The following is a 46,076-nucleotide window of genomic DNA, read 5'->3' on the forward strand; positions in this document are numbered from 1 at the left end:
GAGGAAGGATTAGAGGTGAATAGTATGGAAGCAAAAACGATGAAAGATATGCAGAAAGAAGTAGATGCATATATTGGTCAGTTTAAAGAAGGTTATTTCAGTCCGCTTGCAATGATGGCTCGTTTAACGGAAGAAATGGGAGAGCTTGCAAGAGAGGTAAATCATTATTATGGTGAGAAACCGAAGAAAACAACTGAAAAAGAAAGAAGTATTGAAGAAGAGCTTGGAGATGTATTATTTGTTATGATTTGTATGGCAAATAGTTTAAATATTGATTTAGAGACAGCACATAACATTGTAATGAATAAATTTAATACACGTGATAAAGATCGCTGGACACGTATTGATGAGGGAGAGAAAGAATAATGAAAGAAATTAAAGTAATTATCGCCGGACCAAGAGGACGTATGGGACATGAAGCAGTTCTTCTTATGGAAAGAACGGAACATTTTAATTTAGTAGCAGCAGTGGATTATAAGCATGGTGGTGAGAAGATTTCTGATTTACCTGGCATGCCAGCATTACATGCACCGATTTACGCTGATTTACATACTTGTTTAGATGAAGTAGAAGCAGATGTGTTGTTAGATTTAACAACACCAGAAGTGGGGAAACAACACGTTACACTTGCAGTTGAGCGTGGACTTCGTTCGGTTATTGGTACAACTGGATTTACAGAAGAAGAATTGGCACGTTTAACAGAGAATGCAAAAGAAAAAGCAGTAGGAACAATTATTGCTCCAAACTTTGCAATTGGTGCAGTTCTTATGATGAAATTCTCACAAATGGCAGCGAAATATTTCCAAGATGTTGAGGTAATTGAATTACATCATGATCAAAAATTAGACGCACCATCTGGTACAGCTGTAAAAACGGTAGAGTTAATTCGTCAAAATCGTGAATCAAAGCAGCAAGGTCATCCAAAAGAAGTAGAGCAACTAGCAGGTGCACGTGGTGCAAATGTAGACGGTATTCACATTCATAGTGTACGTTTGCCAGGGCTTATTGCACACCAAGAAGTAATGTTCGGTGGAGATGGACAAATGTTAACAGTTCGTCATGATTCATTCAATCGTGCATCATTTATGTCAGGTGTAAAACTATCAATTGAGACAGTAATGAACCTTGATCATCTTGTGTACGGTTTAGAAAATATTATCGACTAAAGGGGAGACAACGGATGAAAATTGCCTTAATCGCACATGACAAAAAGAAAAATGATATGGTTTCGTTTGCATACGCATATAAACCAATTTTTGAACAACATGAATTATTTGCAACAGGAACGACAGGGCTTCGTATTATGGAAGCGACTGGATTAGTTGTAACAAGATATCAATCTGGCCCTCTTGGTGGAGATCAAGAAATTGGTGCAATGATTGCAAAGAACGATTTAGATATGGTGATTTTCTTCCGCGATCCATTAACAGCACAGCCGCATGAACCGGATGTGAATGCATTGCTTCGTTTATGTGATGTATATGCGATTCCACTTGCAACGAATATGGCAAGTGCTGAAATGTTAATGCACGCATTAGAGCGAGGAGATTTAGATTATCGTAAGTTAAGAAAATGAGGGGAACAATTATGAGTGGATTACATATATTAGCGTTTGGTGCTCATGCCGATGATGTTGAAATCGGCATGGCTGGTACCATCGCTAAATATACAAAGCAAGGGTATGAAGTAGGTATTTGTGATTTAACAGAAGCTGATCTTTCTTCAAATGGAACGATAGAGTTGAGAAAAGAAGAAGCGAAGGTTGCAGCTCGTATAATGGGAGTAAAAACGAGGCTGAATTTAGCGATGCCAGACCGTGGTTTGTATATGAAAGAAGAGTATATACGTGAAATTGTCAAGGTGATCCGTACATATAAACCAAAACTAGTTTTTGCACCGTACTATGAAGATCGCCATCCAGATCATGCAAATTGTGCAAAGCTTGTGGAAGAGGCTATTTTTTCAGCAGGAATCCGTAAATATATGCCGGAACTTTCACCACATCGTGTGGAGTCTTTTTATAATTATATGATTAATGGTTTTCATAAACCGAATTTTTGTATAGATATAAGTGAGTACCTCTCTATAAAGGTGGAAGCATTAGAAGCGTATGAAAGTCAGTTTTCAACAGGGAGCGATGGTGTTAAGACACCGTTAACAGAAGGTTACGTTGAAACTGTAATCGCTCGTGAGAAGATGTTTGGAAAAGAAGTTGGAGTCTTGTATGCCGAGGGATTTATGAGTAAGAAACCGGTTTTATTACATGCTGATTTATTAGGGGGATGTAAATGAAATTAAAAATAGGTATTACATGTTATCCTTCTGTAGGTGGTTCTGGAGTTGTTGGAACAGAATTAGGAAAGCAATTGGCGGAACGTGGGCATGAAATTCACTTTATTACATCGGGTTTACCATTCCGGTTAAATAAAGTATATCCAAACATTTATTTTCATGAAGTGACGGTAAATCAATACTCTGTATTTCAATATCCACCATACGATTTAGCGTTAGCAAGTAAAATGGCCGAGGTTGCACAAAGAGAAAACTTAGACATTTTACATGTGCATTACGCAATACCACATGCAATTTGTGCATATTTAGCAAAACAAATGATCGGAGAGCGTATTAAAATTGTTACAACCTTACATGGAACAGATATTACTGTGTTAGGTTCCGACCCTTCGTTAAATAATTTAATTCGTTTTGGTATTGAGCAATCGGATGTTGTCACTGCTGTCTCGCATTCATTAATTAACGAAACACATGAGCTTGTAAAACCAAGTAAAGAAATTCAAACGGTATATAACTTTATAGACGAACGTGTATATTTCAAGCGTAATATGTCTCAATTAAAGAAAGAATACGGTATAAGTGAGAGTGAAAAAGTACTTATTCATATTTCGAATTTCCGTAAAGTGAAACGTGTGCAGGATGTTGTTCAGGCATTTGCTAAAATTGTTAAAGAAGTAGATGCGAAGTTGCTTCTTGTTGGAGACGGACCAGAATTCTGTACGATTTTACAGATAGTGAAGAATTTACATATTGAAGATCGCGTTTTATTCCTAGGGAAGCAAGATAATGTTGCAGAACTACTTGCGATGAGTGATTTAATGTTGCTTCTATCAGAGAAGGAAAGTTTTGGTCTTGTTTTATTAGAAGCAATGGCGTGTGGTGTACCTTGTATCGGAACGCGGGTTGGAGGTATTCCAGAGGTTATTCAACACGGGGAAACAGGATATTTATGTGAAGTTGGCGATACAACAGGAGTGGCAAATCAAGCTATTCAGCTATTAAAGGACGAGGAACTTCACCGTAATATGGGAGAACGAGCAAGAGAAAGTGTTTATGAGCAATTTCGCTCAGAAAAAATTGTTTCACAATATGAAACGATTTACTATGACGTACTAAGGGATGACAAAAATGGAAAGATTTAAAAAAGCTAGTTCTATTATTGAGACATTAAAGCAACAAGGACATGAGGCTTACTTTGTTGGTGGGAGCGTACGAGATCTTATTATCGATAGGCCGATTGGAGATATTGATATTGCGACATCTGCTCTACCAGAAGAAGTGATGGCTATATTCCCAAGAAATGTTCCTGTTGGTCTTGAGCATGGAACTGTAATTGTTGTAGAAAATGGTGAGCCTTATGAGGTAACTACTTTTCGAACAGAAAGCGAATATGAAGATTTTCGAAGACCTAGTAGTGTTCAATTTGTTCGTTCATTAGAAGAGGATTTAAAACGTCGTGATTTCACGATGAATGCAATTGCTATGACAGAAGAAGGCAAAATGGTTGATTTATTTGCTGGACAGGAAGCCATTCAACAGAGAGAAATTGTGACAGTTGGAAATGCTGCGGATCGTTTTCAAGAAGATGCCCTGCGAATGATGCGTGGTATTCGGTTTGTAAGCACGTTAGGTTTTTCATTAGAAATGAAAACGAAGCAAGCGATTGAAACGCATGGGCATTTGCTAGAACATATAGCAATTGAGCGTATTACAGTAGAGTTTGAGAAACTGTTAACTGGTACATATTGTGTGAAAGGTCTCAAAGAATTAGTAGAGACGAAGCTATTTTCTCATTTGCCATATTTACAAATGTCAGAAGAGAGACTGTTAAAAGCTACGCAGTATAAATGGGATTCTTTCGAAACGGATATTGAGGCGTGGGCATTTTTCTTATATTGTATCGGAGAAGAACATCCATCTGTCTTTTTACGTCAATGGAAGTTTTCGAATAAAAAAATAAAAGATATTGTTGCAGTTTTATTGGCAATTCGTACTAGAAAGGAGAAGGATTGGGATACAGTCCTTCTTTATAAAACGGGAATTCATATCGCTGAAATGGCAGAGAGAGTATATGAAGCGATGATTGAAAGCTATGACCCTACATCTGTTGAACGAGTACAATTAATGTTTCATGCATTGCCAATCCAGGAACGTCAAGAAATGAATGTGACTGGTAATGATTTATTAAACTGGGCAAACAAAAAGCCTGGTCCGTGGGTTGCTGAAATGCTTCAGAAAATCGAAGAAGCAATCGTACAAGGAAACGTAGTTAATGAGAAAGAGCATATAAGGGAGTGGCTGCAAGCATGCAATCTACTATAAGAAAGCAGTTATTGCAAGTTTTTTCTGAAGCGGATGGCGAGTTTGTATCCGGCCAAACAATTAGTGATAAACTTGGTTGTTCAAGAACTGCTGTGTGGAAACATATGGAGGATCTGCGGAGTGAGGGATATGAACTTGAAGCTGTGCGCCGATTAGGTTACCGAATTGCAAGTAAGCCAGACAAAGTGACTGCTAATGAAATTCAGTTAGGGCTACAAACGAAGCGGATTGGTAGAACAGTGTATTTTGAAGAAACTGTTGAATCAACGCAGCACATTGCAGCAAAACTTGCTTATGAAGGTGCAGAAGAAGGAACTGTCGTTGTAGCAGAAGAACAAACAGCGGGAAGAGGTCGTTTAAGCAGAAAATGGCATTCACCAAAAGGAACAGGGATTTGGATGAGTATTATTTTACGCCCGTCAATCCCAGTTCATCATGCACCGCAACTTACTTTGTTAGCGGCTGTTAGTGTTGCACAGGCAATTGAAAAATGTACAGGTGTAAACGTAGGAATAAAATGGCCAAATGATATTTTAATTCAAGGTAAAAAGGCTGTAGGTATATTAACAGAAATGCAAGCGGATCCTGATAAAATTAATGCTGTCATTATGGGCATCGGTATTAATGCGAATCAAAAGCAAGAACATTTTGATGAAGAAATTCAGCACATCGCTACTTCATTAGCGATTGAATCAGGTAAGCCGATTGTTCGTGCAGAACTTATGCAACAAATCTATTTACAACTAGAAAAATTATATGAAGAATATTTACAAAATGGTTTCTCTGTCATTAAAATTCTTTGGGAAAGTTACGCTGTGAGCATCGGGAAAGAAATTACCGCTCGAACGATGAGAGAGACAATTACGGGGTTAGCAAAAGGAATCACAGAGGATGGTGTATTACTTCTGGAGGATCATGAGGGGAAAGTACATCATATTCATTCTGCAGATATCGAAATTAAGTAAAAGAAGTTCCTCTTTTGGAACTTCTTTTTATTTCAATAGTTTTGAGTTGAATTTGTAACATGATAATAAATTCTTTTCATATTTAAAGTTCATTTCAAAATAGCTTCCGTCGAGTTGACCTGGCATGTTATTTGACGATTACTTTGCCTGTCATTCCTTTAAGAAGATGGTATCGACATATTAATTCATATGTACCAGTATTTTTAGGTTTCACGGTAATATTCTTTTCTTTTCCTGACTGGACTACGACGTCAATACCGAGTTTTTTCACTGTAAAGGTGTGCTCGTTTTTACCTTTATTTTTCAATAGTAATGTTGTTGATCCTTCAAGCGGAATCGTGATGACATTTGGATTAAAGTAATCATCATTTAGTTCAACCTCAATCACTTTCGTTAAATCGGTGGGTTGTGTTACGACATGAACTGAGGCAAATACTTGGGAGGATCCTAAAGACATCCACCATACAATCATTACAAGCAAACTGCTGAATCGAAATAACCACCTGTTCATAGACATCTGCAATTCTCCTTTGTTAAGTACTTTCCTCAATTAACCTGCATCATTAGTTTAAGAGTTATACTATATAGTTAAATTGATTACAGAAAAAATTAACTTGGACTTTTTTAACATGCGTTGAAAAAACATGTATCTTTTCAGGATTGAATTATCCATAAAAACTGTATAGCATATATACTCTCGTGTTAAATTTCATATACCGTAATAAGAATAAAAAATTATTTTTTCGAAAAAATGTAGTAATTCCTTTTTGTAGTTTGCTATAATTAGTTCGAATGTGGGCAGTATCAGAGCGAACTGCACCATGATTCGAAGTCATACGAAAAATAATAACTTGGATTCTGCCTTGATCCAATAACGGACTGGGACAGAGGGATGAATAATGCCGACTAACACACAACCCTTCTGCCCTTTTATGGCCAGAGGGGTTTTTTTATATGATTTCGGCCATCTCCTCTCTCCTGCATAAAGGAGGAGTAGTTTTTGAAAACAAAAACAGATTTTTTGAAGATGAAAGAGCAAGGTGAGCCGATTACAATGCTAACGGCGTATGATTATCCATCTGCTAAATTAGCAGAAGAAGCTGAAGTTGATATGATTCTAGTTGGAGATTCTCTTGGAATGGTTGTACTCGGATACGATTCAACAGTACCTGTAACAGTAGAGGATATGATTCATCATACGAAAGCTGTACGCCGCGGAGCGAAAGAGACGTTTATTGTAACTGATATGCCATTTATGTCGTATCACGTATCATTACAAGAAACGATGGTGAATGCACGCCGCATCGTTCAAGAGAGCGGGGCACACGCACTGAAGGTAGAAGGTGCTGGAGAAGTTATATCGACGATTCAATATTTGACGAACGCAGGAATTCCTGTTGTAGCGCATTTAGGTTTAACCCCTCAATCTGTAGGAGTGTTGGGTGGATATAAAGTGCAAGGAAAAGATGCGGAGAGTGCAAAAAAATTAATAGAAGATGCAAAGAAATGTGAAGAAGCTGGTGCAATAGCGCTTGTGTTAGAATGTGTACCAATGCAGTTAGCAGAACTTATTTCAGAGCAACTAACAATACCGACAATTGGGATTGGCGCAGGACAAAAAGTAGATGGGCAAGTGCTTGTTTATCATGATCTTATCTCATACGGCGTAAATCGTGTTCCGAAATTTGTGAAGCAATATACGTCTGTTCAAGAGGAGATTGTGCGTGGGATTTCACAATATGTTACTGAAGTAAAGACAAGGCAATTTCCTGAAGAAAAACATTCGTTCACAATGAAAGAGGAAGAATGCTTAGCGTTATATGGAGGAAAACAATAATGAAAATCGTAACTACAGTGCAAGAGATGCAGCAAATTACGAGCGAACTTCGTGCAAGTGGAAAGAGTATTGGTTTTGTTCCAACAATGGGTTATTTACATGAAGGCCATGCTACTTTATTACGTAAGGCAAGAGAAGAAAATGAAACTGTAGTTTTAAGTGTATTTGTAAACCCACTACAATTTGGCCCAAATGAAGATTTAGATCGATATCCTCGTGATATTGATAGAGATGAAAATGTAGCAAAAGAAAACGGTGTAGATTATTTATTTTATCCGAGTGTAGAAGAAATGTATCCAGCAGAACAAACAACAACGGTAGAAGTTGTGAAGCGCACGGACGTATTATGCGGTCAACAAAGACCTGGTCATTTTGCTGGTGTTGCAACTGTACTAATGAAACTATTTAATATTACGCTGCCAAAGCGTGCTTATTTCGGTATGAAAGATGCTCAACAAGTTGCAGTAATTGAAGGGTTTGTAACTGATTTCAATATTCCAGTTACAATCGTACCAGTTGATATTGTAAGGGAAGAAGATGGTTTAGCGAAAAGTTCTCGTAACGTGTACCTATCACAAGATGAACGTGAAGAAGCTCTTCATTTATACCGCAGCCTATGTATAGCGAAAGAAAGAATTGAGGCAGGTGAACGTAATCCCGAAATCATTACAAATCTTGTGAAAGAGTATATTGAGACGCATACGAAAGGCACTGTAGATTATGCAGATTTATATGCATATCCGTCATTAACAATGGTAGAGAAAGTCAAAGGAAGAATCATTTTAGCTATTGCAGTTAAGTTTGAAAATGTAAGATTAATTGACAATATAACATTAACAGTTAAATAAGGGGGAGCATCTATGTTTCGCACAATGATGAGAGCAAAGTTACATCGTGCAACTGTAACGGAGGCAAATTTAAATTATGTAGGTAGTATTACAATTGATGAAGACTTAATGGATGCAGTAAATATTGTAGAAAACGAAAAAGTCCAAATTGTAAATAATAATAATGGTGCTCGCTTAGAGACATACGTTATTAAAGGGGAACGCGGTAGTGGTGTTGTTTGTTTAAACGGTGCTGCGGCAAGGCTTGTACAACCAGGGGACAAAGTAATTATTATTTGTTATGGGCTAGTTACGGAAGAAGAGATTCATAAACAAGAACCAAAAATTGCAGTATTAGACGATAATAATCAAATTATTGAAATGTTAGGTGCTGAAAAAGCGGGTACGATATTATAAATAGAAAGGCTATCTCCATTGTGGAGATAGCTTTTTTGTGCATCTTTTCATTAAGATGAGATAAAACGTGGTATAGTAACATTATATAAATTATTGTTGTTTGAAAGGTAAGAAATTGAGGTGTTACATATATGAGTAAGCGTTATGTCGTTGTTGATTTAGAGACGACAGGGAACTCCTGGAAAGATGGGAAGGATAAAATTACCCAAATTGCAGCTGTTGTAGTAGAAGATGGAGAGATATTGGAGATTTTTTCGTCTTTTGTTAACCCAAAGAGAGAGATCCCACCATTTATTACAGAATTAACAGGGATTGATGAAAGTCTTGTAAAACAAGCCCCGTTATTTCAAGATGTAGCCCCGATGATTGTTGAGCTATTACAAGGTGCGGCTTTCGTTGCGCATAATGTTCACTTTGATTGGAATTTTTTAAATGAAGAATTAAGGCAAGCTGGATATACAGAAATACATTGTCCGAAAATCGACACGGTTGAATTGGCTCAAATTCTTTTGCCGACAGCCGATAGTTATAAATTACGTGATTTAGCTAAGAAGCATGAACTAGAGCACGATCAACCACATCGTGCGGATAGTGATGCTCTTGCAACAGCGGAATTATTTTTACAATTTTTAAATGAAATTGTAAAGTTACCACTTGTCACGTTGCAATCGCTTTATGAATTAAGTGATGTGTTCCAAAGCGATATAGCTGATGTGCTTTCTGAAAATATTTTAAAGAAAGTAATGCACGGTAAAGAAGATATAGCGGAGTATGAAATACATCGAAATATTGCGCTGAAAAAGCGGAACTATTCCTTAAACCTTGGAGAAACGTGTTCATCAAAGTTTGATGCTTTCTTGAATAAAACGATGGATAAATTGGAATCACATATGCCAAAGTTTGAAAGAAGAGAAAGTCAACAACTGATGATGAAAGAGATATATACGGCGTTAAGAGATTCTCGTTTTTCACTAATTGAAGCGGGTACAGGAACAGGAAAGACTCTTGCTTATTTGCTTCCTAGTCTTTATTTTGCAAAGAGAAAAGAAGAACCTGTCATTATAAGTACACAAACAGTACAACTCCAACAACAAATATTAGAAAAAGAAATTCCGTTATTACAAAAAATAATGCCATTTTCATTTGAGGCAGCTCTTCTAAAAGGAAGAAAACATTATTTATGCTTACATAAATTTGAGTATGCTTTGCAAGAGGAAGAAAAAAATTATGATATGGCACTTACGAAGGCGAAAATTTTAGTTTGGCTATTGCAAACTGAAACAGGTGATCGAGACGAATTAAATATTCCTGAGGGCGGAAAGTTACTTTGGAATCGTATTTGTAGCGATGCGTATAGTCCAGGCGGTATGCAAAGTAATTGGTTTAGTCGTTGTTTTTATCAGCGAGCGAAGAATAAAGCTTTATTTGCAGATATCGTTATTACAAATCATGCGTTATTATTTCAAGATTTTTCAAGTGAAGAACCGTTGTTTGCTTCATGCGAACATATTATTTTTGATGAAGCTCACCATATTGAAGAAGCTGCGAGTAGAACATTGGGTGAACAGTTCTCTTGTATGTATTTTCAATTGGTTATATCTCGTCTTGGGACGCTAGAAACAGAAGATGTACTCTCCAAAGTATATAAAATGATGAAAAAATCAGAGCAAGCATCTCGTTCAACTTTCCGTATGATAAGTTATAGTTTGAAGGAACTTAAGTTTGATGCGGATGAACTCTTCCAAATGTTACGTACTTTTATATTTAAACAAACAAAGCAAGAGCAAGGAACGAATAATATGCCGCTCATCTATAGGTATAACGCAGAACTAGAAAAAGGTAAGTTGTGGGATAGTATCGTCGAATTAACAAATCGTTTTATATATGAATTAAGAAGGGTAGTAACTGCTCTTGAGAAGCAAGTGGATATATTGCAAAGTAAGTTAGAATGGGAGATGCATGTTGTAACAGGTGAATTTATGCATTTAATTGAGTTGCTGAGAAAGATGGCAGAATCATTACAGTTACTCGTATTAGAAAAGAATTCGTATGTAACTTGGATGGAGACTGAAACGAAAGGGACGATTCATTCAACAGTTCTATACGCACAGCCTGTCCATATTGGTGAAAGATTTGCTGATGAATTTTTAACAGAAAAAAAGAGTGTTATTTTTACATCCGCAACACTAACAGTTAACGATACGTTTGATTATATAAAAGAGGAACTTGGTTTACATGATTTCGCTCCAAATACTTTAAAGGTTCCGTCACCATTTCGTTATGATGAACAGATGAAATTAATGGTTTCAACGGATGTACCTTTTATTAAGCAAGTAAGTAATGAGCGATATATTGAATCTGTATCGGAACATATTGCAAAGATAGCAAAAGCCACAAAAGGCAGAATGCTCGTTTTATTCACTTCGTATGAAATGTTAAAAGAAGCGTATGCGAATTTAAAAAATAATGATAAATTAGAGGGTTATTTATTACTCACCCAAAGTGTGAATAATAGAAGTCGAAGCCGCTTAATTCGAAAGTTTCAAGAGTTCGACAAATCAATTTTATTAGGGACGAGCAGTTTCTGGGAAGGAATAGATATTCCTGGAGATGCCTTAAGTTGTCTTGTTATAGTCCGTCTACCATTTACACCTCCTCATCAGCCGATGATGGAAGCGAAAGGTGAGTGGCTAAAAAATCAAGGTGAAGATGTATTCGCTAAATTAGCGCTCCCACAAGCAATATTACGTTTCAAACAAGGATTCGGCCGCTTAATTCGAACGAATACAGATACAGGAACGGTAGTAGTGTTAGATCGTCGTTTGACGAGTTCTTCCTATGGAAAACGATTTCTACAATCGATCCCTAACGTACCTCTTTATGAAGGACCATTAGAAGAATTGTTAGTACAATTAGAAGAACCATTAAATGAATAAAAATGGAAGAAAAATACGCCTGAAGTACTTATAAACTTCAGGCGTAAAAAATGTGGGTAGGAGGAATTTTATTTTTCTTACTTCTTGTATACAAAATGTGTTGGTTTTCGACTTGAAACCTTTTTTTGCTGTACATGTCCTGCTATAATAGATGGGTGATGAAGCAGGGGTTGTAAAGAATGTACTCTTATTGTAACCGCATTGCGTTCTTCTATAATTAGAAATTTTTGTGTAACGGAGGAGTTTTTTCATGGATAAGAAAATCGAAGTACTATCAACGACGCGTATTAAATATTCGTCGGATTTGTATAAAATTGTTGATAGTTTAAATCGTACGTTAAAAGAGCAGGACCTCATGTTCGGACTAGCATTAGACGAAAAAGATAAAGAAACAGCTGTATTTACGATTTACAGAACGTAGTGATACAATGAAAAAGTGGATTTTTGCAATCATTATTGTTATCGTTGCTAGCGGAATATATGGGGCGTATGTTTATAATAAAGCGATGGGAAAGAAAATTCCAAAAGAGTCGAAATTTGTAGAAATTGCTAAAGAAAAAGCAAAGCTTACAAAGGTGAAATCTGTTGATTATTACAACGGAAAATCTGCATATATAGTCGTGCAAGGTACAGATGAAAAGGGAGAACAACTTATCGTTTGGGTGCCTGAGAAAAAAGGGGATACTGTAGTAAGGAAAAAGAGCGAAGGTATTTCTGAAAAAGAGGCTATACAAAGAACAATAGAGCAAGTCGGCAATGAAAGTAAGGAATCAAAAAGTAAGCCGAAAGAGATTATGAAAGTGAAATTAGGCTTTGAAAATGATGTACCACTATGGGAAGTTACATATATTGATGATGACAATCGTTATAGTTATTACTATCTTGAATTTAAAGATGGAAAATTTTTAAGACGATATAGCATTGAAAAATAGATGTAGGGGGAACTACAAATGAAATTAGCAAAGCGAGTAGCTGCTTTAACACCGTCTTCAACTTTAGAAATTACAGCAAAGGCACAAGCATTAAAAGCAGAGGGTCATGATGTAATTGCATTAGGGGCAGGGGAACCTGACTTTAATACACCAGAGCATATTATGGATGCTGCACATAAAGCGATGTTAGAAGGGCATACGAAGTATACACCAACAGGTGGATTACAATCGTTAAAACAAGAAATTGTGAAGAAATTTACTCGCGATCAAGGTATTGCGTATGATCCATCTGAAATTATTGTATGTAATGGTGCAAAGCATGCATTATATACATTATTCCAAGTATTACTTGATGAGGAAGATGAAGTTATCATCCCAACTCCTTACTGGGTAAGCTATCCAGAGCAAGTAAAGCTTGCTGGCGGTAAGCCGGTTTATGTAGAAGGTTTAGAAGACAATGAGTACAAAATTACAGCAAAGCAGCTGCGTGAGGCAATTACAGAGAAAACGAAAGCAGTTATTATTAATTCACCGAGCAATCCAACAGGAATGATTTATAGCAAAGAAGAATTACAACAGCTTGGAGAAGTATGTTTAGAACATGATATTTTAATCGTTTCTGATGAAATTTATGAAAAATTAATTTATGGTGGCGTAGAATATACTTCAATTGCCCAGCTTTCTAATGCATTAAAAGAACAAACACTTATTATTAATGGTGTATCTAAATCTCATTCTATGACAGGATGGCGTATTGGATATGCTGCAGGAAATAAGCAACTTATTAAAGCGATGACGAACTTAGCAAGTCATAGTACGTCAAACCCTACTTCAATCGCTCAATACGGCGCAATTGCGGCATACGCAGGCTCACAAGAACCTGTGGAAACAATGCGCCAAGCCTTTGAAGAGAGATTAAACATCATTTATGATAAATTAATTCAAATTCCTGGCTTTACTTGTATTAAACCGCAAGGTGCATTTTACTTATTCCCTAACGTAAAAGAAGCTGTAGCTTTATCAGGATATGCAACAGTTGATGATTGGGCAAAAGCTCTATTAGAAGAGGAAAAAGTGGCTCTTGTACCAGGTACAGGATTTGGTGCTCCAAATAATGTTCGTTTATCATATGCGACATCTCTTGAACAAGTAGAGAAAGCATTAGAGCGCATCCATACATTTATGAAAAGTAAAGTGCAAGCTTAATTTTATATTTCATTCATGTAATATAAAAAACCTCCCTATTAATGGGGAGGTTTTTTTGACGGATTGTGGCAAAAAGAAATAGCTAAAGGTGTGTTATACTAGAGAGCGAGGTGTTTGGTGATGAAAAAGAAAATGATGTTACAGTGGTTTGAGCAGGGAAGCATTGCAATTCCAAAATTGCTTATGATGCATTATAAAAAATTAGGTTTAAATGAGACGGAATTTATGGTTGTACTTCATGTACACACATTTTTAGAATCAGGTAATTCGTTTCCGACTCCTTCAGAGATTTCTGAACGGATGACGATAACGGAAATGAAATGTATGGAAGTAATTCAGGCGTTGATTCAAAAAGGTTTTTTATCACTAGAAGGTGGACAAAGATCAGAAGCGATGATGTGCGAAAGTTATTCTTTACAACCGTTATGGGAAAAAATATTACATTTCTTAATGGATGAATCAATAGAGGAAGAGCAAAAAGAAAAAAAACAGCTACAAGTAAATTTATATACAGTATTTGAAAAAGAATTTGGAAGACCACTTTCGCCGTTCGAATGTGAAACGTTAGGGATGTGGGAGGACCAAGATCAACATCATCCAAATTTAATTCAAGCGGCTCTTAGAGAAGCTGTAATGAGTGGAAAACTAAATTTCCGATATATTGATCGTATTTTATTTGAGTGGAAAAAGAATGGAATTAAAACGGTAGATCAGGCTCAAAATCAAGGTCAAAAATTTAGAGCGAATCAACAAAGGGCACAACAAATGACAAAACAAGAGACGAAATTTACTGGAAAAGTGCCTTTTTATAATTGGTTGGAGCAGTAATATAGGAGGAAAAATATGCTTAACAAAACGCAAATCCGTTATTGTTTAGACACAATGGCGGATATGTATCCAGAAGCACATTGTGAATTGGTTCATGATAATCCATTTGAACTTGTAATCGCGGTGGCGTTATCTGCACAATGTACGGATGTACTTGTAAATAAAGTGACAAGAAATTTATTTCAAAAATATAAAACACCAGAAGATTATTTAAGTGTTTCTCTAGAAGAATTACAACAAGATATACGCTCTATCGGATTGTATAGAAATAAAGCAAAAAACATTCAAAAATTATGCCGAATGTTATTAGATGACTATAATGGAGAAGTACCGAACGATCGAGATGAACTTACGAAATTACCAGGTGTAGGAAGGAAAACAGCGAATGTTGTAGTTTCCGTAGCGTTTGGAATTCCGGCAATTGCTGTTGATACACATGTGGAGCGAGTGAGTAAACGATTAGCTATGTGTAGATGGAAAGACTCTGTGTTAGAAGTAGAAAAAACATTAATGAAGAAAGTACCAATGGATGAGTGGGGAGTTACACATCATCGTATGATTTTCTTTGGACGTTATCATTGTAAAGCACAACGACCGCAATGTGAGGAATGCAGACTGTTAGAAGTATGTCGTGAAGGAAAGAAGCGAATGAAGGTGAAATAAAGGATGGAACGAGTTATAGAAATACCGAAAGAATTTCACTGTTTACCATTTTTTAAAGAAAGTGTAAATTTAATTAAGTATCATACAGACAATTCTTTTGAAGAGATAATACAAAATACTTACTTTATATTTGATATTGAAAGACAGTATGAGCCATGGAAGGAAATTGAAAACAGCATTCCAGTGATGTTGAATGTATGGAAAAATAAGCATGAAGACATTGCTATACTGTTTCGAAATAGAAATAAGCAAGAGGCTGAGGGACCAATGATTCTTTTTTCAGCTCACTTGTTATCGGTTGTCTATTGGCTAAATGAACAACCTGTTCATAGTTTGAATGAAATGCAAATAAATACGAATAAATTAAAAGTGCAACCTGTTAATTTTATGGAAAGATATTCATTCATTATAAAGAAACCGAGTAATTATCATTCTTATATTCAATTAGCGCAGTTGTATATCGAAATAGAAAAGCTGTATGTAAAGAAAATGATAACAAAAAAGAAGTCCGCTTCTCGTTAAGAGAAACGGACTTCTTTTTTTGTATATTAGGACTCTGTTGTAACAACAGCACCGTCTGCGTGAGGTGTATCTCCTCCGGGATTTTGGTGTTGCTGTTCTTGTTGTTTCTTAGCCTCTTCTTCAGCTTTTTTCTTGGCCTCTTCTTCAGCTTTCTTCTTAGCTTCTTCTTCAGCTTTTTTCTTAGCTTCTTCTTCAGCTTTCCTTCTAGCTTCCTCATCAGCTTTCTTTTGAGCTTCTTCTTGCTGTTTACGTTGTTGTTCTTGCTGTTGCTGTTCTTGTTGTTTCTTAGCCTCTTCTTCAGCCTTTTTCTTAGCTTCGTCTTGTTTTACTTTATCTTCATTAGCCTTTTTCTGGGCTTCCTCATCAGCTTTTTTCTTAGCTTCTTCATCGGCCTTTTTCTTAGCCTCTTCTTCAGCTTTTTTTGCATCTGGAGTTCCGCCAGGCGCAGTGAAGGATGCACCAACTGCTGGGCTTGTGCCAGTACCTTTTTTCGCTACTACAGAGAAGCTGTAAGTAACACCTGGTTTAATACCACCAAGAGTAGCTGTCGTACCACTTATTGATAGGCTACCACTTGAACCGTCAGTTGCTTTATAGCTGGCTGCATATGCATCAACTTCTGCTGGTCCAAACCAGTTTAGTGTAACTGTGCTAGCGCCATCAAAAGTGACATTCAGACCACTAGGGGCATCTACTTTAATTTGTTTAATTGCATCTTTTTTCGCACCTTTTACGTATAACTCTCCGTTTATTTCTTGTACAGAAGAAGGACGTTCAAAGCGTGATTTATCTGTAGCGAATTTGCTCATCATTACTTGGAACATTTGCTGTGCAATTCTAGTGGAGCGATCGCTAACATAATTTTTTGGACCATCTTTTTCGTAACCGGTCCAAACAGCCATTGTGTATTGTGGCGTATATCCAGCAAACCAGCTATCTCTGTTTGCATCAGCTGGGATGTCATATTTTTGAAGAACTGATTCATCAAAGTTTTGTGTTCCTGTTTTACCTGCTACGTCAACACCTGAAACGTATGCTGTTGGACCTGTACCACCAGAACCAGGTTTTACTACGTCACGAAGAACGTCAGTAACCATATAAGCTGTATAGTCTTGCATTGCGCGATGTTCTTTCGGTTTAAAGCTTTTCTTTTTCCCGTCCGGGAAGGTTACTTCTTTTACGAAGTGTGGTTTATTATAGTTACCACTATTACCAAAGGTTGCATATGCACCTGCTACTTCTAATGGAGAACTATCGTTACTACCGATTGCTGTTGATTCGTAGACTTTTCCTTCTTTAAAGGTCATGCCTAAACCTTCAGCAAATTCTTTTGACTTATTAAGACCAACTGTTTGTGCTGTCTTTAAAGCTGGAATGTTTAATGACTTTTTCAAAGCTTCACGTAGTGAAACGTCACCTTTGTAACTCTTTGTTGCATTTTGTATTTTCTTACCATTGGAATACGTATACTCTGAGTCGTTTAATTGATGGTATGTAGACCATTGTAAATTTTCAATTGCTGGACCGTAGTCGAAAATTGGTTTCATTGTTGAACCAACTTGGCGTTTTAAATCAGTTGCCATATTATGACCTTTGAAAGTAGACTTACTTTCTTTACGTCCAGCACCAATTGCTCGAACTTCTCCAGACTGTGTATCCATAAATACGAATGACCCTTGGAATTGATCGTCCGGATACTTAATAAGATTGCCATCCATAATTTTGTCGGCGTAATCTTGAGCATCTTGATCAAGTGTTGTATGAATCGTTAAACCATCTGAACCGATATTTACATCAGGATATTCTTTTTCAACTTCTTTTACAACCGCATCTAAAAATGCTTGATACTTCATCTCAGTTACTTCTGAAGACGGTTGAAGGCCCTCAGTTACTGGAATCTTAACGGCGTTATTCATTTCTTCTTTTGTTATATAACCATGTCGATTCATTAATGATAATACGACATTACGACGATTTGTTGCTCGTTCAACATTTTCCTTTTTTGTTGGATCATAAATGTTTGGACCTTGGGGTAAACCAGCGAGCATAGCAGCTTCATGTAATTGCAAGTCTTTTAAATCTTTACCATAATATTTTTGCGCTGCTGTCGCAATACCGTATGAACGGTTACCTAAATTAATCTTATTTAAGTACATTTCTAAAATCTCATGTTTAGAGTATTGTTGCTCTAATTTGTAAGATAAGTACCATTCTTGCACTTTTCTTTTAGCAGTTTTGTCCATCGTTAGAAAGTAGTTTTTAACGACTTGCTGTGTAATCGTACTACCACCTTGGGAACCGAAACCACCAGTGACATTTTCCATAACTGCTTTTGTAGTTCGTTTAAAATCAATTCCATTATGATCATAGAAACGCGAATCCTCAGTTGCAAGAAATGCATTTTCAACTACTTTTGGAATTTGATCATAAGTAACATGTGTTCGTTTTTCAGCACCGTATTCATAGAAGAAATTTCCGTTTTTATCGAGAAACTTTGTTGATAAAGGATTAACAAGTTTGGATTTGTCTAATTTTGGAGCGTCCTTTACCATAACAAAGAAAGCGGAAACGCCGGCTACAAGACCAACGATACCAAGAAGTAGACAACCTATAAGGAATTTCTTGAAAAAGGAGCCTTTTTTCTTTGGTTTTTCTTCTTTATGTGTTTTTTTCTCTTGATTTTTCACATGATTTCGTTCTGTACGAGAACGATAATTATCTGACATTATACTTTCTCCTACCTTTCATTCTCTCCCCCAAAAGTCGAAAAAAGAGCCTTAGTGATGACTCTATCACGAAAAATAAACCATGTCTAGTACACGGATATAGTCAATCCGAGGGTGATAACCGCATGATAATAAGGATCCATGCTCTTCTATTTCTTCTTTCGTAATCGACTTGCGTCCACCAGTATTTTGACGATTCCAAAATGCAATAATATGTTTTGCATCTAGTAAATAAAATTCATCAAAAAGTGTAAATTTAATAATAACAAATGCAATTCCATTATGAGCAACCACTTGCTTCATATGTTCAATTTGATGAAGGTGGAAGTTTTGAAGTGGGAAACTAGTTTTATTTTTGGTTTCCTTTGCTTCAAAATCGATGTATTTCCCTTTGTATACACCGTTGTAATCTGTTGTAGAAGGTTGTTTAAAATACGCTTCTTTTACCACTGCAGCACTTCGAGCGGGGTAATCTACTTTTACAATTTGAAGAGGTGTAGGCTTTTTATGTACACATGCAATATTATGGGTTAAGTAATATTGATTTGTTTCATTCAATTCCTCTTCAAGGGACATACCTCTATTACTATAAGTATGTGTTTTTATAGGTGTTTTTTGAGGTTGTGAAGCTTGATTATACCTTTTTCCATTTGGGTAACGAATGGTCATAGTGTGTCCACCCCCAACTTGCTAAGAATTACTTACAAAGGTGATTATATCAAAAAATGAAAAAAGATGTGACCTTTTTGATGAAAGGTATGATGACTTATTTATGTTTACATGGAATGATTATATGAAAATTAAACAAAATCGAGAAAAAAATTTTTGTATAGAGGAAGAAAAAGCAATCATTCACAATATTAAAAAGAAAACAGAAATAGCTAATGTGGACAATATTTCTCGGACACAATCTTATCAAGAATATTATTTAAGAAATAGTGAAATCAGGTGGGCCTTTTTAGCGAGTATGGTTTCGAGAAATGCGGGCTGGAATATGACTGATTTAGAAGGGAGATATTATGCTACTGTTTTACCTAGAACGGTAAAAAAACATTTATTTCTTCTGTACGAACAGGCTAATTGGATTATTTTTTTAGATGCATTTCCTCAGCTATTATTGTATGAGGAAAGTAAGAAGAGACATGCACCTCTCTTTCATTTGTTGCAATACTTCAATGTATCAATTTTTATGGAAAAAGAATGGTTACTTTTCTGGGAAAGAAGAGATACGAATAGACTTATGACAGCGCTTATTATAAATGAACAAAATAAAATTCAAAAACCAGTCATTGAGAACACATATTTTAAAAAACATGTATTCCATACTGCACTTTTTAAAGTACAAGAAAGACTTCATATTAGTGCAGTTATCTTCCCAACAATTGAAGGGAGAATGTATGGGTTTTCGGTTTATCAATTTGAAACGTTACAAAAGCGTATAGAACTAGGAAAAAAATTAGCATGGTTATTGTTTCATCCAATTTATAATGGTTCGTTTTATAAGTTTGCACTGCAAACTACACATACTGGGTCTAGAGAAGATTATGAAGTTTACGCAAAGGAAACTAGAAAGTCTTATACGCCAACACTTAGAGATATTTATCCTGTTATTTTACATGAAGAAATAAAAATGAGAGATTGGTTTTGTGCAAATATGAAAATGAATGTGTTATTTGTACTTGAAGAACCTAAAGGGGAAGTTAATATAACAGAATGGTATAGAAGAAAGAGAGAACAAATCTATAGGCTATCTATCGTAAACCGTTTTGCTAAAAGGATCGATGAGTTCATGATATAATAAAAAAGAAGTCCCGTCTTCCATTTTGAAGACGGGACTTCTTAATTTGAAAAAATCCTGCTATGCGTGCTACAACTTTAATTTGAAAAAATCCTGCTATGCGTGCTACAACTTTAATTTCAAAACGTAATGCTAGTAGGAGATTAAGGATGATTTGAAATTTAAATGTTCGTAATAAAGTCTCGCTTTATGTAGCAGGGAAGTTTGGACCATCTAGCTTTGGATTGCCAGTCTCGGGTTTATTTTGTTGTTTGTTTTGGTTTTTCTTTTTTTCATTTTTGTTCTTTGCCATTGTAATACACCTCCTTTTTGTATTGTTACCATTTCTATAAATGACATACGAAATGATTTCTTTGACGAATAACAACTAGTTTTGTCATGTGGGCAGGAGTGGTGAATCATTCGGCGAAATTACATGACAAAGGAAAAGCAAAGAAGGAGGCGTTTTGTATATGGCGATGGTTCAGAAGGAAGATGTAATGAAAAAAATGGATCAAATGTTAAGTTCTCTCGATTTGCTGGAAATGAATATAGGGATTAGAATGAATCATGCATTAAAGGATGCGAGTGAAAAAATATGTAATAAGATAGAAATAACAGAAATGCATATTGAACATATGGAAAATAAATTAGTGCATCACGAAGAAAAAGGGAATTGGGTGAAGACATTTCAAAACGTCGTAGTGAGTGCATAATAAGGTGGGAAATAAATGAAGAATGAAGCATTAATACAGTCTTCAGAAAAACTCATGCAGTATAATAATGAAGCGAATGTAAAAAAAAGAGAACTAACTGAATACGACTTTTATAAGGATATGAAACCGTTTGTAGATATGGTAGATGAGGAATTAAAGAAGTGGAAAGAACTAGCTTATACGTGGATTAAAGAAGAAAAGCCAAAGTATATACATGTACAGCAAATTGATCAAGTATACGATAATTTACAAACGAATGTGTTGCAATGCTTTGTAAATAAAGGTAAAGGTAAACGATTCTTTGAAACACACCAAGCCATTTCGTATACTTTGCAAAATATAGTTGAGCAATGTAAATAACAAGAGGGAGAGCCCTCTTGTTATTTTTATGCTTCTGTCATTGTTGTAGGTTTTGTTGCGCCGTTTATTTCTAATTCTTTTATTAATGTTCGATAATCTGATATGCATATTTTTCCTTCGAGATACCAATGTCTCGCAAAGTCTAATAATTCATTTGCATTCTCTGTGCAATACCCCTTTTTTTGAGAAAACGCTTGTTTTAAATCCCCTAATACCATGTTGATTCCTCCCCCATGAGAATCTTCTTCTTAATTATCATAGCATGGAAGGGTTTTCTTTTTTAATTTTTTAAAAATTTAAACTTCCGACAAAAATAGACATATATTCCATCACACATATTATTTTATAGGTACATATTATATATGTAGAAACTTATGTGAAGGAGGAGAGAATGCATGTTTCAACAACCTAACGTATACCAGCAAACGAATCCATATGCACAGCAAAATATGTACCAATATAATACGGATACATATTTACGGTATAATATGTATCCTTTCGAGCCTTATTATGGAAATCAAAATTATTATCAACCGTTTGAAGTGTCCTTTATGAATCAAGCTCAACAACCACAACAGCAGCAACCTTATGTGAATCAAGCTCAACAATCACAAGCTCAGCAACCATACATGAATCAACCACAGCAGCAGCCTTATATGAATTCGCAATATTATATGCCACCACCATCGCCGTATGCTAATCAACAAGCGATGTTTTATCCACCAAAACAACCGTACCCGACGCAGGGTAAGCAAAAGCAACAACAGCCAAGCCAGTTTTCTAGTTTTGTTTCTCAATTTAAAACATCAGATGGTAACTATGATGTAAATAAAATGATGAATACAGCTGGACAAATGATGAATGCGATGAATCAAGTGACAGGTATTGTAAAGCAAGTTGGAGGCTTTTTTGGTAAGTGATGTTGAAGGATTGTCTATAAAAACAATGTAAATGAAATAAAGGACTAGACAAATTTCCTTGTAATAAATGGGTATATATAACAAACGGCTTTCTCTCTTTTCTCATACTGTAAAGTGTAATCAGATTTTTTTAACGAGAGAGGAGAGAAAAAACTATGCATCATTGTCATCCTTGCTTTGGAGGGCATAAGCCTACAGGACCTATTTGTACGACTGCTCCTGTCATTCATCCGACGAAACAATGCGTAACACACTCTTTTTCAACAACGGTGGTGCCACACATTTTCCCAACACATACAACACATGTACATCATCAACAAATTAAAAACCAAAACTTCTTCCCACAAACAAATTCAAATGTAAATGTTGTGGACCCAATCGACCCAGGATTCGGTGGCGGATGTGGACCGTGTGGTCATGGACATCATGGACATCATGGACATCACGTATCACCATTTGGTCCAGGACCAAATGTATCTCCGTTTGGACCAAACGTATCACCATTCGGACCGAATATTGGACCAAACGTATCACCATTCGGTCCAAATATCGGACCAAACGTTGGTGGAATGTTTAAAAAGTAAATGATATGTTAGAACTAGCGAAATGCTAGTTCTTTTTTTGTAATTGGAGTGTTGATATGAAAGTTATTGCAGTAACAGGATATAAGCCATTTGAACTTGGAATATTTAAAAATGATCATCCAGGGGTGGAGTGTATAAAGAAAGCGTTACACCGTAAATTAACCAATTTTGTAGAAGATGGTTTAGAGTGGGTTATAATAAGTGGCCAATTAGGTGTAGAATTATGGGCTGCTGAAGTTGTTTTTGAAATTCAAGTAGAATATCCAGATTTAAAATTAGCGGTATTCACTCCGTTTTTAGAACAAGAAGAAAATTGGAAAGAAGATAATCGTGAATATTACGAATTTATCCTTTCTCAAGCAGACCATGTTGATAGTATCACGAAACGGAAGTATGAAAGTCCAGAGCAATTTAAATTAAAAAATCACTTTTTTATTGAAAAAAGTGATGCGCTTTTAGCGGTATATGATGAAGAAAAACCAGGAAGTCCCAAATATATTGTAGAAGCAGCAAAGAAAAAAGGAGAAATAGAAAATTATCACAGTTATTTCATTCTTTTTTCTGATTTACAAGATATAATAGAAGAGGAACAGTGGAATAATGCAGAGTAAATATGTAATATAGTACTCGTATATATGATTGACAAAAAGCATTGTTTCTGAAAAAATTTAGTTAATGAAAGTTTTGGTAAAAATTTGAGGTGAAGAAAATGATTTCGGATAAAATTAAATTAACAGCGAAAGATATTTTAGAAAAAGAATTTAAAACAGGTATGAGAGGTTATCAGCAAGAAGAAGTAGACAAGTTTCTTGATATGATCATTAAAGACTATGAAGCTTTCCACAAAGAGTTTGAGCAATTAAAGCAACAAAATGCTCGTTTAAAGCGTGAATTAGAGGAACAAAAACTAGCAGTAACGCAAGTTCCACAACAACCTGTACAAACACCAGTTGCACAACCAGTTTATAACAACACGAATACGGATATTTTAAAACGCTTATCTAACTTAGAAAAAGCTGTATTTGGAAGTAAGTTATACGAATGATGTAAGGTGGGAAAAGGTTTAAGCATTTTACATAGAAAAAAACGTTGCAAAATCTTTTTGTTTCCACTATACTAATGGATGTCATAACGTTTGGGTAATCGCTGCAACGCCAACGTTGTAGAGGAAAGTCCATGCTCGCACGGCCTGAGATGGCTGTAGTGTTCGTGCCTAGCCAATTCATAAGCTAGGGTATTCTGGCTGTAAGGCTGGTTTAACGGCAGGGAAAAAACCTAAGTCCTTTCGGATATGGTTTGACTACCTTTAAAGTGCCACAGTGACGAAGTCCTTGAAGAAATGATAGGAGTGGAACGAGGTAAACCCCACGAGCGAGAAACCCAAATAATGGTAGGGGAATCTTTTCCAAGGAAATGAACGACGGGAAAGGACAGGTTTTATAACCTGTAGATAGATGATTGCCACCGGAGTACGAGGCGTGGGCCGTTTGTAGTACAAAGGAACAGAACATGGCTTACAGAACGTTATGAACCAACTATGAAATAACTCAGCTCTCCTTTGTTAGAGGAGGGCTTTTTATTTGTATGAAGTTATAAAGTATGAGTTAAAATGGTTAATGAGAAAATTTTTCGTAAAATGTAATGATTAATAGGACCAATTGCTATTAATTATTGTTTGAATATACATAAGAGGTGAATGCAAATGGGAAAAGTTACTTTAATTGCAACAGCGGCAATGGGTATTGAAGCGTTAGTTGCCCGAGAAGTTCGCGATCTTGGTTATGAATGTCAAGTAGAAAACAGCAAAGTAACATTTGAAGCAGATGAAAAGGCGATTTGTCGCACGAATTTATGGTTACGTACTGCGGACCGTGTAAAAATTAAAGTTGGCGAATTTAAAGCAACAACATTTGATGAGCTATTTGAAAAAACGAAAGCATTAAACTGGGGAGATTATATTCCAGAGAATGGCGAATTCCCTGTTATTGGTAAATCTTTAAAATCTGAATTATTCAGTGTTTCGGATTGCCAACGTATCGTTAAAAAAGCTGTCGTTGAAAAATTAAAAACAACATATAAACGTACAACTTGGTTTGAAGAAGATGGTCCGTTATTCCGTATCGAGATTGCAATGCTAAAGGATATTGCAACATTAACAATTGATGCGAGCGGTGTTGGACTTCATAAACGTGGATACCGTATGGATCAAGGGGAAGCTCCGTTAAAAGAAACATTAGCTGCGTCTTTAATTAAATTAACAAACTGGAAGCCAGATCGTCCATTTGTTGATCCATTCTGTGGATCAGGTACAATTCCGATTGAAGCAGCATTAATTGGACAAAACATTGCACCAGGATTTAACCGTGGTTTCGCATCTGACGAGTGGGGCTGGGTAGGTAAACAAAACTGGCGTGAAGCTCGTCAAGAAGCTGAAGATTTAGCGAACTATGATCAACAATTACAAATCATTGGATCCGATATTGATCATCGTATGATTCGAGTTGCTCAAGATAACGCAGAAGAAGTAGGCTTGGGCGATTTAATTACATTTAAACAAATGCAAGTAAAAGATTTCACAACAAAAGAGGATTATGGCTACGTTGTAACGAATCCTCCATACGGAGAACGTTTAAGTGAAAAAGCACTCGTTGAACAACTGTACAAAGAAATGGGACAAGTATTCCGCCCATTAGATACATGGTCAGCATATGTATTAACAAGCTATGAAGCATTTGAGAAGTGTTACGGAAAAGATGCGTCGAAGAAGCGTAAACTGTTTAACGGATTTATCCGTACAGATTACTACCAATACTTCGGAAAACGTCCACCGCGCAATTCATAGTATAAAACTCCTCCAGCGCGCATATACTGGCTATTATGTAATGCGTAAAGGAGGAAGTGATATGGATAATTTCCAATTATCAATGATTCAAAAAGCTATTCACCGTACGTATGATGAGCTCGGAAAAGAAGTGGATAGTCAAGGTGCGATTGTAGATGAAATACAAAAAGCACAAGAAGAATATTTGTCAGCTCTTTCACATGAAACAGCGATTGATAAACGGTATTTAAAGTCATTAATATAGAAGAAAATTTTCCTTTTTCGAAAGGAAAATTTTTTTTCGTGAATTTCTATGTATTGCAACAGGGGAAAGTGGCTGCACACATATGAGTAGCGGTTGCTATTATCTTTTTATAGAAAAACTTTTTGGTTGGAGGCTAAGGATGTTTACTGAGAAGAGATTACCATTTGAAGTAGGAAAACAAGATAATTTTTATGATAAGTTGAATGAGTGGATTGGAGATGTGTTTTACGACATCCTTCCGGAAAAAGGCTTTGAAGAGCGTGATGAACAAATTTTTATGGCGTTTCAGTTAGAACGCGCTTTCCAAGAAAAGAAAGTTATGTTCGCAGAAGCTGGTGTAGGAACAGGGAAAACAATTGTATATCTTCTATATGCAATTTGTTACGCGCGTTATACTGGGAAACCAGCTATTATTGCTTGTGCAGATGAAACGTTAATTGAGCAGCTTGTGAAAGAAGAAGGGGACATTGCTAAGTTATCTGAAGCATTAGGGCTATCTGTTGATGTAAGGCTTGCAAAATCAATGGATAATTATTTATGCTTACGTAAACTTGAAGATGTTATGAGTGGACGAGCTCCAGAAGTAATTGAAGACGTATATTATGAATTACCACAATTCGTATTTGATCATGGTACAATGCAAAACTTTACTCACTATGGTGACAGAAAAGAATTTCCACTTTTAAATGACGAAGAATGGTCAAAAGTAAATTGGGATTACTTCCAAGATTGCTTTACTTGTGATTCTCGTCATCGTTGTGGACAAACTCTTTCTCGTGAACATTATCGTAAAGCAGCAGATTTAATTATTTGTTCTCAAGATTTCTATATGGATCATATTTGGACGTACGATGCTCGTAAGCGTGAAGGGCAAATTCCGTTATTACCAGAAAGTAGCTGTGTTGTATTCGATGAAGGACATCTTGTAGAATATGCAGCTCAAAAAGCTTTAACATATCGTTTAAAGCAAACGATGATGGAGCAACTTTTAACGAGATTATTACAAAACGATATTCGTGAAGAGTTTGCACATTTAGTAGAAGAAACAATTTGGCAAACAGAGCGATTCTTTGATGTGTTACAAGAAAACAAAAAAGAAATTGCTGGTTCTGATCGTTTAGAAATTACTGTGACAGAAAAAGTAACAGCTGAAGCAAAACGACTTTATGCGAAAATTGGTGAAGTCGGTGATGCGTTAGTATTTGAAAGTGAAATGCATACAGTAAATACGTATGATTTAAATATCGTTGATGAACATTTAGATGTATTAGAACATTCACTTCGTCTATTCATGCATGAGAAAAATGTAATTACATGGGGTGAAGAAGGTGATGGAGCCTTCACGTTAGTAATTATGCCACGTGCAGTTGAAGAAGTATTACAAGAGAAAGTATTCTCGAAGAAAATCCCGTATATCTTCTCATCTGCTACATTATCTAATAACGATTCATTCGCATTTACAGCAAATAGCCTAGGGGTAAAAGATTACTTATCATTCTCAGTTGCCTCACCATTTGATTATGAAGAGCAAATGGCAGTAAACTTACTATCGCATACGAAAGAAAATGAGTGGGAAAGAAAGTGTCAATATACACTTGAAAATATACAGAAAACAAACGGACGTACACTTGTATTATTCCGTACAACGCAAGAACTTGCAGCGTTTAAAGAATATGTAAGTAAAGAACAAATGTCAGTTCCGTTCTTATATGAAGGGGATCAAGAAATTAGTCAGCTCGTTTCTCGTTTCCAAAATGAAGAAGAGACTGTACTTTGTGCCGTTCATTTATGGGAAGGTTTAGATATTCCTGGTTCATCATTATCACATGTTATCATTTGGTCATTACCATTCCCTCCAAACGATCCTGTGTTTGAAGCGAAGCGTAAACATGTAAATGATCCATTCTGGGATGTAGATGTACCGTATATGATTTTACGTCTTCGTCAAGGGATTGGCCGTTTAATTCGTACGAGCGACGATAAAGGTGCTATATCAATCTTCTTATCTGATACAGAAGATGAGAAAGTGATAGAAGCGGTGAAAAACGTACTACCAGTAGAAGGTAAAGAATTATAAGGAGAAAGCTTGGCGCTTGCCAAGCTTTTTTTCTATTATAAAAGGAAATTAGATTTTCATGTCGAATTAAGTTTGAGGTAGAAAAAGGAGGTTTTTATACAATGACAGTAGCTACATATGAAGTAGAAAAACAATTTTTAACATACGTGAAGAAGATACAAAATTACGGAGAAGCATTAAGCTTAATGTTTTGGGACTTAAGAACAGGTGCACCTAAAAAAGGTGTGGACCAGCGCTCAGAAGTAATTGGTATGCTTTCATCGGAAGTGTTTGCTATGTCGACTTCAGATGAGATGGGAAATTATTTAGCAGAGCTTGAAGCTTTAATAAGTGAAGACAAACTTTCTGAAACGACGAAGAAAATGGTTGAAGAGTGTCGGAAAGAATATGATAGAAATAAAAAAATTCCACAAGCGGAATATGAAGCGTATGTGAAATTAGAAGCGAAAGCGGAAAGTGTGTGGGAAGAAGCTCGTGAAAAATCTGATTTCGAAATGTTCCGCCCGTACTTAGAAAAAATTGTTGAATTTAAAAAGAAATTTATTACATATTGGGGTTACGAAACATATAAATACAATACATTATTAGACATGTATGAGCCAGGTATTACAGTAGAAGTTTTAGATCACGTATTTGGTCAACTTCGTGAGCGCATCGTGCCGCTTGTAAAAGAAATCTCTGAGTCTAAAAAAGGATTAAAAACAAGTGCTTTATCGGAAAAATTTTCAAAAGAAAAACAAAAGAACTTTACATTAGAACTATTAAAGCAATTGAATTATGACTTTGAAGCAGGCCGTCTTGATGAAACAGTACATCCATTCGAGATTACATTAAATAGAGGGGATGTTCGTATTACGACACGCTATGACGAAAAGGATTTCCGCATGGCTGTGTTTGGAACAATTCATGAATGTGGTCATGCTGTATATGAACAAAATATTGCAGAGAAATTTGAAGGTACACCGTTATGTAGTGGAACATCTATGGGTATTCATGAGTCACAATCGTTATTCTTTGAGAACTTTATCGGCCGTAATAAATCATTCTGGAAGAAAAATTATGATTTATTAAAAGAGTATAGCAATGGTCAATTTGATGATATGTCAGTCGATGAATTTTATGATGCAATTAACGAATCGAAGCCGTCATTCATTCGTATAGAAGCAGATGAGCTTACATACCCGCTTCATGTTATGGTGCGTTATGAATTAGAGAAAGAATTATTTGATGGTACATTACAAGTGAAGGACTTACCAGCAGCTTGGAATGATAAGATGGAAGCATATTTAGGAATTCGTCCGGAAAATGATGCGCAAGGTGTATTGCAAGATGTTCACTGGGCTGGTGGCTCATTTGGATACTTCCCATCTTATGCGCTTGGTTACATGTATGCAGCGCAATTTAAGCAAAGAATGTTAAAAGACATTCCGAACTTTGATGCATTATTAGAAGAAGGAAACGTAACACCAATTCGTGAATGGTTAACAGAACATATTCACCAATATGGTAAAACGAAAAAGCCACTTGAAATTTTAGAAGATGTAACAGGCGAAGGGTTAAATGCAAATTACTTAGCAGATTATTTAGAAGTGAAGTATAAAGAAATTTATGAGTTATAAAAAAGAGCTGCTTACTTGCAGCTTTTTTTTATAGGGGGATAGAAGATGGTTTATACATATACAGTAATGACGCAAGAAGAGGCGGAAGAGATTGCATATAACTGGCATTATAAAGGGGAATATTCCTTTTACGATATAGAGGCAGATGAAGAAGATTTAGCTGAGTTTTTAGAGGGTGAGAGTAGAGGGAATCATGTGTTTTCTGTGAAAGAAAATGGTACTCTCATTGGGTTCTTTACGGTTTGTAAAATAAATAATGGAACGGTTGATATAGGACTTGGAATGAGACCTGATATAACTGGCAATGGATTTGGTTTACAGTTCGTGAATGCTGGACTAGCTTTTAGCAAAGAAAAATACGGATGCAAATATATAACACTATCAGTAGCGACATTTAATGAGAGAGCGATAAAAGTGTATAAAAGGGCGGGATTTGAAGCGGTTGGAACGTTTATACAGAAAACAAATGGTGGTTGTTTTGAGTTCTTGAAAATGAACTATATATGTAAACGTGATTAAAAAACAGAGGGATCTTCTGTTTTTTTATTTTGATTTAGAAATATATGATACATATTTTTTTACTTGTTGTAATTGAGAGTTTTGAAATTTTGGTAGAGGGTGTGTATGATAGAAGTTTAGTAGTAAATAGTAGGTTTAGCAAGGAAAGGTAGAGGTAGTATGATTACAATTAAAACGAAAAATGAAATAGATTTGATGCATGAATCTGGAAAATTACTTGCTTCATGTCATAAAGAAATTGCGAAAATGATAAAGCCAGGTATAACGACACAAGAGATTGATACGTTTGTTGAAATGTATTTAAAAAAGCATGGTGCCACATCTGAACAGAAAGGTTACAACGGGTATCCATATGCGATATGTGCATCTGTAAACGATGAAATGTGTCATGCGTTTCCAGCCGATGTTCCTTTAACTGAGGGTAATATTGTAACAATTGACACGGTAGTAAACTTAAATGGGAGTCTTTCAGATTCTGCTTGGACGTATAGAGTTGGAAAAGTTTCTGATGAAGCAGAAAAGTTGTTGTTAGTAGCTGAGAATGCTTTGTATAAAGGGATTGATCAGGCGGTAATTGGTAATCATGTAGGAGACATTGGCTATGCAATTGAAAGTTATGTAACAAATGAAGGTTTTTCTGTCGCAAGAGACTTTACGGGACATGGGATTGGTAAAGAGATTCATGAAGAACCAGCAATTTTTCATTTTGGGAAACAAGGACAAGGACCTCAGTTACAAGAAGGAATGGTAATTACAATTGAACCGATTGTAAATATAGGTATGCGATATTCTAAAGTAGATTTAAATGGGTGGACTGTACGAACGATGGACGGGAAATTATCAGCTCAATATGAGCATACAATTGCGATTACAAAAGATGGGCCAATCATTTTAACGAAGTTGTAATTGGGAATGAAAGAGTTTGCAAAACTCGAACAAAGATAGTGGTTTTTAAAAATTTGTACGTGTTTTTTTGATAAATGCTTTTCAAAGCATAAAAAGTACGTTATAATCCTTCTATAAAATAAATAGTTAGCTACACTCATATAATCGCGGGGATATGGCCTGCAAGTTTCTACCGAAGTACCGTAAATACTTTGACTATGAGTGAGGACGAATATAATTGCTTGTTTAGCATTCTTTTTTTGCGAAACTCCAAAAGCGCGTCTCTCACTTGTAACGAGTGGTGGCGGCTTTTGGAGTTTTTTTATTGCATAAGAGGGGGAACAAATATGAAAGTATTACAAGAAAAGATTTTGAACGAAGGAAAGGTTTTATCTGGTGACGTATTAAAGGTAGATGCTTTTTTAAATCATCAAATTGATCCAGTACTTATGCAAGAAATCGGAAAAGAATTTGCTAAACGTTTTAAAGAAGAGAACATTACAAAAATCGTGACGATTGAATCTTCAGGCATTGCACCAGCAGTTATGGCTGCATTAGAGCTTGGTGTAAAAGTAATTTTTGCACGAAAACGTAAATCGTTAACGTTACAAGATAATATGTACGTTGCAAACGTATATTCATTTACAAAACAAGAAACAAATGAAATTTCATTATCTCGAAATCATATCGATGAAAATGATCGTGTATTAATCATCGATGACTTTTTAGCAAACGGTCAGGCTGCTTTAGGTTTAATGAGTTTAGTAGAGCAAGCCGGAGCGAGTATTGCAGGAATTGGAATTGTTATTGAAAAAGCATTTCAAGATGGAGGAAAGAAGCTTCGTGAACAAGGCGTTCGTGTTGAATCACTAGCAGAAATTGCATCACTTGATAACGGCACAGTTACATTTGTACAGCAAGAAACTGCGGAGGTGAAATAAACGATGAAGCAGCATCCATTTAAAATTGCATCGCTCGGCATGCAGCATATGCTTGCAATGTATGCTGGAGCAATTATCGTTCCGCTTATTGTGGGCGGTGGACTTGGTTTGAATCAAAAAGAGTTAACATATTTAGTCTCAATTGATTTATTAATGTGCGGCGTTGCGACAATTTTACAAGCATTATCAAATCGCTTTTTCGGTATTGGGCTTCCAGTTGTGCTTGGTTGTACATTTACAGCCGTTGGACCGATGATTGCAATCGGGAAACAATACGGTGTGTCTTCAATTTATGGAGCAATTATTGCAGCTGGGTTATTCGTTGTTATTTTTGCGAAATTATTTGGAAAACTTGTAAAACTATTTCCACCTGTTGTAACAGGATCTGTCGTTACAGTAATTGGAGTTACACTTGTTCCAGCTGCTATTAATGATATGGCTGGCGGAGTAGGAAGCAAAGATTTTGGAAGTCTTGAAAACTTAGCGTTAGCATTTGGAGTGTTATTATTTATCATCATTATGTATCGTTTCTTTGATGGATTTATCCGTTCCATTTCTATTCTATTAGGTTTGTTGTTCGGTACTATCGTTGCAGCGTTTATGGGGAAAGTAAGTTTGCAAGCGGTTGGAGAGGCGGATTGGTTCCACGGTATTCAACCATTTTACTTCGGTACACCAACATTTGAATTAACACCAATTATTACGATGATTTTAGTTGCTTGCGTAGGGATTGTAGAAGCAACGGGTGTATACTTTGCATTATCTGATATTTGCAATAAAAAAATCGGTGAAAAAGAATTAACAAAAGGCTATCGCGCAGAAGGATTAGCGATGGTGTTAGGTGGCATTTTCAACGCGTTCCCATATACAACATACTCTCAAAACGTAGGACTTGTTCAATTAACTGGAGTAAGAAATCGCGTTATTATTTATACTTGTGGTGGTATGTTAATCGTTCTTGGATTTATTCCAAAAATTGCAGCCATTACAACGATTATTCCGAAATCAGTACTGGGCGGTGCGATGTTAGCGATGTTCGGTATGGTTATGGCATATGGTATTAAAATGTTAAGTAGCGTTGATTTTGGTAAACAAGAAAATTTATTAATCGTTGCATGTTCTGTCGGAATCGGACTTGGAGTTACAGTCGTTCCTACTTTATTCTCACAACTTCCTGAAAATATTCGTATTTTAACAGATAACGGAATTGTACTTGGAAGTGCGTCAGCAGTACTTTTAAATATCGTATTTAATATGGTGCCGCAGCGTAAAGTGAAAGTAAAAGAAGAGCCGGTGTCTATGCAAAGTGCGGTAAGAGAAGCGTAAAAAAGCAAGGTCTCATTATGAGACCTTGCTTTTCTTTTTAAGTGGCATCATTTTTCCGTACGTACCAAGACGCCAAATGTACTCAAGTGGCCCGTATTGATAACGTGAAAGCCACCAGCGGCTAATAAAGATTTGTAACGTGTAGAAACCGACGCAGAATAGTGGGCCTACCCATAATGGAGCAAGATAATCATTTTTGAACAATAGTCCGAATACAAGTAACGTAACAATTGTATGCGAGATGTAGTTTGTTAACGCCATTCTACCAACGTATTGGAACGGGCGTAATATCTTTTGCCATTTTTCTGTTTGCAATAAACGCATTAGCGTGAAAATGTAGAATATGAATAATGTCTTTCCGCTAAACATTGTAAAGACCTGCATATAAATTGGTTCATAAAATGGTTTTGATAAGAAGTAACGGACCATGAAGAACCACATTGGTAATGTTAAAAGGAACATAATAATTTGCCATTTTTTAAGTTTTAGATCTAACTCTTTCGTGCGGCGGAAAATATCCTTTTTGCCGGCGTATAAACCAAGCAAAAATAGCCCAACTGTTTCTGGGAGCATGAATGCATTTATTTCAATTCCGTCAGCGTAAAATGCATGGAAACGATTTTGTATTTGTGACACCCAGTCTTCAAGTGGCATGATAGGTAGGGAAAATCCTAACTCTGCCTTCGGAACGAATGCAATCATAATACCAGCGAGTAGCATGAAAAACTGAAAAATACTTAATAAAACGATTGCCCATATTAAAATAGTACGTGGCTTGCTCTTGTAAAATAAAAACAAGAAAAATCCAGCAATTGCATAAGTGTGTAAAATGTCCCCGTCCCATAAAAGAACGTAATGTAAGAAGCCAAATAATAATAAAATAAGTAAGCGACGAACAAATAAAGTTTTTGGTCGATCTGTTTTAGCTTCAGCACGAGTCATAAAAATGTAAAAGCCTAGGCCAAATAAAAACGAAAAGATCGTATAAAATTTCGTTTGAATAAACATATCGTAAATTAGACGGATATAGCTATCTAGCCCTTCATAAACTCCTGAAATATCACGTGAGTCAATCCCAGCGATAACAGGCCAGTTCACAAGAAAAATACCTAGTACAGCTATTCCTCTAATAATATCAATGGAGTGTATCCTCTCGCCTTGTGAAATATTTTGTGTCATTATTTTCCTCCTTGTTAAGTAATTCCCTTTTATTATACAAAATGTAAGATGGGGGGTATAGGGTGGATTTCCATTTTTTTTAACTATTAAGTTATGTAAGATGCGATATAATAAGAGTGCACAACAAGTTTTAATCTTCTTCAAAACAGGCAGTGAAGCTCCTTCTTATAAGGGGCTTTCTTTATGAAAAGTGTTGATAATGATTCTCTTTAATGATAAAATGTATTCAAAAGTGATAATCATTATCAAAAAAGGTTGGTGCATCAGTATGGTATATGCATTAGTAGCAGGTACAGTCGCTGTATATGCAGTTATTGCGAAGTATGTTTTAAATGGAGTAGGAACAGCAAAATGAGTGATATGACATAAAATCCCTTTCATTTGTAAAAAGAATGAAAGGGATTTTTTATTTTTAATGAGAATATGCTGAAAATTTAGTATGATAGTAAAGTGAAACTGTAATCAATGGGTAGGTGTAACTCTCACTGGTTATGAGCTCGCAAATAGCGGGGAAAAGTATATACATCTTGGATAAAGGGGAACAAGGGGATGACAAACATAGTACAGACAAACGGTATGAAAAAACTTGTTTGTTTTTATGAAGAGTGGCAAAAACACGGCGATGCAGAGAATAGTTTAAAGTTGTTTGAGGTGATTCAAAAATATAAACAAGAACAGCTTATGATAGCGTTCTGTGGTCACTTCTCTGCAGGGAAATCAACGATGATGAATCATCTATATAAAGCGCAGTTGTTACCAACAAGTCCAATTCCGACAAGCGCTAACGTTGTCAAAATTGAAAAAGGAATGGATCGTGTTGTTGTAACGGTTAAATCTGGAGAACAGTACGAGTATGACGGTGCATATTCAGCTGAAGAATTAAAACAAATTTGTAAAGATGGTGATGAGGTAATTGGTGTTCACATTTATCGGAATGATGCGCCAATTCCTGAAGGTGTTATGTTAGTAGATACACCAGGGATTGACTCAACAGATGATGCCCATCAATTAGCGACAGAATCAACGCTACATCTAGCAGACGTAATTTTTTATATGATGGATTATAATCACGTCCAATCGGAAGTGAATTTGCAATTTGTTAAAGAATTGAAACAACGTAATAAAACGGTTTATCTCGTTGTCAATCAAATAGATAAACATAAAGAAAATGAATTGTCGTTTGAGAATTATAAAGATAGTGTAAAGCAATCGTTCTCTAACTGGGATATTGAAGTAGATGGAGTATATTATACGTCATTACGAATGATGAACCATCCACATAATGAAATTGGAAGCTTAGAAACGTTAATTACTTCTATTATGAAAGAAAAAGAGCAGTATGTAAGGACTGGAATGGAGCGAGAAACAGAATATTTAATGGGGGAACATTTCTCGTTTATTGATTCTGAAAATGAAAAAGCTCTTTTGAAATATGAGGAAGAGTTAGCATCACCACTTTCTATTTCAGAGGTAGTTGAAAAGAAGAAAGAGTTAACGGAAGCGAAAAATCGTGAGGCAAGTAAAGAATCTCATGTGAGAAATGAATTTATAAAAGGTTTACAAGTTATATTAGATAACGCTTATTTAATGCCATTTGAAATGAGAGAATTGGCAAATGCGTATTTAGAAACGAAATTAACAAAATTTAAGGTCGGTTTGCTATTTGCGAAAGGAAAGACGGAGCAAGAAAAACAAAGACGTGTAGAGGCGTTTTATTCTGCCCTTCAAAAGACTGTTGAAACGCAGCTTGATTTTCATGTGAAGGAATTTATTGTAGCCTTCTTAAAAGAAGAAGGATTGTTCACGGAGGAAATTGGGAAAGACATATATGGGTTAGAAATTGCTTTCGGACCAGAAATGTTGGCTGAAGTAATTAAACAAGGCGCAGGTTTCACAGGTGATTACTTACTTCTTTATACAGCGGATGTAGCGAATGAACTAAAGAAGCGTTATTTTATAAAAGCACAGCAAATTTTTGATAAAAGTGCGGTCGTTTTAAAGCAAAAGGTGAGGGAAGCAGTTGCTCGTATTGAAGAAGAGATTGAAACATATACGATGTTGCAAACGGCGAAAGAAACACAATTACAATACAGTAACAATTTGGCGGCATATGAAGACTATTTACGAAATGTTTGGCACGATCATGTTGCTACGCCTGAAGGTTTGCAAATAGATGAGATATTGCAAAGGGAAAAGCAAATTATTAGTGAGAAATTTACACTACAAGAGCAGGAAATCGTAAACGATAACGTAGCGGTTCATGAAGAAGAGCTGAAAGGAACGGCGGCGTTAAATATTCAGCGGATATTAGAGAAAGTGAAAAAAGCTGAAACGATATTAGAGCCATTGCCAGCGCTGAAACATGTACAGCAAGAGGTAATAGAGAAAAGAAGACGTGTAGAAACAAAACAATTTACAGTAGCGTTATTCGGGGCATTTAGTGCTGGAAAATCATCATTTGCCAATGCCTTACTCGGTGAGAAAGTACTTCCTGTATCACCAAACCCGACGACGGCAACGATTAATCAAATTTTGCCGGTTACAGAGGAAAAACCACATGGAACAGTAATTGTTCAGTTTAAATCAAAGCAAGCGTTATTAGAAGATATGAAAGCTGTTTATAAGCTGTTTCATTATGAGATTGCTACGTTAGATGAAGCGTTAGCACAAATTGATAAAGTTATGAAATATCCTTCACCAACTGGGAAGCAAAAAACAACATTTAGCTTTTTACGAGCGGTACAAAAAGGGTATGATGCAGTTTCTACTTATTTAGGAGAACAAGTACAAGTTACATTAGAAGAGTTCTCTGATTATGTAGCGAATGAAGAGAAATCATGCTTCGTTGAGTATATGGAACTTTATTATGATTGTGCTTTAACAAGGCAGGGAGTAGCGCTTGTAGACACACCTGGAGCGGATTCTATCAATGCTCGCCATACGGATGTTGCATTCCAGTATATTAAAAACGCTGATGCTATTTTATTTGTAACATATTATAACCATGTATTCTCTCGTGCTGACCGTGAATTTTTAATTCAGCTTGGTCGTGTAAAGGATACTTTTGCCCTTGATAAAATGTTCTTCTTAATTAATGCGGCGGATTTAGCAGAGTCTGAAGAAGAACTTGAAATGGTAAAAGGTTATATCGCAGATCAGCTACTACAATACGGTATTAGAAATCCGCGTTTATTTGCAATTTCAAGTTTATGTGCGCTTGAAGAGAAACAAGGAAAGAATGTTGAAAAAGAGAAGTATGGTATTTTACAAAACTCTGGGATTACTAAGTTTGAGGAATCATTTACGTCCTTTATGATGAGAGATTTAATGCTTGTTTCTGTGCATGCTCTATATGGTGCGTTGCAAGGGGCAGATCAGCTTTTAGTAAACATGATAAAGGGTGCAAAGCAGGGGAATGAAGAGAAAGAGAAGCAAACGAAAAAATATGAAGCAGAGCGTGATCAACTACTTCATATCATTTCTTCATATAGTGTACTTGCTGAAGAACAGGCGATGCAAAATGAAGTGAAAGAGTTGCTTTATTACGTGCAACAGCGTCTATTCCTCCGCTATAATGATGTGTTTACTGAATTTATTAATCCGGCATCACTTCGAACGGATGGAAATGTGAAAACACAATTGCAACAGTGTGTTATGGAATTAGTAGCATTTATTCAGCATGATTTATTACAAGAAATGCGTGCGACATCATTACGCCTTGAAAAATGGATAGACGAAGCGATGAAGCGTGCAAAGGATGAAATTGTAGTGAACTGTAAAGTAGAAAATGAATCAATTTCTATGAATGGAACAGTGGAGTATGAATACAAAGATATTACACATAAAGAACCGTTCCCTTCAGTTGAAATAAAAGATTTCAAAAAAGCACTGGCACATTTTAAAAATGAGAAAAGCTTTTTTGAAAAGAATGACAAGGCTTTTATGCAAGAAGACGCTAAATCTGTATTAGAACCGCTCGTATCAAACTATGTAGCTGATGAAAAACATTTATTTGTTCATCATTATAAGCAAGAGTGGGATATGAAGTGGAATTTATTCGAAAAAGTGATGCAGCAAGATGTGATGAACTATTATGAAAGTATATTGTTTGCATTGGCTGAAACGATCGATGTATCTCTATATGAACAAAGTAAAGAACAATTGCAAAAGCAGTTAGTAGAGATTGAAAAAGAAATTTATGTTATATAGTCGTTATGAGAAAAAGATTCGTTCAATTTTCTTTTGAAGTACAGTATCTAAAGATTTTACAAATCCAGCAAATTCATCGGTAGAAATCATATGAGTAAGAACGAGTCGTCTGCCATCTGGTGTTTCACCGCATAAGACGAATGAAGAAAATTCATATGTTTTGTTTTCAACTACTAATTTTGGATAGGAATACGTGTCGCTTTTCTTCTTCTTTCCATCAATAGAGATGACGTTGCATTTTTTCTCATTGTTGTCCATGGTGAATCCCTCCTTTCTATTATTTATGGTAGACAAGGAGGGTTTAGAACAATAGAGAAGGGGGAATTTTTTATGTCTGTTGTAATAGAACGTATTCCAAAAGAGGCTATACCGAAGGCTTTATTGTTACTTGCTGATCCAAGTGAACGGCAAATAGCTACGTATGTACAAAGAGGATTAACATACGTAGCTAAGCAGGAGGGGAGCGTTATCGGTGTATATGTTCTTTTGGAAACAAGGCCAAAGACGATGGAAATCATGAATATTGCGGTTGCAGAGCATTTGCAAGGAAAAGGGATTGGGAAGAAGCTATTAAGGCATGCTGTAGAAACTGCTAAAGGATATGGTATGTCAAAACTTGAAGTTGGTACAGGCAATTCTAGTGTTTCACAACTTGCTTTATATCAAAAATGTGGATTTCGTATTTTTTCTATTGATTTTGATTACTTTTCGAAGCATTATGAAGAAGAGATTATTGAAAATGGGATTGTATGTCGTGATATGATCCGGCTTGCAATGGAATTGAATAAAAACGTATAACTATTTAGGGGGAAGAGAAGATGGAAGTACATAAAGCAATTACAGCACATTCTCGTAAACAAAATGAAAGTGTAAAAGCATGTTTACAATTAGATGCACAGCGTGAAGCAGCTATTGAAGCTGCCGTATCTCTTGCGTCAAATGGGAAAGAATTTTCGGTTGATGTCATTAATTTTGTAACGAAGCAAATTAATGATCTTGCAAAAAATGGTGTTACCTTGCAGCGTAAATATGTTACAGAAGAAATGGTTATGGAGTATGTAAGTCGTTTGAAAGAGAAAGAAGGTCGTTAAAGATGATAGTTACAGTCGAATGGTTACGTGAGCATATAGAAGATGAGAATGTCCGTATAATCGATTGTCGTTTTGATTTAGCGAATCCTAATTGGGGTAGAGAAAAGTATGAAGAAGGACATATTCCTCATGCGTTATATTTTGATTTGAATTTAGATTTATCAAGTCCTATAGCAGAACATGGTGGCCGCCATCCTTTACCAAATATTGAGGAGTTTGCAGACAAGCTTTCGAAGGCTGGTATTGATGAACATACGACAGTAATTGCGTATGACAGTCAAGCTGGTGCAAATGCTGCTCGTTTATGGTGGTTATGTAACTATGTAGGACATGAGAAAGTATATATATTAGATGGTGGTTTCCCTGCTTGGAAAGAGAATGGACTACCGACAACAGCGGAAATTCCTGTTGCTATACGAAAAACATTCAAAGCTAATATACAAGATCATATGCTTGTAACGATGGAAACGGTCAGAGAGAATATCCGTGCAGGTGCGGATGTTACATTAATTGATTCAAGAGAGCCGAAACGTTATGCTGGTGTAGAGGAACTTGTCGATCATAAAGCAGGACATATTCCAACAGCGGTAAACCATTTTTGGAAGGATGGAATGTTGCAATCAGGACAATTTAAGAATAAAGCTGGGCAACAAGAACGATTCCAAAATCTGTCGAAAGATAAGGAAACCATTGTATATTGTGGTTCTGGTGTTACGGCATGTCCAAATATCGTTGCATTAAAATTGGCTGGATTCCAAAATGTTAAATTGTATGCAGGTAGCTGGAGTGATTGGATTTCTTATCCAGAAAATCAAATTGCAAAAGAAGAAGATTAATCACTTGCATGCAAAAATAATTTGTATTAAAATAAGGTCACAAGCAAGAGATTGCTCGAAAAACTTTGTATTTTACACATTGGAAACAATGTGATAATATAACGACAAGTAAATAATACATCCTGCGGTGTGCGTAACTTATTTATGTCTAAAACCGATGTTAGTTATACGGAAGCTCAATATTTAGCGACCATCATCAAGCCTTCCTTATGGAGGAAGATGTACGGTAACTGTGAGGGCATCCACCTGCGAGTAGCGGGTTTTTGGACATTTACGAGGAGCGGCACGTGCGGGGGGTCTTATTTCAACTAACCTTATATAAAATTCCTACGGTGTACGTAGCTTATGCATGTCTTAAACCAATAAGTTTAATATGGAAGTTCAATATTTAAATGTAGCTAACATGCCATCTTTTTAAGAAGGAAGTTACAAACATTTGTGAGGGCATCCACCTGTGAGAGCAGGTTTATGGACATCTAGAGAGAACGGCATATGTGGGGCTATATAAAAACCTTACGTTTTATACGTAAGGTTTTTTTGTTGCATAGATATATTAATATTATCTTGATTCACCTGTGAAGTTTCCGTAATAAATGTAGCACTTTCTGTCTTCATCAATCTCTCTTGAATCCAAGGAGAATTCCATAGAAATGCCGTCTCGCTGAATATATATAATATCTGAATGAAGAGATGGTAAAATTTCTTCGTAGTTCCATACATCTTGACTATCTACTAAGCTTGAACTCGTTTCACTTAGTTCTCTAATTTCAAAACCGATGTGGGAGTATGTAGGGTCTGAAGGGTCATTGGCGAAAACTTCTTTTTGAATATAAATAACTGCTGTTCCGTCTGGATCAACCGAAGTTGCAGTAACAACATAAGTATTTTTCTCTTTAATAAAATATTCACAAGTCATGCGTGCGATAATTTCAGAATTAGAAATATTGGCGTAGTTCCATAAAGCAGGATACCCTTTCGTTTCATCATTAAGTCGATATTCTAAGCGCATTTTATACCTCTTCTTCCTTTTTCTTCTACTTTATCATGCCATCCTATATAATAGGAATAGAATTTAAAAAGGGGAGTGCGAAGGTGACAAAAACGAAATGGCTAGTAGGTGGTGTCGTAACGTCTTTAATGACTGGCACTTTATTTGGTTGCGCACAAGATCTTCCCCCAAAACCGAATGATAATAGTTGTTCTGATTGGGATTGGGATGATGAACTTGGGGTATGGCAGTGTGATGATAGTAGTTCAGGTTATCGTGGGCATTATTTCTATGGTGGGCGATACTATCAAAATAAATCCACTTTTAAAAATTCATCGGCGTTTAAATCGTATCAATCGTCTACTGAATTTAAAGGTGGAATTGGAAGCGGTTCAAAGGGAGGATTTGGGGGCTAAAATATGTCGCAATACATAAGGGATCGAAAAGAATTTTATTTAAAATATCCGAATTTTTGGTCGGATTTATATGAATGTGAGTATAGTTTGTTTCATGTTTTTTCTATAACAAATCAGACTTTGGACCAATTACACTTAGCGACTGAACGAATGGGCAAAATATTTTTTAAGACTGCTAGACTGCTGCGTAATCTAAGTGACGAACAGCTTCTAGATCTTGGCTTTCCATCCCCGAGTTTATCATTCATTAGAATGAAAGGGCTTTATCCTGAATCTGTAATTTCGCGATTTGATTTTGCTGTAACAGAGGATAACAAAATCAAAATGCTTGAGTTTAATAGTGATACACCAACTTTTATTGTGGAATGTTTTCAAATGAATGGGAAAGTATGTGAAAATCTAGGCTATGATGATCCAAACTCGGATCAAGAACGATTGCTATCTTCTGGTGTAACGAAAGCAGTAATGGAAGCGACAAAGGGATTAGATGATCCAAATGTTGTTTTTACAGCACATCATGAACATATCGAGGATTGGAATACCACTATGTATTTAAGTCAGCTATGCCATGTTGAAAATAAAGTAGTGCCAATGTCAGAACTTAGAATTACAAAAGATGCTCTAGTTGATAAAGATGGGGCGAAGATTGATGTTTTATATCGCCAAACATATCCGATAGAAGATTTAATTGAGGATCAAGATCCTGAAACAGGAGATTTGGTAGGTGTGGAACTGCTGCAACTTGTAAAAGCCGGAAAGCTTTTTATAATAAATCCTTTGTCAGCATTTTTACTTCAGCCAAAATCAATTCAGTGTCTTATTTGGGGGTTAGCAGAAGAAGAGGTCTTTTATACAAACGAGGAACAACAGTGGATTAAAGAATATATGTTACCTACATATTTAGAACCAGATTTATTTTTAGGAAAAGGTTCTTTCGTTCAAAAACCTTCATTTGGTAGAGAAGGAGATACAATTACGATTCGCGATAAGGATGAAAATATTATGCTTCAAAATGCACATCAAACGTATAAAACTGCACTGCCGATATTTCAAAAGTATACAGAACTGCCAGTCGTATCCTTGGAAACAGAAAAAGGGATGGAGAAACTGTCCTATGTGTTTGGTTCTTTTTTAATTGCTGGAAAAGCGAGTAGTATCGGTATTCGCGCGGGAGAAAAGATTACAGGAAATGAATCGTACTATTTACCGGTAGGTATAAAAAGGAGGGGGAAAAATGATTAATTTTTTATTATATTTAGCAGTAACACTTGGACTTTTATGTATTGGTCTGTTCTTGATGGAAGTGACAACGAAAGTTAAGGAATTTAAGTTAATGGCTCAAGGTAATAAGGCGGTAAGCTATGTGCTTGGAGGGCGATTACTTGGGTTAGCTATCGTTTTATATTCGACAGCAGCTAATTCAATTTCACTTCTTGATATGATTTCGTGGGGAGCAGTTGGGATTTTGGCTCAAATTATCGTCTTTTATTTAGCTGAGTGGCTTACACCACGCTTTAATATAAACAAAAGTCTCGAAGAAGATAATCAAGCAGTCGGTCTTTTTCTTATGTTTTTATCGCTTTCAATTGGGATTGTAATCGCTGGTTGTATAACTTATTAAAAACTTTACGTTTAAACGTAAAGTTTTTTATTTTATCCCGCTATTTGCCGGGCAACCCGATTGGTGAGGGCTAATAATCAGTGGCGGATGAACAAAACCCCCACTGATTAAAGTTTCACTTTATATACGTTAGTTTGCCATACCATTTGAAAAAATTGTAGGCTACGGTTGACATCTATTTTAAATAAGAGTAACATTTTCAATGTAATGAAAATAAGTCTCTGTTAGGTGAGGCTCCTGTATAGAGAAATGCTACTGCCCAAAAATGTCGAGAGACGCCAATGGGTCAACAGGAATGATCGAATTAAGGTTTTTCTTAACGTAGCTGGTAATGTACCTATGCTATACAGTGCTAAAACTCGGTGAGGGAGAGGTCCGTAGATTTCTAATTATATTAGAAATCGTTTATTTGTGTATGTAATGGCCGCTACTCTCTTAAGGGTAGGGGTCTTTTTTGTTACCAAGCTATGAGTAATTTCATATTATAAACTATAAAATTAAACGAGGAGGTGAGGAGCATGTCAAATTCTGACTCGGTTCCGTTACCCATATACTTCAAATCAAAAATATATGATGTAGGCAGGAAACGATTTGTTCCTCCCTCTATATTTATCACAATATAGCGTTTATAAAGCGCGAGACACTTTCACAGTAAAGTGGATAAATTGAGAAACAAAGCGTTTCTTCCTATGTTGTAAAGGAGGAGACGATAATATGTTATATGCAAACAAAACTGTGGGTAACACGTCATATAAACTAAGTAAAAAATCAATAAAAGAACAAACAATGCTCCAAAAAAATAAAGATTTATTAATTGAAATTGCAACAAGAGATGTAAAATCTGTATTTGCATATTTTAAAACAACAAGAGACGGACTATCAATGAAAGAGGCACAAAAACGTATTCAAGTATATGGCCGAAATGAACTAACTTCAAAAAGAGCACTTCTTGCAGAAGTAATGATGAAGCTAGGTGGCATGATTCCAGGTTTTTCAAAACAACGTGTGTGTGATGAATTACAACGTGAAACGATTACTGTATCTAGAGTAGAATGTTCTAGTAGTACAGGGCTAAATAGTGAACTGAAAATGATGGAGATACCTGTGCAAGAACTTGTACCTGGAGATATGATTTTTCTTTCGGCTGGAGATGCTGTGCCAGCTGATGTACGTATTATTTATGCAGATGATTTATTAGTGAATGAGTCTGTATTAACGGGAAACGAAGCGAATATAGAGAAGTTTGAGAGCTGCTATCACCTTGAACGTAAACGGTTTATTCCATTAAAACGGATGAAAGATTATAATCCACTTGAGCTTGAAAATGTATGTTTTAAAGGTTCGCATATCGTTAGTGGAAATGCAAAAGCTATCGTTGTTTCTACTGGAAAAAATACGTATTCAGGCATCTTGCATACTTGTTGTAGTAGAACGTCTTAATGTGTTAATGATGCTAAATATACAAAAACAATGTATAATAGACAAAGTTGAGCAAAAACGTAGAATGGTAATCTATTTATATAACCTTACGTGATAACGTAAGGTTATTATTTTTTTAATAGGAGAGGAATTATGAAAAAAGTATTATTAGTTGATGGTATGGCACTATTATTTCGTGCTTTTTACGCAACAAGTGTCTACGGACAATTTATGAAACGACAAGATGGAACCCCTACGAACGGGATTCATGGTTATATGAAACACTTATTAACAGCTACGCAAGCGATCGAACCAACACATATCGTTACATGCTGGGATATGGGAAGTACGACATTTAGAACAGAATCGTTCTCGAATTATAAAGCAAATCGTGCAGCGCCACCAGAAGAATTAATTCCTCAATTTGATTTAGTGCAAGAAATGACTGCAAAATTATCCATTCCAGTTATCGGTATGAAAGGCTACGAAGCCGATGATTGTATCGGTACGCTTGCAAAACAATATTGCAATGAAGCTGAAGTTTATATTTTAACAGGTGATACGGATTTACTTCAACTTGTTGATAAGAGCGTTACAGTCATGCTTCTGCGTAAAGGAATTGGAAATTACGAATATTACACACCGGAGAAAATCATGGAAGAAAAAGGTGTAGAGCCGTGGCAAATCGTCCATGCAAAAGCTTTCATGGGAGATACAAGTGATAATTATCCAGGGGTAAAAGGTATCGGTGAAAAAACAGCGTATAAGCTTATTCAAGAGCACGGAACAGTATCCGCTGTACTAGAAAATGTAGAATCATTAACAAAAGCGCAGCGTACGAAGATTGAAAGTGATTTAGAGAACTTAAATATTTCGTTACAATTAGCCCAAATTCACTGTGAAGTTCCAATTTCATGTTCACTAGAAGAAGGATTACACACAATGGATGAAGAAAAACTTAGATTTGTTTGTGAAGAAATGAATTGGGGAAGACCTGAAATATTAATAAATATGCTATAAATAGTTTGGGAAGA

The 46,076-nt window shown here is 35.9% G+C and carries 50 protein-coding genes, 3 other RNA genes and 2 riboswitches; of the genes, 45 read left to right on the forward strand and 8 right to left on the reverse strand.

What is annotated here, in order from left to right; genetic code table 11:
- Nucleotides 1-24 precede the first annotated feature (24 nt).
- The 7 genes from ACQGSG_RS01435 to ACQGSG_RS01465 are packed head-to-tail and all read left to right on the forward strand — an operon-like array spanning nt 25 to nt 5,579.
- Nucleotides 25-366, forward strand: coding sequence for a nucleotide pyrophosphohydrolase (locus ACQGSG_RS01435; RefSeq protein WP_002108639.1), 342 nt, complete (start codon nt 25-27; stop codon nt 364-366).
- Nucleotides 366-1,166, forward strand: coding sequence for a dihydrodipicolinate reductase (dapB, locus tag ACQGSG_RS01440; protein WP_000658809.1), 801 nt, complete (start codon nt 366-368; stop codon nt 1,164-1,166). Before ACQGSG_RS01435 ends, dapB begins: the two co-directional genes overlap by 1 nt.
- 14 nt (nt 1,167-1,180) lie before the next feature.
- Nucleotides 1,181-1,576, forward strand: a complete 396-nt coding sequence (gene mgsA, locus ACQGSG_RS01445; protein WP_000684765.1) for a methylglyoxal synthase — start codon at nt 1,181-1,183, stop codon at nt 1,574-1,576.
- Between the two features lie 11 nt (nt 1,577-1,587).
- Nucleotides 1,588-2,292 (forward strand): bacillithiol biosynthesis deacetylase BshB1, encoded by a 705-nt coding sequence (gene bshB1 / locus ACQGSG_RS01450; RefSeq protein ID WP_000015673.1) that lies wholly within the window; start codon nt 1,588-1,590, stop codon nt 2,290-2,292.
- On the forward strand, nt 2,289-3,434 hold the full coding sequence (gene bshA, locus ACQGSG_RS01455; protein WP_000768305.1) for an N-acetyl-alpha-D-glucosaminyl L-malate synthase BshA: 1,146 nt from the start codon (nt 2,289-2,291) through the stop codon (nt 3,432-3,434). Before bshB1 ends, bshA begins: the two co-directional genes overlap by 4 nt.
- On the forward strand, nt 3,421-4,614 hold the full coding sequence (locus ACQGSG_RS01460) for a CCA tRNA nucleotidyltransferase (protein ID WP_325842241.1): 1,194 nt from the start codon (nt 3,421-3,423) through the stop codon (nt 4,612-4,614). Before bshA ends, ACQGSG_RS01460 begins: the two co-directional genes overlap by 14 nt.
- A complete protein-coding gene (locus tag ACQGSG_RS01465) occupies nt 4,599-5,579 on the forward strand; it encodes a biotin--[acetyl-CoA-carboxylase] ligase (protein ID WP_001192063.1) in 981 nt (326 codons plus the stop codon). Before ACQGSG_RS01460 ends, ACQGSG_RS01465 begins: the two co-directional genes overlap by 16 nt.
- Before the next feature lie 127 nt (nt 5,580-5,706).
- Here ACQGSG_RS01465 and ACQGSG_RS01470 read toward each other — a convergent pair whose 3' ends face one another.
- Nucleotides 5,707-6,096: a cupredoxin domain-containing protein gene (locus tag ACQGSG_RS01470; protein WP_000062393.1), complete on the reverse strand. Its 390-nt coding sequence runs from the start codon at nt 6,094-6,096 to the stop codon at nt 5,707-5,709.
- A gap of 483 nt (nt 6,097-6,579) precedes the next feature.
- Here ACQGSG_RS01470 and panB point away from each other — a divergent pair, with 483 nt between their 5' ends.
- From panB to ACQGSG_RS01520, 10 genes are all read left to right on the forward strand, one after another.
- Nucleotides 6,580-7,416 (forward strand): 3-methyl-2-oxobutanoate hydroxymethyltransferase, encoded by an 837-nt coding sequence (panB, locus tag ACQGSG_RS01475; protein WP_000851108.1) that lies wholly within the window; start codon nt 6,580-6,582, stop codon nt 7,414-7,416.
- Entirely contained in the window at nt 7,416-8,264 is an 849-nt protein-coding gene (panC, locus tag ACQGSG_RS01480; protein ID WP_000707027.1) for a pantoate--beta-alanine ligase, read from the forward strand. The genes panB and panC overlap by 1 nt, the downstream gene beginning before the upstream one ends.
- A 12-nt stretch (nt 8,265-8,276) precedes the next feature.
- Complete coding sequence (panD, locus tag ACQGSG_RS01485; protein WP_000490182.1) at nt 8,277-8,660, forward strand: aspartate 1-decarboxylase; 384 nt, start codon at nt 8,277-8,279, stop codon at nt 8,658-8,660.
- Between the two features lie 131 nt (nt 8,661-8,791).
- Nucleotides 8,792-11,596, forward strand: a complete 2,805-nt coding sequence (gene dinG, locus ACQGSG_RS01490) for an ATP-dependent DNA helicase DinG (protein ID WP_325842243.1) — start codon at nt 8,792-8,794, stop codon at nt 11,594-11,596.
- A 250-nt stretch (nt 11,597-11,846) separates the two neighbouring features.
- On the forward strand, nt 11,847-12,017 hold the full coding sequence (locus ACQGSG_RS01495; RefSeq protein WP_000358352.1) for a YpmA family protein: 171 nt from the start codon (nt 11,847-11,849) through the stop codon (nt 12,015-12,017).
- A gap of 7 nt (nt 12,018-12,024) precedes the next feature.
- Nucleotides 12,025-12,528 carry a DUF5590 domain-containing protein gene (locus ACQGSG_RS01500; protein ID WP_000758739.1) on the forward strand — a complete coding sequence of 168 codons (504 nt, stop codon included), beginning with the start codon at nt 12,025-12,027 and terminating at the stop codon, nt 12,526-12,528.
- A gap of 18 nt (nt 12,529-12,546) precedes the next feature.
- Nucleotides 12,547-13,734, forward strand: coding sequence for an aspartate transaminase AspB (gene aspB, locus ACQGSG_RS01505; RefSeq protein ID WP_325842245.1), 1,188 nt, complete (start codon nt 12,547-12,549; stop codon nt 13,732-13,734).
- 120 nt (nt 13,735-13,854) lie between these two features.
- Entirely contained in the window at nt 13,855-14,562 is a 708-nt protein-coding gene (gene dnaD, locus ACQGSG_RS01510; RefSeq protein WP_000728542.1) for a DNA replication protein DnaD, read from the forward strand.
- Nucleotides 14,563-14,577: 15 nt separating this feature from the next.
- Entirely contained in the window at nt 14,578-15,225 is a 648-nt protein-coding gene (gene nth / locus ACQGSG_RS01515) for an endonuclease III (RefSeq protein ID WP_000933034.1), read from the forward strand.
- A gap of 3 nt (nt 15,226-15,228) precedes the next feature.
- Nucleotides 15,229-15,747, forward strand: coding sequence for a YpoC family protein (locus ACQGSG_RS01520; RefSeq protein ID WP_000442653.1), 519 nt, complete (start codon nt 15,229-15,231; stop codon nt 15,745-15,747).
- A 26-nt stretch (nt 15,748-15,773) separates the two neighbouring features.
- Here ACQGSG_RS01520 and ACQGSG_RS01525 read toward each other — a convergent pair whose 3' ends face one another.
- Nucleotides 15,774-18,473, reverse strand: a complete 2,700-nt coding sequence (locus ACQGSG_RS01525; protein WP_325842247.1) for a PBP1A family penicillin-binding protein — start codon at nt 18,471-18,473, stop codon at nt 15,774-15,776.
- A 66-nt stretch (nt 18,474-18,539) separates the two neighbouring features.
- Entirely contained in the window at nt 18,540-19,142 is a 603-nt protein-coding gene (gene recU, locus ACQGSG_RS01530) for a Holliday junction resolvase RecU (RefSeq protein WP_000155598.1), read from the reverse strand.
- A 103-nt stretch (nt 19,143-19,245) separates the two neighbouring features.
- Here recU and ACQGSG_RS01535 point away from each other — a divergent pair, with 103 nt between their 5' ends.
- On the forward strand, nt 19,246-20,271 hold the full coding sequence (locus ACQGSG_RS01535; protein ID WP_000495652.1) for a DUF2515 domain-containing protein: 1,026 nt from the start codon (nt 19,246-19,248) through the stop codon (nt 20,269-20,271).
- 187 nt (nt 20,272-20,458) lie between these two features.
- Here the strand turns inward: ACQGSG_RS01535 and ACQGSG_RS01540 are convergent, their stop codons facing one another.
- The gene (locus ACQGSG_RS01540) at nt 20,459-20,638 is read right to left on the reverse strand and encodes a hypothetical protein (protein ID WP_001987054.1); all 180 of its coding nucleotides are present in this window, start codon (nt 20,636-20,638) and stop codon (nt 20,459-20,461) included.
- Between the two features lie 85 nt (nt 20,639-20,723).
- Between ACQGSG_RS01540 and ACQGSG_RS01545 the strand changes: the two genes are divergently transcribed.
- On the forward strand, nt 20,724-20,966 hold the full coding sequence (locus ACQGSG_RS01545; protein WP_001252036.1) for a hypothetical protein: 243 nt from the start codon (nt 20,724-20,726) through the stop codon (nt 20,964-20,966).
- Nucleotides 20,967-20,981: 15 nt separating this feature from the next.
- Complete coding sequence (locus tag ACQGSG_RS01550; RefSeq protein WP_000786940.1) at nt 20,982-21,326, forward strand: YppE family protein; 345 nt, start codon at nt 20,982-20,984, stop codon at nt 21,324-21,326.
- Nucleotides 21,327-21,352: 26 nt separating this feature from the next.
- On the opposite strand, the gene ACQGSG_RS01555 is transcribed toward ACQGSG_RS01550, so the two are convergent.
- A complete protein-coding gene (locus tag ACQGSG_RS01555) occupies nt 21,353-21,544 on the reverse strand; it encodes a YppF family protein (protein WP_000242652.1) in 192 nt (63 codons plus the stop codon).
- Between the two features lie 177 nt (nt 21,545-21,721).
- Here ACQGSG_RS01555 and ACQGSG_RS01560 point away from each other — a divergent pair, with 177 nt between their 5' ends.
- The 13 genes from ACQGSG_RS01560 to pbuX all read left to right on the forward strand — a co-directional run bounded on the left by ACQGSG_RS01560 (nt 21,722) and on the right by pbuX (nt 33,283).
- A complete protein-coding gene (locus tag ACQGSG_RS01560) occupies nt 21,722-22,246 on the forward strand; it encodes a YppG family protein (RefSeq protein ID WP_000487626.1) in 525 nt (174 codons plus the stop codon).
- A gap of 155 nt (nt 22,247-22,401) precedes the next feature.
- Complete coding sequence (locus tag ACQGSG_RS01565; RefSeq protein WP_000546268.1) at nt 22,402-22,830, forward strand: CotD family spore coat protein; 429 nt, start codon at nt 22,402-22,404, stop codon at nt 22,828-22,830.
- Nucleotides 22,831-22,886: 56 nt separating this feature from the next.
- A complete protein-coding gene (locus tag ACQGSG_RS01570; RefSeq protein ID WP_000862911.1) occupies nt 22,887-23,441 on the forward strand; it encodes a DUF1273 domain-containing protein in 555 nt (184 codons plus the stop codon).
- 98 nt (nt 23,442-23,539) lie between these two features.
- Nucleotides 23,540-23,875, forward strand: a complete 336-nt coding sequence (gene gpsB / locus ACQGSG_RS01575; protein ID WP_000622431.1) for a cell division regulator GpsB — start codon at nt 23,540-23,542, stop codon at nt 23,873-23,875.
- Nucleotides 23,876-23,961: 86 nt separating this feature from the next.
- Nucleotides 23,962-24,352: RNase P RNA component class B (rnpB, locus tag ACQGSG_RS01580), an RNA gene on the forward strand.
- A 180-nt stretch (nt 24,353-24,532) separates the two neighbouring features.
- The gene (locus ACQGSG_RS01585; RefSeq protein ID WP_000521223.1) at nt 24,533-25,672 is read left to right on the forward strand and encodes a THUMP domain-containing class I SAM-dependent RNA methyltransferase; all 1,140 of its coding nucleotides are present in this window, start codon (nt 24,533-24,535) and stop codon (nt 25,670-25,672) included.
- 61 nt (nt 25,673-25,733) lie between these two features.
- Nucleotides 25,734-25,916 (forward strand): DUF3921 domain-containing protein, encoded by a 183-nt coding sequence (locus tag ACQGSG_RS01590; protein ID WP_000368570.1) that lies wholly within the window; start codon nt 25,734-25,736, stop codon nt 25,914-25,916.
- Between the two features lie 139 nt (nt 25,917-26,055).
- Nucleotides 26,056-27,993, forward strand: coding sequence for an ATP-dependent DNA helicase (locus ACQGSG_RS01595; protein ID WP_000493698.1), 1,938 nt, complete (start codon nt 26,056-26,058; stop codon nt 27,991-27,993).
- 101 nt (nt 27,994-28,094) lie between these two features.
- Entirely contained in the window at nt 28,095-29,612 is a 1,518-nt protein-coding gene (gene ypwA / locus ACQGSG_RS01600; RefSeq protein WP_000215064.1) for a carboxypeptidase, read from the forward strand.
- A 45-nt stretch (nt 29,613-29,657) separates the two neighbouring features.
- On the forward strand, nt 29,658-30,131 hold the full coding sequence (locus tag ACQGSG_RS01605) for a GNAT family N-acetyltransferase (RefSeq protein WP_000263212.1): 474 nt from the start codon (nt 29,658-29,660) through the stop codon (nt 30,129-30,131).
- Nucleotides 30,132-30,290: 159 nt separating this feature from the next.
- Entirely contained in the window at nt 30,291-31,037 is a 747-nt protein-coding gene (locus ACQGSG_RS01610) for a type I methionyl aminopeptidase (RefSeq protein ID WP_000628416.1), read from the forward strand.
- 116 nt (nt 31,038-31,153) lie between these two features.
- Nucleotides 31,154-31,255: riboswitch (purine riboswitch) on the forward strand.
- Between the two features lie 108 nt (nt 31,256-31,363).
- Nucleotides 31,364-31,957 (forward strand): xanthine phosphoribosyltransferase, encoded by a 594-nt coding sequence (locus tag ACQGSG_RS01615; protein WP_000866483.1) that lies wholly within the window; start codon nt 31,364-31,366, stop codon nt 31,955-31,957.
- A 3-nt stretch (nt 31,958-31,960) separates the two neighbouring features.
- Nucleotides 31,961-33,283 (forward strand): xanthine permease PbuX, encoded by a 1,323-nt coding sequence (gene pbuX / locus ACQGSG_RS01620; RefSeq protein WP_000809222.1) that lies wholly within the window; start codon nt 31,961-31,963, stop codon nt 33,281-33,283.
- Between the two features lie 15 nt (nt 33,284-33,298).
- On the opposite strand, the gene ACQGSG_RS01625 is transcribed toward pbuX, so the two are convergent.
- Nucleotides 33,299-34,462, reverse strand: coding sequence for a DUF418 domain-containing protein (locus ACQGSG_RS01625; protein WP_000193090.1), 1,164 nt, complete (start codon nt 34,460-34,462; stop codon nt 33,299-33,301).
- A 190-nt stretch (nt 34,463-34,652) separates the two neighbouring features.
- Between ACQGSG_RS01625 and ACQGSG_RS01630 the strand changes: the two genes are divergently transcribed.
- Nucleotides 34,653-34,817, forward strand: a complete 165-nt coding sequence (locus ACQGSG_RS01630; RefSeq protein WP_171902527.1) for a hypothetical protein — start codon at nt 34,653-34,655, stop codon at nt 34,815-34,817.
- Nucleotides 34,818-35,011: 194 nt separating this feature from the next.
- Complete coding sequence (locus ACQGSG_RS01635; RefSeq protein ID WP_214631794.1) at nt 35,012-38,671, forward strand: dynamin family protein; 3,660 nt, start codon at nt 35,012-35,014, stop codon at nt 38,669-38,671.
- Nucleotides 38,672-38,674: 3 nt separating this feature from the next.
- Here ACQGSG_RS01635 and ACQGSG_RS01640 read toward each other — a convergent pair whose 3' ends face one another.
- Nucleotides 38,675-38,929 carry a DUF3931 domain-containing protein gene (locus ACQGSG_RS01640; protein WP_000369740.1) on the reverse strand — a complete coding sequence of 85 codons (255 nt, stop codon included), beginning with the start codon at nt 38,927-38,929 and terminating at the stop codon, nt 38,675-38,677.
- Between the two features lie 72 nt (nt 38,930-39,001).
- Here ACQGSG_RS01640 and ACQGSG_RS01645 point away from each other — a divergent pair, with 72 nt between their 5' ends.
- From ACQGSG_RS01645 to ssrS (ACQGSG_RS01665), 5 genes are all read left to right on the forward strand, one after another.
- Nucleotides 39,002-39,469, forward strand: coding sequence for a GNAT family N-acetyltransferase (locus ACQGSG_RS01645; RefSeq protein ID WP_000117684.1), 468 nt, complete (start codon nt 39,002-39,004; stop codon nt 39,467-39,469).
- Nucleotides 39,470-39,489: 20 nt separating this feature from the next.
- Entirely contained in the window at nt 39,490-39,762 is a 273-nt protein-coding gene (locus tag ACQGSG_RS01650; protein ID WP_000451810.1) for a YpbS family protein, read from the forward strand.
- Nucleotides 39,763-39,764: 2 nt separating this feature from the next.
- A complete protein-coding gene (locus tag ACQGSG_RS01655; RefSeq protein ID WP_000637562.1) occupies nt 39,765-40,598 on the forward strand; it encodes a sulfurtransferase in 834 nt (277 codons plus the stop codon).
- A 116-nt stretch (nt 40,599-40,714) separates the two neighbouring features.
- Nucleotides 40,715-40,898, forward strand: a non-coding RNA gene (gene ssrS / locus ACQGSG_RS01660) — 6S RNA.
- Nucleotides 40,899-40,919: 21 nt separating this feature from the next.
- Nucleotides 40,920-41,103, forward strand: a non-coding RNA gene (ssrS, locus tag ACQGSG_RS01665) — 6S RNA.
- Between the two features lie 54 nt (nt 41,104-41,157).
- Here ssrS (ACQGSG_RS01665) and ACQGSG_RS01670 read toward each other — a convergent pair.
- Nucleotides 41,158-41,607: a hypothetical protein gene (locus ACQGSG_RS01670; RefSeq protein WP_001235520.1), complete on the reverse strand. Its 450-nt coding sequence runs from the start codon at nt 41,605-41,607 to the stop codon at nt 41,158-41,160.
- A gap of 83 nt (nt 41,608-41,690) precedes the next feature.
- On the opposite strand from ACQGSG_RS01670, the gene ACQGSG_RS01675 reads away from it, so the two are divergent.
- The 5 genes from ACQGSG_RS01675 (at nt 41,691) to ACQGSG_RS01695 (ending at nt 46,062) form a co-directional block, all read left to right on the forward strand.
- A complete protein-coding gene (locus ACQGSG_RS01675; RefSeq protein ID WP_000169031.1) occupies nt 41,691-42,002 on the forward strand; it encodes a hypothetical protein in 312 nt (103 codons plus the stop codon).
- A 3-nt stretch (nt 42,003-42,005) separates the two neighbouring features.
- Nucleotides 42,006-43,244, forward strand: coding sequence for a glutathionylspermidine synthase family protein (locus tag ACQGSG_RS01680; protein WP_325842253.1), 1,239 nt, complete (start codon nt 42,006-42,008; stop codon nt 43,242-43,244).
- Nucleotides 43,237-43,623, forward strand: a complete 387-nt coding sequence (locus ACQGSG_RS01685; protein WP_000606857.1) for a DUF350 domain-containing protein — start codon at nt 43,237-43,239, stop codon at nt 43,621-43,623. The genes ACQGSG_RS01680 and ACQGSG_RS01685 overlap by 8 nt, the downstream gene beginning before the upstream one ends.
- A 213-nt stretch (nt 43,624-43,836) precedes the next feature.
- Nucleotides 43,837-44,002: riboswitch (M-box (ykoK) riboswitch) on the forward strand.
- Nucleotides 44,003-44,337: 335 nt separating this feature from the next.
- The gene (locus tag ACQGSG_RS01690) at nt 44,338-45,063 is read left to right on the forward strand and encodes a cation-transporting P-type ATPase (RefSeq protein ID WP_000964949.1); all 726 of its coding nucleotides are present in this window, start codon (nt 44,338-44,340) and stop codon (nt 45,061-45,063) included.
- A gap of 132 nt (nt 45,064-45,195) precedes the next feature.
- Nucleotides 45,196-46,062: a 5'-3' exonuclease gene (locus ACQGSG_RS01695; RefSeq protein ID WP_000757075.1), complete on the forward strand. Its 867-nt coding sequence runs from the start codon at nt 45,196-45,198 to the stop codon at nt 46,060-46,062.
- The last annotated feature ends 14 nt before the right edge of the window (nt 46,063-46,076 follow it).

It is taken from the genome of Bacillus sp. GMa5/1, assembly GCF_050172015.1.
Taxonomy (GTDB): domain Bacteria; phylum Bacillota; class Bacilli; order Bacillales; family Bacillaceae_G; genus Bacillus_A; species Bacillus_A cereus.

What these genes read in the sequence shown, in the direction of transcription:
- ACQGSG_RS01605 (WP_000263212.1), top strand. Translation starts at nt 29,658, where the DNA reads ATGGTTTATACATATACAGTAATGACGCAAGAAGAGGCGGAAGAGATT.
- ACQGSG_RS01590 (WP_000368570.1), top strand. Translation starts at nt 25,734, where the DNA reads ATGGATAATTTCCAATTATCAATGATTCAAAAAGCTATTCACCGTACG.
- ACQGSG_RS01635 (WP_214631794.1), top strand. Translation starts at nt 35,012, where the DNA reads ATGACAAACATAGTACAGACAAACGGTATGAAAAAACTTGTTTGTTTT.
- ACQGSG_RS01610 (WP_000628416.1), top strand. Translation starts at nt 30,291, where the DNA reads ATGATTACAATTAAAACGAAAAATGAAATAGATTTGATGCATGAATCT.
- ACQGSG_RS01670 (WP_001235520.1), bottom strand. Translation starts at nt 41,607, where the DNA reads ATGCGCTTAGAATATCGACTTAATGATGAAACGAAAGGGTATCCTGCT.
- dapB (WP_000658809.1), top strand. Translation starts at nt 366, where the DNA reads ATGAAAGAAATTAAAGTAATTATCGCCGGACCAAGAGGACGTATGGGA.
- ACQGSG_RS01680 (WP_325842253.1), top strand. Translation starts at nt 42,006, where the DNA reads ATGTCGCAATACATAAGGGATCGAAAAGAATTTTATTTAAAATATCCG.
- ACQGSG_RS01470 (WP_000062393.1), bottom strand. Translation starts at nt 6,096, where the DNA reads ATGTCTATGAACAGGTGGTTATTTCGATTCAGCAGTTTGCTTGTAATG.
- ACQGSG_RS01550 (WP_000786940.1), top strand. Translation starts at nt 20,982, where the DNA reads ATGAAGAATGAAGCATTAATACAGTCTTCAGAAAAACTCATGCAGTAT.
- ACQGSG_RS01555 (WP_000242652.1), bottom strand. Translation starts at nt 21,544, where the DNA reads ATGGTATTAGGGGATTTAAAACAAGCGTTTTCTCAAAAAAAGGGGTAT.
- ACQGSG_RS01495 (WP_000358352.1), top strand. Translation starts at nt 11,847, where the DNA reads ATGGATAAGAAAATCGAAGTACTATCAACGACGCGTATTAAATATTCG.
- ypwA (WP_000215064.1), top strand. Translation starts at nt 28,095, where the DNA reads ATGACAGTAGCTACATATGAAGTAGAAAAACAATTTTTAACATACGTG.
- ACQGSG_RS01585 (WP_000521223.1), top strand. Translation starts at nt 24,533, where the DNA reads ATGGGAAAAGTTACTTTAATTGCAACAGCGGCAATGGGTATTGAAGCG.
- ACQGSG_RS01525 (WP_325842247.1), bottom strand. Translation starts at nt 18,473, where the DNA reads ATGTCAGATAATTATCGTTCTCGTACAGAACGAAATCATGTGAAAAAT.
- nth (WP_000933034.1), top strand. Translation starts at nt 14,578, where the DNA reads ATGCTTAACAAAACGCAAATCCGTTATTGTTTAGACACAATGGCGGAT.
- ACQGSG_RS01615 (WP_000866483.1), top strand. Translation starts at nt 31,364, where the DNA reads ATGAAAGTATTACAAGAAAAGATTTTGAACGAAGGAAAGGTTTTATCT.
- gpsB (WP_000622431.1), top strand. Translation starts at nt 23,540, where the DNA reads ATGATTTCGGATAAAATTAAATTAACAGCGAAAGATATTTTAGAAAAA.
- ACQGSG_RS01695 (WP_000757075.1), top strand. Translation starts at nt 45,196, where the DNA reads ATGAAAAAAGTATTATTAGTTGATGGTATGGCACTATTATTTCGTGCT.
- recU (WP_000155598.1), bottom strand. Translation starts at nt 19,142, where the DNA reads ATGACCATTCGTTACCCAAATGGAAAAAGGTATAATCAAGCTTCACAA.
- mgsA (WP_000684765.1), top strand. Translation starts at nt 1,181, where the DNA reads ATGAAAATTGCCTTAATCGCACATGACAAAAAGAAAAATGATATGGTT.
- ACQGSG_RS01535 (WP_000495652.1), top strand. Translation starts at nt 19,246, where the DNA reads ATGTTTACATGGAATGATTATATGAAAATTAAACAAAATCGAGAAAAA.
- ACQGSG_RS01655 (WP_000637562.1), top strand. Translation starts at nt 39,765, where the DNA reads ATGATAGTTACAGTCGAATGGTTACGTGAGCATATAGAAGATGAGAAT.
- dnaD (WP_000728542.1), top strand. Translation starts at nt 13,855, where the DNA reads ATGAAAAAGAAAATGATGTTACAGTGGTTTGAGCAGGGAAGCATTGCA.
- ACQGSG_RS01465 (WP_001192063.1), top strand. Translation starts at nt 4,599, where the DNA reads ATGCAATCTACTATAAGAAAGCAGTTATTGCAAGTTTTTTCTGAAGCG.
- ACQGSG_RS01595 (WP_000493698.1), top strand. Translation starts at nt 26,056, where the DNA reads ATGTTTACTGAGAAGAGATTACCATTTGAAGTAGGAAAACAAGATAAT.
- ACQGSG_RS01645 (WP_000117684.1), top strand. Translation starts at nt 39,002, where the DNA reads ATGTCTGTTGTAATAGAACGTATTCCAAAAGAGGCTATACCGAAGGCT.
- pbuX (WP_000809222.1), top strand. Translation starts at nt 31,961, where the DNA reads ATGAAGCAGCATCCATTTAAAATTGCATCGCTCGGCATGCAGCATATG.
- panC (WP_000707027.1), top strand. Translation starts at nt 7,416, where the DNA reads ATGAAAATCGTAACTACAGTGCAAGAGATGCAGCAAATTACGAGCGAA.
- ACQGSG_RS01570 (WP_000862911.1), top strand. Translation starts at nt 22,887, where the DNA reads ATGAAAGTTATTGCAGTAACAGGATATAAGCCATTTGAACTTGGAATA.
- ACQGSG_RS01545 (WP_001252036.1), top strand. Translation starts at nt 20,724, where the DNA reads ATGGCGATGGTTCAGAAGGAAGATGTAATGAAAAAAATGGATCAAATG.
- ACQGSG_RS01460 (WP_325842241.1), top strand. Translation starts at nt 3,421, where the DNA reads ATGGAAAGATTTAAAAAAGCTAGTTCTATTATTGAGACATTAAAGCAA.
- aspB (WP_325842245.1), top strand. Translation starts at nt 12,547, where the DNA reads ATGAAATTAGCAAAGCGAGTAGCTGCTTTAACACCGTCTTCAACTTTA.
- ACQGSG_RS01565 (WP_000546268.1), top strand. Translation starts at nt 22,402, where the DNA reads ATGCATCATTGTCATCCTTGCTTTGGAGGGCATAAGCCTACAGGACCT.
- ACQGSG_RS01625 (WP_000193090.1), bottom strand. Translation starts at nt 34,462, where the DNA reads ATGACACAAAATATTTCACAAGGCGAGAGGATACACTCCATTGATATT.
- ACQGSG_RS01520 (WP_000442653.1), top strand. Translation starts at nt 15,229, where the DNA reads ATGGAACGAGTTATAGAAATACCGAAAGAATTTCACTGTTTACCATTT.
- ACQGSG_RS01650 (WP_000451810.1), top strand. Translation starts at nt 39,490, where the DNA reads ATGGAAGTACATAAAGCAATTACAGCACATTCTCGTAAACAAAATGAA.
- ACQGSG_RS01640 (WP_000369740.1), bottom strand. Translation starts at nt 38,929, where the DNA reads ATGGACAACAATGAGAAAAAATGCAACGTCATCTCTATTGATGGAAAG.
- bshB1 (WP_000015673.1), top strand. Translation starts at nt 1,588, where the DNA reads ATGAGTGGATTACATATATTAGCGTTTGGTGCTCATGCCGATGATGTT.
- bshA (WP_000768305.1), top strand. Translation starts at nt 2,289, where the DNA reads ATGAAATTAAAAATAGGTATTACATGTTATCCTTCTGTAGGTGGTTCT.
- ACQGSG_RS01690 (WP_000964949.1), top strand. Translation starts at nt 44,338, where the DNA reads ATGTTATATGCAAACAAAACTGTGGGTAACACGTCATATAAACTAAGT.
- ACQGSG_RS01560 (WP_000487626.1), top strand. Translation starts at nt 21,722, where the DNA reads ATGTTTCAACAACCTAACGTATACCAGCAAACGAATCCATATGCACAG.
- ACQGSG_RS01685 (WP_000606857.1), top strand. Translation starts at nt 43,237, where the DNA reads ATGATTAATTTTTTATTATATTTAGCAGTAACACTTGGACTTTTATGT.
- ACQGSG_RS01500 (WP_000758739.1), top strand. Translation starts at nt 12,025, where the DNA reads ATGAAAAAGTGGATTTTTGCAATCATTATTGTTATCGTTGCTAGCGGA.
- dinG (WP_325842243.1), top strand. Translation starts at nt 8,792, where the DNA reads ATGAGTAAGCGTTATGTCGTTGTTGATTTAGAGACGACAGGGAACTCC.
- panD (WP_000490182.1), top strand. Translation starts at nt 8,277, where the DNA reads ATGTTTCGCACAATGATGAGAGCAAAGTTACATCGTGCAACTGTAACG.
- ACQGSG_RS01435 (WP_002108639.1), top strand. Translation starts at nt 25, where the DNA reads ATGGAAGCAAAAACGATGAAAGATATGCAGAAAGAAGTAGATGCATAT.